We start from the raw sequence: 55,841 nt of genomic DNA, 5'->3' as shown, positions 1-55,841 counted from the left end.
ACGGCGGCTTTCCTGCTGCTGGGTCGGAAGGTGTCGGACCGGGTGGTGCGGCCGGGCACCGTGCAGGTGCTCTCGGCGCCCGCGCCGGTCGAGGTGCACGCGCTCGGGCCGGGCCGGGTGGTGCTGACCTCGACGCCGGACACCCGGCGGCGCGGGACGTACGCGCTGGAGTGGGGCGAGGACGGCCACGCGGTGGTCGGCGGGGTGCTGGAGCAGGGCGGCGACCGGGTCACCCGGCGGCTGGAGCGCGCCGACGGCGGGACGCTGGCGGTCGGCACCGAGGTCAGGGTGACGCCCCGGGTGCTGCTCGGCGACCCGCGCACCGCGCTCGGCCTGGACTACGCGGACGTCGCCGTGGCCAGTGAGCTCGGCGACCTCCCGGCCTGGCGCACCGCCGGGATCCGCGGCACCTGGGTGCTGCTGGTGCACGGCCCCGGCACCGGCCGGGAGCAGGCGCTGTCGGTGCTGCCGCTGCTGCACGCGCTGCGGATGCCCTCGCTGACCGTCAGCTACCGCGGCGACCGGGACGCGCCCGCCCCGCCGGACGGCCTGGGCCACTTCGGCGAGACCGAGTGGCAGGACGTCGAGGTGGCGATCCGGTACGCGCTGTCCCAGGGCGCCGGGCAGGTGGTGCTGTACGGCTGGTCGGTCGGCGCGACCATCGTGCTGCACGCCGCGGCCCGCTCCACCTGGCGGGACCGGATCGCCGGGGTGGTGCTGGACTCCCCGGTGCTGGACTGGTCCGAGACCGTCCGCCGGGAGACCGCCCGGGCCTGGTCGTCCCCGGCGCTGGGCGAGCTCGGCACGCTCTCCGCCCAGGGCCGCACCGGCGTGGACCTCGCCGACTTCGCCCGGATCGCCTCCGGCGCGGACCTGCCCGCGCCCGCGCTGCTGCTGCAGGGCACGGACGACCGGGTGGCCCCGTGGAGCGCCGCCCAGGCGCTGGCCGACGGCCGCGACGACCTGGTCAGCCTGCACCCGGTGCCGCACGGCGAGCACGCCGCGCTGTGGAACGCCGATCCGGCGGGGTACACCGAGGCGCTGCGGCGCTTCCTCACCCCGCTGCTCTGACCGGCTCCGCCCGCAGCTCCGCCCGGCCCCGTCCGCAGCTCCGCCCGGTCACACTCCGCCGCTGCGGCCGTCGCACCCCGGCGACCGGGAACCGGAACGCCGGGTACCGCGTCTCCGTCTCGGAGCGGTCACAATATCCGCCATGTCCACGTCGAAAAGCGGAGCGTTTCGTCCCGTTTCGCGGTGACTCGTCCCCCCGTCGTTCGAGCCGTTCGGACGACGGGCCGAGACAGCCCGGCAGTCGATGTGACAGAAGGCCCGTACAAGGGGAAGACTGCACGGCGTGACGTCTCGGAACCCGCGCGACCGTGATGCCCCGCACCCGCCCCACCGCACCGGTGCGACGGTGACCCGTCTGCCCGGCACGGCGGCCGTCGGTCGTGCGGAGGGCACTCCCCCCGTCGCCGCCAATCGCCGCCGGGTCCCCGCGAAGCCGGGGCGCGGCCGGGTGCCCGTCCCGGACGGCTTCCCGGCCCCCTCCGAACTCGCCCCGCTGGCCCGCCGGATGCTCGCCGACGCCGTCCGGGTGGCCCGCTGGGCCGGCGAGCTCTCCGAGGTCGACAAGCGCGGCGAACTCCTCCCCGAGGACGCCCGGGCCGCCGGGCGCGCCCTGGCGATGACCGTCGGCGCCGCCGCCAACGCCTGGGGCCAGGCCCTGCTGGTCGGCCTGGTCGAGCTGCGCGACGGCGGAGCCGGGCCCGGCTGGCGGCTGCACGCCTGGGAGCACGACGACGAGGCGGTGATCCGCGGCTGGTCCGCGCTGTTCGACGCCTGGACGCTGCTGGCCCCCGTCCCGCCCGCCGCGCTGCGCGGGGTCTTCGCCCAGCTGGCCGGGCAGGCCGTCGACCAGGCCCCCCAGCTGCTGTCCTTCCTGCACCTGGTGGACGGCCCGGTCGCCGACAGCGAACTGCTCGAACTGCTCCGCCGCGGCCTCGACGAGCGCCGCCTCGGCCCCAGCTCCGGCACCTTCCCGCTGTCGCCCGTCCCGCACGCCGCGTTCGCGGTCTCCGCCGTCCGCGGCACCTGCCGCGAACCGCAGATCGACACCCCGCACTCGCCCGCCGACGTCGCCGCCGTCCTCGACTGGATGCTCGACGGCCTGGCCGCCGTCGGCGCGCTCGGCCGCCGCGACGAGGCCGCCGAACTCTCCCCGCTGGGCCACTGGGCGGTCCGGGCCAAGCTGGAGGAGATCTGCACCGTCGCGCAGACCGCCGCCGGCCACATCGAGCAGAGCGCCGCCGAGCTGCTCAGCGCCTGCGCCGACTACAGCCCCGGCCCGGCCCGCGCCGAGTTCCGGGCCTGGGTCGCCGCCCGCCCCGCCGACCGCGCCGTCGCCGAACTGCTGGAGGCCGCCCGCGGCGAGGACGCCCTGGTCCGCGGCCTGGCCTTCGAGGCGCTCCGGGTGGTGGCCGGCTCCACCGCCGAGCAGGGCGTGCGCGCGGCCGTCGACGAGCCCGTCCTGCGCCCCTACGCGCTGCTCTGGCTGGCCGAACAGCTGGACGAGGACGGGGTGTCCCCGGCCGACGTGCTGGGCGCGGAGGACGCCGCCTGGCTGTGGGTGGACACCGCCGCCGCGGTGCTCGACCACGGCGAGACCGCGCTGCTGGTCGGTCACGTCGAGGGCGCCTCGGCCGGCGAGCCGGTGCGGCTGTTCAACCGCGCCCGCCAGTCCGGCCACCCGCGCGCCGCCAGCGTGCTGACCGCCGTCGCCTCCGTCCACCCCGACCCGGCGGTGGCCCGCGCCGCCCGCCGCAGCGCCTTCTCCGTCCACAACGGCGGCGCCTGAGCAGCGGGCAGCACCGCACGCACGAAGAAGCCGCCCTCCCGGAGAACTTCCCGGGAGGGCGGCTTCTTCGTGTGCCGGTGCGTCAGCCCCGGTTCTCGGCGCGCCGGGCGCGGACCACGCCCACCTTCTCGCCGACCTTGCGGCGGATGACCAGCAGCGGCGCCATCGCGGCCAGCGCGATCTGGGCGACCGCGCCGATGTGCATCAGGGTGTCGCCGCCGGGCAGGCCCGCCGCCCAGGAGGCGAGGCAGCCGATGGAGACCACGATCCAGGCGAGCGTCGCGGTGGCGAGCAGGCCCTGCGGCTTCGGGTACTCGATCCGGCTGACCATCAGGTAGGCCACGCCGAAGATCATCAGCAGGCCGGGGACGAACGGCGGGTCGAGCAGCACGATGGCCAGCACGGTCATCGCGCCCATCGGGCAGGGCATGCCCTGGAAGATCCCGGGCCGCATCTTGACCGCCGAGAAGCGGGCGAGCCTCAGCACCACGGCGAGCAGCACGGTCAGCGCGATGAACGCCGAGAGCTGCTGGTTGGTGCCGGGGGAGACCAGGCCCCACACCGCGACGAAGTAGGCCGGCGCGATGCCGAAGCTGATCAGGTCGGCCAGGTTGTCGAGCTCGGCGCCGAGCGCGGAGGAGCGCAGCTTGCGCGCCACCAGGCCGTCGAAGAGGTCGCACATGGAGCCGATCAGCAGCAGCGTCACCGCGGTGGCGGCGCTGTGCTTGACCGGGGCGGCCGACTCGTTGGTCAGGTGCGGCATGAGGATCCCGGTGGTGATCGAGTAGATCGCCAGGAAGCCGCAGACGGCGTTGCCCAGGGTCAGGAAGTCGGCGGTGGACAGGTGCTGGGGGGAGCGGGGGGCGCGCAGTTCGCGGTCCCGGGCCCAGCGGCGGCGGCGGAGCTCGGTCGACTCGTCGTCGTCGAGCTCCATGAGGGTTTCCGGATCAGTCACGGTCAAGGCGAGTCACCCCGGCGGTGGTCTTCTGGCCGACCGTGACGCCGACCTCGACGCCCGCCGGCAGGTAGGTGTCGACGCGGGAGCCGAAGCGGATCAGGCCGACCCGCTCGCCCTGCTCGACCTTGGTGCCGGCGTCCACGTAGGGGACGATGCGACGGGCCACAGCACCCGCGATCTGCACCATCTCGATGTCGCCGAGCTCGGTGTCGAAGTGCCACACGACGCGCTCGTTGCGGTCGCTGTCCTTGTTGAACGCCGGGACGAACCCACCGGCGATGTGCTCGACGGACGTCACGCTGCCGGCCAGCGGCGCGCGGTTGACGTGGACGTTGAGCGGGCTCATGAAGATCGCGACGCGGGTGCGGCCGTCCGGCCACTCGTCGATGGACTGGACCACGCCGTCGGCCGGGGAGATCACTCGGCCGGCGCCGATCTCGCGCTCGGGGTCGCGGAAGAACCACAGCATGCCAGCGCTCAGGGCGCAGGCGGGCACGGCCGCCAGGGCCCACTTGCCGGAACGCCGGGTGAGGGCGGTCGTCACGGCGGCGGTGGCCAGCGTGGGAACGAACCAGGGGGTGGCACCGCGCGCGATGGTCACGCGGGGACGCCGACCCTCGGGTCCGGGACCCTGGGCGGAGGTGTGAGGGGACGGGCTGATGGGCATCGAGGACCTTTAGTCGCGGCCCCGCGCGGGGACACTGAATGGCCCCTGGACGGGGGCCACCGCGGGGATCGAGTTGTTTGGACGGCTGCTGTCCGGGTGGATGCTATCGGGACCTGCCCGTACCTGGGCAAGCCGCCTGCTAGTCGAGCTACGTCTACCTACTGGGTCGAGCGCCTGCTATGCATACGACCGTAACCGGAGCGGGCGCGGTTCCCCAAGAGGTCCTGGGTCACGGGTGATTCACGTCTCAGTGACGCCGGAGTGACACGCGGTGCACGGAGGCGACCCACCGGCGCGCACCTGGGGAAACGCGCCGGCGGGTCGCCTCGGGCGCCGTTCCCGCCGGAGGGACCGGCTGACCAGGCCGGGACGGGTGCGGCGCGGCGCGGACGACGGGCCGCACGCCCGCCGTCCGCCCCGGGAAGGGGGTCCTCAGTCGGCGAGCCGGTACTCCTCCAGCAGCCGGCGTCCCACGATCATCTTCTGGATCTCCGCCGTACCTTCACCGATCAGCAGCATCGGGGCCTCCCGGTACAGCCGCTCGATCTCGTACTCCTTGGAGAAGCCGTAGCCGCCGTGGATCCGGAAGGAGTCCTCGACGACCTCCTTGCAGTACTCGGAGGCCAGGTACTTGGCCATCCCGGCCTCCAGGTCGTTGCGCTGCCCGCTGTCCTTCTTGCGGGCGGCCATCACCATCATCTGGTGCGCGGCCTCGACCTTGGTGGCCATCTCGGCCAGCTTGAACTGGATCGCCTGGTGCTCGGCGATCTTCTTCCCGAAGGTGACCCGCTGCTGGGCGTAGGCGATGCCCAGCTCGAAGGCCCGGCGGGCCACCCCGCAGCCGCGCGCGGCCACGTTGACCCGGCCGACCTCGACGCCGTCCATCATCTGGTAGAAACCCCGGCCCGGGACGCCGCCGAGCACCCGGTCGGCCGGGACGCGGACGTCCTGCAGCACCAACTCGGTGGTGTCGACGCCCTTGTACCCCATCTTCTCGATCTTGCCGGGCACGGTCAGGCCGGGCACCGTCTCGTTCGGGCCGAAGCCGGGGGTCTTCTCGACCAGGAAGGTGGTCATGTTCTTGTACGGGGTGCTGCCGCCCTCGTCGGTCCGGCACAGCACCGCGACCAGGCTGGACGTGCCGCCGTTGGTCAGCCACATCTTCTGGCCGTTCAGGACGTAGTGGTCGCCGTCCCGGACGCCCTTGGTGGAGATCGCCGACACGTCGGAGCCCAGGCCCGGCTCGGACATCGAGAAGGCGCCGCGCAGTTCGCCGGCCGCCATCCTCGGCAGGAAGTGCTCCTTCTGCTCCGGGGTGCCGTGCGCGTTGATCATGTGCGCCACGATGAAGTGGGTGTTGACGATGCCGGAGACCGACATCCAGCCGCGGGCGATCTCCTCCACCACCAGGGCGTAGGTGAGCAGCGACTCGCCGAGGCCGCCGTACTCCTCGGGGATGGTCAGCCCGAACAGGCCGAGCTGCTTCATGCCCTCGACGATGGCGGTCGGGTACTCGTCCCGGTGCTCCAGTTCGGTGGCGACCGGGATGATCTCCTTGTCGACGAACTCCCGCACGGTGGCGAGGATGTCCCGCTGGATCTCGGTGAGGCCGTCGGTCTGTGCGAGGCGTCCCATCGTGCGGCTCCGTGAATGCTCGTGAAGATGAGGGTGAGGGGTTGGGGGGCTCCGCGGCGCGTGGCTGCCGCGGAGCCCCCGGGAACCGGGTAGGGGCGAAGGCCGATGACGGCGGCCCGCCCGTCCGGGGCTCTGAGGGCTGTCAGGCGAGGGGTTCGGGGCGGCCGGGCTGCTCCCCGCCGCGCTCCTTCACGTACGTCTCGGTCGGCACCATCACCTTGCGGCGGAAGGTGCAGACGACGGTGCCGTCCTGCTTGTAGCCCTTGGTCTCGACGTACACGATGCCGCGATCCGGCTTGGATGTCATGTGCTTGTCGAGAACTTCGGTCTCGCCGTACAGCGTGTCGCCGTGGAAGGTCGGCGCGACGTGCCGCAGCGACTCGATCTCCAGGTTGGCGATCGCCTTGCCGGACACGTCCGGGACGGACATGCCGAGCAGCAGCGAGTAGACGTAGTTGCCGACCACCACGTTCCTGCCCTGCACGGTGGTGGTCGCGTAGTGGGCGTCCAGGTGCAGCGGGTGGTGGTTCATGGTGAGCAGGCAGAACAGGTGGTCGTCGTACTCGGTGACGGTCTTGCCGGGCCAGTGCTTGTAGACCGCGCCGACCTCGAACTCCTCGTAGGTGCGTCCGAACTGCATCGCGTCACGCTCCCGGGATCTCGAACTTGGTGGTGCGCTCCATGCCCGCGGCCCGGCCCTTGCCCGCGATGACCAGGGCCATCTTGCGGCTGGCCTCGTCGATCATCTCGTCGCCGAGCATCGCCGAGCCCTTGGCGCCGCCGGCCTCCGAGGTGCACCAGTCGTAGGCGTCCAGGATCAGCTCGGCGTGGTCGTAGTCCTCCTGCGCGGGCGAGTAGATCTCGTTCGCGGCGGCGACCTGGTCCGGGTGCAGCACCCACTTGCCGTCGAAGCCCAGCGCGGCCGAGCGGCGGGCCACCTCGCGGTAGCCCTCCTGGTTGCGGATCTGCAGGTAGGGGCCGTCGATGGCCTGCAGGTCGTTGGCGCGGGCGGCCATCAGGATCCGCATCAGGATGTAGTGGTAGGCGTCGGCGCCGTAGCCGGGCGGCTGCTCGCCGACCACCAGGGACTTCATGTTGATGGACGCCATGAAGTCGGCCGGGCCGAAGATGATCGTCTCCAGCCGGGGCGAGGCGGCGGCGATCGCGTCGACGTTGACCAGGCCCTTGGCGTTCTCGATCTGCGCCTCGATGCCGATCTTGCCGACCTCCAGGCCCACGGTCTTCTCGATCTGGGTGAGCAGCAGGTCGAGCGCGACCACCTGCTCGGCGTCCTGGACCTTGGGCAGCATGATGCAGTCCAGGTTCTGGCCGGCGCCCTCGACGACGGTGATCACGTCGCGGTAGGTCCAGTGCGTGGTCCAGTCGTTGACCCGGACGACCCGGGTCTTGCCGCCCCAGTCGCCGTTGTTGAGGGCGTCCACGATGTGGTGCCGGGCGCTCTCCTTGACCAGCGGGGCGCAGGCGTCCTCCAGGTCGAGGAAGACCTGGTCGGCCGGGAGGCCCTGGGCCTTCTCCAGGAAGCGCGGGTTGCTGCCGGGCACGGCCAGGCAGGAACGGCGCGGACGGAGGCGGTTGACGGTCGTCATGAGGGGGGTTGTTCCTTCCGGGTCAGCTGGTCGCGGCGGTGGCCGCGGCCCACGGCTGGAGCCTGTTGGCCAGCCGGATCTCGTCCACGATCCGGCCGATGATGGTGGTGATGCCGAAGTCCTTGGGCGTGAACACGGCGGCGACGCCGGCGTCCCGCAGGACCTCCGCGTCCGCCGCCGGGATGATGCCACCCACGATCACCGGCACATCCTCCACCCCCGCGCGGCGCAGCCGGTGCAGGACGTCCGGCACCAGCTCGGGGTGCGCGCCGGACAGGATGGACAGGCCCACGCAGTGCACGTCCTCGGCGACGGCCGCCGAGACGATCTGCTCGGGCGTCAGCCGGATGCCCTGGTAGACCACCTCGAACCCGGCGTCGCGGGCCCGGACGGCGATCTGCTCGGCGCCGTTGGAGTGCCCGTCCAGGCCGGGCTTGCCGACCAGCAGGCGCAGCTTGCCGGTGCCGAGTTCGGCGGCGGTCGCGGCCACCGCCGCGCGCACGGCGGCCAGTTCGCCGCCCGGCTCGGCCGCGACCGCGACCGGGGCGCCGCCCACGCCGGTGGGGGCCCGGTACTCGCCGAACACCTCGCGCAGCGCGAACGACCACTCGCCGGTGGTGGCGCCGGCCCGGGCGCAGGCCAGGGTGGCGTCCATCAGGTTCTCGTCGGTGGCCGCCACCTCCTTCAGCCGGGCCAGCGCGGCCCGCACCGCGGCCTCGTCCCGCCCGGCCCGCCAGGCCGCCAGGTTGGCCAGCACCGAGCGCTCGGACGCCGGGTCGACCACCATGATCGCGGTGTCCAGGTCCGCGGTGAGCGGGCTGTCCTCGGTGCTGTCGAAGCAGTTGACGCCGACGATCCGGTCCTCGCCCGCCTCGATCCTCGCCCGCCGCTCGGCGTGCGAGGCCACCAGCTCGGACTTCAGGTAGCCGGACTCGACGGCCGGGATCACCCCGCCCATCCCCAGCACCTTGGCGATCTCCGCCTCGGCGCCGGCCAGCAGCGCGGCGGTCTTCGCCTCCACCACGTGCGAGCCGTCGAACAGGTCGCCGTACTCCAGCAGGTCCGACTCGTACGCCAGCACCTGCTGGATCCGCAGCGACCACTGCTGGTCCCACGGCCGCGGCAGGCCCAACGCCTCGTTCCAGGCCGGGAGTTGGACGGCGCGGGCGCGGGCGTCCTTGGAGAGCGTGACGGCCAGCATCTCCAGCACGATCCGCTGGACGTTGTTCTCCGGCTGCGCCTCGGTCAGGCCCAGCGAGTTGACCTGCACGCCGTAGCGGAAGCGGCGCTGCTTGGCGTCCTCGATGCCGTAGCGCTCCCGGGTGACCTTCTCCCACAGCCGGTTGAAGGCCCGCATCTTGCACATCTCCTCGACGAAGCGGACGCCCGCGTTCACGAAGAAGGAGATCCGGCCGACCACCTCGCCCATCCGCTCGGCCGGGACCTGCCCGGAGTCGCGGACGGCGTCGAGGACGGCGATCGCGGTGCACATCGAGTAGGCGATCTCCTGGACGGGCGTCGCCCCGGCCTCCTGCAGGTGGTAGCTGCAGATGTTGATCGGGTTCCACTTGGGGATGTGCGCCACCGTGTAGGCGATCATGTCGGTGATCAGCCGCACCGAGGGGCCGGGCGGGAAGACGTGCGTCCCGCGCGACAGGTACTCCTTGACGATGTCGTTCTGGGTGGTGCCGGTGAGCTTGGCGACGTCCGCGCCCTGCTCCTCGGCGACCACCTGGTAGAGCGCCAGCAGCCACATCGCGGTGGCGTTGATGGTCATCGAGGTGTTGGTGCGCTCCAGCGGGATCCCGTCGAACAGGGTCCGCATGTCGCCCAGGTGCCCGACCGGCACGCCGACCCGGCCGACCTCGCCGCGGGCCAGCACGTGGTCGGAGTCGTAGCCGGTCTGGGTCGGCAGGTCGAAGGCCACCGACAGGCCGGTCTGCCCCTTGGCGAGGTTGCGCCGGTACAGCGCGTTGGAGTCGCTCGCGGTGGAGTGCCCGGCGTAGGTGCGCATCAGCCAGGGTCGGTCACGCTCTTGAGCGCCCATCAGATGTCCCGGAAGGCGTTGATCTTGGTGAGGTGCTGCGCCCGCAGCTCCGCGTCCCGCACGCCCAGGCCCTCCCGCGGGGCCAGGCAGAGCACGCCGACCTTGCCCTGGTGCTTGTTGTGGTGCACGTCCAGTGCCGCCTGGCCGGTCTCCTCCAGCGAGTAGACCTTGGACAGGGTGGGGTGGATCTTGCCCTTGGCGACCAGTCGGTTGGCCTCGAACGCCTCGCGGTAGTTGGCGAAGTGCGAGCCGACGATCCGCTTCAGCGACATCCACAGGTAGCGGTTGTCGTACTGGTGCATGTAGCCGGAGGTGGAGGCGCAGGTGACGATGGTGCCGCCCTTGCGGGTGACGTAGACCGAGGCGCCGAAGGTCTCCCGGCCCGGGTGCTCGAAGACGATGTCCACGTCCTCGCCGCCGGTGAACTCGCGGATCTTCGCGCCCAGCCGCTTCCACTCGCGCGGGTCCTGGTTGTTCTCGTCCTTCCAGAACCGGTACCCCTCGGCGGAGCGGTCGATGATCGCCTCGGCGCCCATCGCCCGGCAGATCTCCGCCTTCTGCGGGCTGGAGACCACGCAGATCGGGGTGGCGCCGCCGGCCAGCGCGTACTGGGTGGCGTACGAGCCGAGGCCGCCGCTCGCTCCCCAGATCAGCACGTTGTCGCCCTGCTTCATGCCGGCGCCGTTGCGCGAGACCAGCTGCCGGTAGGCGGTGGAGTTGACCAGGCCCGGGGAGGCGGCCTCCTCCCAGGTCAGGTGCTTGGGCTTGGGCAGCAGCTGGTTGGTCTTCACCAGGGCGATCTGGGCCAGGCCGCCGAAGTTGGTCTCGAAGCCCCAGATCCGCTGCTCCGGGTCCATCATCGTGTCGTTGTGGCCGTCGGGGGACTCCAGCTCGACCGACAGGCAGTGCGCGACCACCTCGTCGCCGGGCTTCCAGGCGTTGACCCCGGCGCCGGTGCGCAGCACCACGCCCGCCAGGTCGGAGCCGAGCACGTGGTACGGCAGGTCGTGGCGCGCGGTCAGCGGCGAGAGGCGGCCGTAGCGCTCCAGGAAACCGAAGGTGGAGACCGGCTCGAAGATCGAGCTCCACACGGTGTTGTAGTTGACCGAGCTGGCCATCACGGCCACCAGGGCCTCGCCCGGGCCGAGTTCGGGCAGCGGCACGTCGTCCAGGTGGAGCGACTTGCGCGGGTCCTTGTCCCGGCCGGCCAGGCCGGCGAACATCTGCTCCTCGTCCTTGTGGAGCGTCACCGCCCGGTAGGACTCGGGCAGCGCCAGGGCGGCGTAGTCGGCGGACGTGGCGTCGCCGCTGAGGATCGCGTCGAGAATTTCCTGCATGGCTGCCTCCGAAGGCGTACCTGTGCGAGGGACACAGGGCGTCTGGGGGAGCCGGGAGCGGACACCGGCTTCGCGTTGAGGGTCTGAGGGTGGTGCTTGGCTGGTGCGACGGGTGGGTGGTGTCGCGTGGGTGCTGCTGGTTCACGCCCCCTCGATGGGGGACGCCGGAAGACGGCGCGCCGAGGTGGGGAGCCGCGGCGCCGCAGCCGGTGGGAACAAGGTAGTGGCACCCTGTGCCACTCGTAAAGACGCGGGGTGCCAAGTCGTGGCGTGAGCAAGGACACGCGGTGCGGGACGGGCCCGGGCAGGCCGAAGGCCCGCCCCCGGAAGTGGGAACGGGCCTTCGAAACAGCGAGTGATCTGCGGAAACGGCGTGGATTACGCGGAAGTCCTGCCCGCCAGGGCGGCCCTGATGGAATCCACCACCGTCTCCAGCGGTGCGTCCGTTCGGGCGACTGTGATCAGCACCTCACCCCCCGGACTGGCACTCAGTGCGCTCACCGCCTCGGCTTCCCCACCCTCCCCACTGGCACCGGGTGCCAGGGAGGCGCCGCGGCGGCGCGCCCCGCTCGGCGGGGTCGGCCAGAACGTCCCCCGGATCACCCCGAAGGAGTGGTCGAGCTGCGCCTCCACGTCCCCGTGGCCGCCGGCCCGCAGCCAGCGCCGCAGCACGTGGTTGTGCGCCGCGACCACCGCCGCCGCCGACACCTCGGCCAGCATCGAGTCGTCGTCCCCGCCGCGCTGCCAGCCCGGCGGGGTCTGCTCGGCCGCGTCGAACCGGCCCAGCAGGTAGCGGGTGAACAGCCGCTCGTAGCGGGAGACCACCGCGATCTCGCGCTCGCGCAGCGCCGGGACCTGCCGGATCAGCTGGTAGCGGGCCACCGACATCTCCGGCGTGGAGGCGTACATCCGCAGCACCTCCTTGATGCCGCGGCACACCACGTCCAGCGGGTGCTCCTCGGTCTCGGCGCTGGCCAGCAGGTCGGCCACCCGCACCAGGGTGTCGTCGTGGTCCGGGAAGATCGCCTCCTCCTTCGACCGGAAGTACCGGAAGAAGGTCCGCCGGGCGACCCCGGCGGCGGCCGCGATCTGATCGACCGTCGTCTCCTCGTACCCCTGGGTGGCGAACAGCTCCATCGCCGCGGCGGTGAGGTCCTGGCGCATCTGCAGGCGCTGGGCGGCGGCCCGGCGGCTGCCCGGTCCGGACTCCACCCCCGCACGCGGCTGATCGGGCCCGGCGGCCGGCGGCTGCTGCTGGGGGGACGAGGTCTGGCGATCCATGTTCGGAACGCTACACGCACCCGGTGCGGCCCCGGCCGGCCTGCCCCGGCGCACCGGCGCCGCCGTCGGTGCCACGGCCGGCCGCGGCCACCGCGAGGAGACCGCGCCCGCACCCCAAGGAGGCTTCGCCGCAAGCGGGTTGACGCCCCCGGCCGGCGCCGGACGCCCCTGCGGGGCCGGCGCCGGGCGGCCGGTCACCGCCGTGCGTGGTCGCGGAAACCACGCCCCGTCTTGCGCCCCAGGCAGCCCGCCGCCACCAGGTGCTCCAGCAGCGGCGCCGCCGCCAGGCCCGGCTCGCGGAACTCCTGGTGCAGCACCTGCTCGATGGTCAGCGACACGTCCAGGCCCACCACGTCCAGCAGTTCGAACGGACCCATCGGGTAGCCGCAGCCCAGCTTCATCGCGGTGTCGATGTCGTCCACCGTCGCGTAGTGCTCCTGCAGCATCCGCACCGCGTCGTTCAGGTACGGGAACAGCAGCGCGTTCACGATGAAGCCGGCCCGGTCGCCGCACTCCACCGGGTGCTTGCCCACCTTCGCGCACAGCTCCAGCACGGTCGCCGTGACGTCCCCGGCGGTCAGCACCGTGGACACCACCTCCACCAGCTTCATCGCCGGCGCCGGGTTGAAGAAGTGCATCCCGACCACGTCGCCCGGCCGGGAGGTGGCCGTCGCGCAGGACACCACCGGCAGCGAGGAGGTGGTGGTGGCCAGCACCGCGCCCGGCTTGACGACCGCGTCCAGCGCCGCGAACAGCTCGCGCTTGACCGCCAGGTCCTCCGCCACCGCCTCCACCACCAGGTCCGCGTCGGCCAGGTCCGCGTACGACCCGGTCGGCGTCACCAGCGCCAGCGCCGCGTCCCGGGCCTGCTCGGACAGCCGGCCCCGGGCCACCGAACGCTCCAAGGACTTCGCCAGCCGCTCCTTCGCCCGCTCCGCCTTCTCCCGGCTGCGGGCCGCCAGCAGCACCGGGAAGCCCGCCTTGGCGAACACCTCCACGATGCCGGTGGCCATCGTCCCGCTGCCGCACACCCCGACGGCGCGCACCTCGCGCCCCGCCGCCCGCGGCGCCGCGTCCGCCCGCTCCTCCGGGACCACCTTCGACGAGCCCGGCGCCTCGTACGCGTAGAAGCCGCGGCCCGACTTGCGGCCCAGCAGGCCCGCCGCGACCAACTGCCCCAGCACCGGCGCCGGGGCGTGCAGCCGGTCCTTGGACTGCGCGTACATCGCCTCCAGCACGGTGCGGGCGGTGTCGATCCCGATCAGGTCCAGCAGTGCCAGCGGGCCCATCGGCAGGCCGCAGCCCAGCCGCATCGCCGCGTCGATGTCCTCCCGGGTCGCGTACCGGGACTCGAACATCGCCGCCGCCTGGTTCAGGTAAGCGAACAGCAGGCCGTTGGCGATGAACCCGGCCCGGTCGCCCGCCGCCACCGGCTCCTTGCCCAGGTCGCGCGCCAACTCGGCGACCTGCTCGGCCGCCCCGGGGTCGGTCAGCACCGTGCGCACCACCTCCACCAGGCGCATCGTGTGCACCGGGTTGAAGAAGTGCACCCCCAGCACCCGCTCCGGACGGGCGGTGGCGGCCGCGATCCGGGTCACGCTCAGCGCGGTGGTGCCGGTGGTCAGCACCGTCTCCGGCGGGCAGATCCGGTCCAGCTCGGCGAACAGCGACCGCTTCAGCTCCAGGTCCTCCGGGACCTCCTCGACCACCAGGTCGGCCGCCGCCGCGGCGGTCAGGTCGTCGCCGACCTCGATCAGCGCCAGCAGCGCCGCCCGCTCGCCGGCCTCCAGCCGCCCGCGCTCCACCGCCCGCGCGGTGGACGCCTCGATCCGGTCCAGCGCCCGCAGCGCCTGCGTCGGACCGGCCTCCACGCCGATCACCCGACGCCCGCTGCGCGCCAGAGCCACGGCCACCCCGGCACCCATGGTGCCCAGGCCGACCACGGCGACGGTGGGAAAGGGACGCTCCATGTCCAGACTCCTTGTCATGGGCCCGCGCCGCGGCCCCCGCCACCGCCCGGCCGCGACAGCGCGAACCCGGACGGAGGGTGTGACGGGGGAGGGTGTGCCGGCGGCACGGGAGAAACGGGAACGGAAGAACCGAAGGAAGAACTGCGGCGCCCCGCGGTACGGACCGGTCCGCTCCGGTTCCGTCAGCGGGGTGTTGCCGTGGTGCTCAGGCGCTCCGAACAGGTCATGGAACAGCGCCGACGCGCACACAGGAGAAGAGAACGCGGCCCACCGGTGCGGCTCCCGAAGCCCGGCGCTGGCGCGTGCCGACACTGTAGCCCAGCTACCGACGGGTAGGAAGGGGGGAACGCGGCACGCCGTGCCGTCGGCGGACTCATACTGTGGCCGCAGTTGCCGAAGGAGGACACCATGGCTGTCATGACGACCGAGCGCCCGCAGATGGAACTCGAGCAGTTCAGGAACATCGCCGCCATAGCCGCCGAGCGGGAGGACGTGGTGTTCGAGTTCATCAACGGCAGGATCGGAGTCAAGCCGGTGCCCGACGGCGACCACGGGGAGATCATCCGCTGGGTTTCGAAGCGCTGCATGCAGCACCGCCCGGACCTGTGGCTGTACGCCGAACAGGGGCTGCGGGTCGATCGCTACCGGGCCGGACACGCGAAGCCCGACGGCGCGCTCGCCAAGGACGGGGCCTTCGCCGGGCAGGGCGAGTGGGCCGACCCCGAGCAGGTGCTGATGGTGGTCGAGGTGACGTCCTACGACGCCGACACCCACCGGCGCGACCGGGTCGAGAAGCCGGTGGCGTACGCCGAGGCAGGGATCCCGGTCTACCTGCTGATCGACCGGGACGCGGGCGCGGTCACCGTTCACAGTGATCCGCAGGACGGCCGCTACGAGACCGTCACGACGCGCACCTACGGCCACCAGGTCGTTCTGCCCGACCCGGTCGGTGTCACCCTGGACACCGAGGAGCTCAAGCGCTACGCGCGCTGAGACGCCGAACGGCCCGCCCGGAGGGTTCCGGGCGGGCCGTTCGCGCGTGGTGCGTCGGTGCGTCAGTGCGCCATGACCGGGACGGCGTCCTCGGCGTCGGCGCCCTCGGCGTGGTGCTCGGGCTTGCCGGCGTTGATCAGGACGCCCGCGGTGAGGCCGGCCAGCAGCAGGATGCCGAAGGCCGCCCAGATCGCGATGGAGTAGGAGTGCACCTGGGCCTGGAGCTGGAACAGCTTCGGGTCGGTGGCGGCGGCCGCGTGCGACTTCGCCCAGGAGGTGCCGGCGCTGTGCGCGACGGTGCTCAGCAGGGCGGTGCCGATCGCGCCGCCGACCTGCTGGGAGGTGTTGACCATCGCCGAGGCGACACCGGCGTCCCGCGGCTGGACGCCGTAGGTGGCCAGGCTCATCGCGGGCATGAACGCGGTGCCCATGCCGAGGCCCATCAGGACCAGGCCGGGGAGGATCTGCCAGTACGAGGTGTCGACGTCGATCTGGGTCAGGATCAGCAGGCCGAGCGAGGCGACCACGAAGCCGGGCGCCATCAGGTACCGGGCCGGGACCCGGGTCATCAGGCGGGCGCCGATCTGGGTGGAGCCGGTGATCATGCCGACCACCATCGGGAGGAAGGCGACGCCGTTGACCAGCGGCTTGTAGCCGAGCACGCCCTGCATGTAGAGGGTGAGGAACAGGAACAGGCCGAACATGCCGATCACGGCCATGCCGAGCGAGAGGTAGACACCGCCGCGGTTGCGGTCGGTGACCACGCGCAGCGGCAGCAGCGGGGCCTTGACCCGGCTCTCGACGACCACGAACGCGGCCAGCAGCACGGCGGCGGCGACGAACAGGCCGATGGTGCTGCTGTCGCCCCAGCCCTCCTGCTCGGCCCGGGTGAAGCCGTACACCAGGGAGACCAGGCCGGTGGTGACCAGCAGCACGCCCGGGATGTCCAGGCGGTTGCGGTTCAGGCCGACGGCGGGCTCGCGGATGACCAGGACCGCACCGGCGATGGCGACCGCGGCGAACGGGATGTTGACGTAGAAGGTCCAGCGCCAGTTCAGGTACTCGGTGAGGGCGCCGCCCAGGATCAGGCCGATCGCACCGCCACCGCCGGCGACGGCGCCGTAGATGCCGAACGCCTTGGCGCGCTCCTTGCCGTCGGTGAACATCACGGCGAGCAGCGACAGCGCGGCGGGCGCCAGCAGCGCGCCGAACACGCCCTGCAGGGCGCGGGCGCCGAGCAGCATGGAGGTGTTGACGGCGGCGCCGCCCAGCGCGGAGGCCGCGGCGAAGCCGACCAGGCCGACCATGAAGGTGCGGCGGCGGCCCCACAGGTCGGCGACCCGGCCGCCGAACAGCAGCAGGCTGCCGAAGGCCAGCGCGTAGGCGGTGATCACCCACTGGGTGGTGCTGTCGGCGAAGCCGAGGTCTTCCTTGGCGTGCGGGAGCGCGATGTTCACCACGGTCGCGTCGAGCACGACCATCAGTTGCGCGAGGGCGATGAAGACGAGCGCCTTCCACCGGCGCGGGTCCGGCTGGAGGGTGTCAGACATGGAGGTACCCACTTGTGTGTGCGAGGGCGTACGGGTGCTTGCGGGACCGCGGCCGGTGACGGGGGTCCTGCGGGAAGTCGTGGGGGGCGCTGGCCGCCCCGGGTGCCGTGTGCTGGGTCAGGCGCCGGGCGTGAGGTCCTCCAGGGTCGCGGCACGGCCGGGCAGCACGGACGGCGCGGGAGCCCGCAGGCCGTCCAGGAGCAACTGCAGGAGACGCCGGACGTGCGGGTCCAGGTCGAGGCAGCCGAAGCCGGGGAGCGGTCGGGTGAGCTGGGCCATGGCGACCACGATGTCGCCTGCTCCGACGTCGGAGCGGAGCAGGCCGTCGGCCTGGGCGCGGTGGATCATGTCCTCGGTGACCCGCTTCATCTCGGCGCGCGCCTCGGCGAGTTCGGGTTCTTCGAGGTCGACGGAGTCGGAGAGCAGCGGACAGAGCGCGCCGATCCGCTCCTCGGCCGCGGCGTGCGCGAAGCGGCTGAACGCCGCGAAGGAGTCGGGCTCCTCCGCGGCGGCCGCGTGCGCCTGTTCCACGATCCGCTCCATCACGGCGATGGAGACCTGCTGGATCAGCGTCCGGCGGTCGGCGAAGTTCCGGTACAGCGTGGCGTTGCCGACTCCGGCCCGGCGGGCGATCTCGTCGAGCGGGGCCAGTGCCCCGTGCTCGACGAAGGCCTCCCGGGCCGCGGCCACGATGCGGGCCCGGTTGCGGGCCGCGTCGGCGCGCCGGACGGGAGCGGCGGTGGTGACGACGGTCATGGTGCGCTCCCTTCGAGCGGCGGGCCGTTAGTGGGGATCCTCTCCCCGCTTTGTTGCGGACAGATGTCTAAACGGGGAACTGCTCCCCGGAAATTTCATCATTCGATGTGACCTGCGTCACATGCCCGCCGCCACGGACGGGTGACCTCCCGGCGCGCTCCCCCGAACGCCGAGAAAGCCCTGGTCAGGATGGGCCCATGAGCACCGCCAAGCCACGCGCCGAGCGCGCCGCCGAGGCCCGGGTGGCCGCCACCCGGATCGAGGCCGAGGGCGTCGACGGGGTGATCGTCAGCTGGGTCGACAACGCCGGCGTCACCCGGGTCAAGACCGTCCCCGTCCGCGGCCTGGAGTCCGCCGCCCGCTGGGGCGTCGGCGCCGCCCCCTGCTTCGACGCCTTCCTGGTCGACGACTCGCTCGCCCCCTCGGGCAGCCCGGTCGGCGACCTGCGCCTGGTCCCCGACCTCACCGGCCTGCACCGCCTCGCCGCCCAGCCCGGCTGGGCCTGGGCCCCCGGCGACCGCTGGACCCAGCAGGGCGACCCGCACCCCGGCTGCCAGCGCCAGTTCGCCCGCCGCACCGCCGACGCGCTCGCCGACCTCGGCCTGACCGTCCGGGCGGGCATCGAGGTCGAGTGGATCGTCGACGGCGGCGAAGGAGGCCCCGCGTACGGCATGCGCCGCCTGATCGGCAACAGCGACTACCTGCGCGACCTGCTGCGCGCCCTGCGCGAACAGGAACTCACCGTCCTCCAACTGCACCCCGAGTACACCGAGGGCCAGTACGAACTCTCCGTCGCCCCCGGCGGACCGGTCGAGGCCGCCGACACCGCCCTGCTGGTGCGGCACACCGTCCAGGCCGTCTCGCTGCGGCACGGACTGCGCGCCAGCTTCGCCCCCGTCACCGCCCCCGACGGCGTCGGCAACGGCGGCCACCTGCACCTCAGCCTCTGGCGCGACGGCCGCAACCTCGGCCACGGCGGCACCGGCCCGCACGGGCTCACCCGGGAGGCCGAGGCGTTCCTGGCCGGGGTGCTCGCCGAACTGCCCGCGCTGCTCGCCCTCGGCGCCCCGTCCGTCGCCAGCTACCTGCGGCTCGCCCCCGGCCGCTGGTCCGGCCCGCACCGCTGCTGGGGCCTGGAGAACCGGGAGGCCGCGCTCCGCCTGATCACCGGCTCCACGCCCGAGCAGGCCAACGCCGAGATCAAGTGCTTCGACGCCGCCGCCAACCCCTACCTCGCCGTCGGCGGCGTCCTGGCCGCGGGCCTGGCCGGCCTCGGCGCCGCCCTCCGGCTGCCCGCCGAGACCACCGGCGACCCCGACGGCGTCGCCGAACGCCTCCCCACCACGCTCGACCGGGCCGCCGACGCGCTGCGCAAGTCCGAGGTGCTGCGCGCCGCGCTCGGCGAACCGCTCTGGCGGGCCGTCCTCGACGTCCGGGAGGCCGAGATCGCCCGGTTCGCCGACCTCGGGCCCGAGGAACTCGTCGAAGCCGTCCGCTACCGCTACTGAACCGGTCCGTCCCCGCCCGGGAACCCGGTGGGCGCCACCGGGTTCCCGGAGCCTTCACCCGGTACCCCTAGAGTGTGGGCGCCCGGGGGCCGGGCCCGGGGGAGGGAGCGGGGATGTTCTGGGTGGGGCTGCTGCTGTTCGTCGTGGTGGGCGGCGAGGCGGGGGCGGTGGTGCAGGGGGCGACCGAGCTGGGCGACGAGGACGGGGGAGGGATCGCCCGGTTCGTCGTCGGGATCAACCTGGTGCCCTGGACGACCCTGCTCGCGGGTGCCCTGGTGTACGGCGGCCGCCGCCGGCAGGCGGGGCTCGACGCCAAGGGCGCGACGGTGCCCGCGCCCGCCCGGATCGAGGACGTGCGGGCGACGGGCGACGGCCCCGACCACAGGCTGGAACTGGACCTGACGGTGGCTCCGGAGGGACGCCCCGCCTACCGGGTGCACGGCAGGGCCCGGGTCAACGTGATGCACCTCCAGGAGTTCGCCGCCGGGCGGACGCTGGACGTCTCCTACGACCCGGAGCGGCCCTGGCGGGTCGAGGTCCCCGAGCGCTGCCCGGAGCGCGACCGGGTACCGCTGGACACCGCGCCGGAGAGCAGCCGGGTGCGCGAACCCGAGGTGCCGCTGCGCGGGGCGCTGATCGCGGTCCTGGCCGCGGCCGCCGCCGGCGCGGCGGTCTTCCTCGCCACCGGGGGCCTCTGACCTCCCGCCCACCCGGGGCGGCCGAACCCGGCGGGCCCGTCCTTCCGGTGCCGAGCCCGCCGTGACGGGTCCGGCCGTGGTTCGTTTCCAGGGAACGGCGGTCGGGACGGCGGTCGGAACGGAGGCGGTGCACGGTGGCGGCAGCGGGAAGCGTGCTGGTGGGACGGGCCCTGACGAAGGGCGGGGTGGCGGCCGGCTACGACGCCGTGGTGGTCGGCTCCGGGGCCGGGGGCCTCACCGCGGCGGTCTGCCTGGCCCGGCAGGGCCGCCGGGTCGCGGTGTTCGAGCAGCACTACACCGCGGGCGGGTACACCCACGCCTACCGCCGGCGCGGCTGGGAGTGGGACGTCGGCATCCACTACGTCGGGCAGCTGGCGGAGCGCGAACCGGTGCGGGTGCTCTCCGACTACCTGACCGGCGGCGCCCTGGAGTGGGCCCCGATCGGCGACCCCTACGACGAGTACCGCCCGGCCGGCGAGGTGCACCCCGTACCGGTCGGCCCCGGCGCCCAGCGGGCCGCGCTGATCGCCCGCTTCCCGGCCGAACGGGCCGGGATCGAGGCCCTGTTCGACCTGGTCGCCCGCTGCCGGGCGGTGCTGCCGGTGCTCGCGCTCGGGCGCCTGTCCGGCCCGGTCGCCCGCCCGCTCGCCCGGGTGCTGCGCACCGCGGCGGTGCCGCCGCGCGCCCTGCTCCCGGCCCGCGAGGTGGTCGCCGGGCTGATCGGCGACGAACGGCTGCGGCAGGCCCTGCTCACCCAGGCCGCGCTGCTGCTGGCCGACTCCACCGCCCGACTGCCGTTCTTCCTGGTCGCCGTGCTGTTCGAGCACTTCCGCACCGGCGGCTGGTACCCGGTGGGCGGGAGCGCCGCGATCGCGCGCGCCATGCTCGGCCCGATCCGCGACGGCGGCGGCGAGGTGTTCGTCCGGGCACCGGTGGCCCGGATCGAGCTGACCGGCGGCCGGGCCTCCGGCGTGCGGCTCGCGGACGGCACCCGGGTGCGGGCCCCGCTGGTGGTCAGCGCGGCCGGCGCCCGGAACACCCTCACCGGCCTGCTCCCCGACCCGACCGGGGCCCGCACCCGCCGACTGGCCGCCATGCGGGGCGGCTTCCCGTTCGTGGTGCTCTTCCTCGGCCTCGACGGGGACCCGGCGGAACTCGGCCTGCCCCGGCACAACCTGCTGGTGACCGACGGCGACTGCGACTCCTTCTTCGACGGCGACCCCCGGCAGCGGACCAGCGGACTGTTCGTCTCCTTCGCCAGCGCCAAGGACCCGACCTGGACGACCCGGCACCCCGGGCGGTCCACCGGCGAAATCCTCGCCTACGTGCGGCCGGAGCTCTTCGCCCCCTTCCGGGACTCGCCCCGGCGGGACCGCGACCCCGCCTACCTCGCCCTCAAGGCCGAGCTGACCGCCGAACTGCTGGAGCGCCTGCACCGCGAACTCCCGCGCACCAGGGGGCGGGTGGCCCACCACGAACTCGGCACCCCACTGAGCGCCGAACACTTCGGCGGCTGGCCCGGCGGCAGCCTCTACGGACTGGCGAAGGACGTGGCCGGCTTCGGCGACGGCCGCCACCCCGGCCGGGCCGACTGGCTGCGCCCGCGCACCGGCATCGACGGCCTCTACCTGGCCGGCCAGGACTGCCTGGCCGGCGGCTTCCTCGGCGCGGTCACCGGCGGCCTGCTCGCCGCCCACGAAGCACTCGACCGCCCCGGCCGAACCCGCCTGTGGTCCGCCCTGCTGCGCGGCGCCCTCCGCCGGACACCCCCGCCTCCCGGACCCGCCTGACGGGTCCCGCCCCGGCTGCCGTGCTCGCCGCCGGCCTCCGCCCCGGCCGGGTCCGCCTTGCCGCGCGGTGCGCTCGGCCGGCACCCCGCCTCCGGGGCCCGCTTGACGGTTTTCGTTCCGATTTCCGCGCGGTTCTGAACGGCTTCGCCCTGGCTGCCGTGCTCGCCGCCGGCTTCCGCTCCGGCCGGGTCCGCTTTGCCGCGCGGTGCGCTCGGCCGGCACTCCGCCTCCCGGACCCGCCTGACGGGTCCCGCCCCGGTTTCCGTGCTCGCCTGACGGGGTCCGGCAGCCGTGGTACGAAGATCGGATGAAGAGCTACTGGACGGGCGAGCGGGTCCGCCTGCGGGCGGTCGAACCGGAGGACGGGCCGTTGCTGGCCCGGCTCTCGGCGCAGGAGGAGCGGCTCGGTGACGCGCTCGACCCGCCGCGCTCCGTCGAGGGCTGGGCGGCCTTCGCCCGGGAGAAGGCCGCCGCCGACCCGACCGCCGACACCTACCAGTTGGTGGTCGAGTCGGCGGCCGACGGCAGCGCGGTCGGCGCGGTCGGCGTGCACCGGGCCGATGCCCGCAGCGGGCTGTTCGAGTACGGCATCACGGTCGGTGCCGAGCACCGCCGCCGCGGCTACGCGAGCGAGGCGGCCCGGCTGGTGCTGCGCCACCAGTTCGAGGAGCGCCGCCACCACAAGGCCACCGCCCGGGTGTTCGCCCACAACGAGCCCTCGCTGGCCCTCCAACGGAGGCTGGGCTTCACCGAGGAGGGCCGCCTGCGCCGGCACTTCTTCGTGGCGGGCGAGCACCGGGACGTGGTGCTGTTCGCCCTGTTCGCCGAGGAGTTCTTCGCCCGCCACGGCGGCCCCACGCCTATCTGACCACCTCCTGCACGTTTCTGCACGGTTGCGCGCGAGGCAGCGGAACAGGGAGGCCGGCCCCCGGCCCGGGGCCGGCCTCCGGCTCCAGCCCCCGCACCCGGCGTCGTGGTCGACGCCGGGGCCGGGGCGGCTCTAGCCGCGCCGCGCCGCGCCGTTCGCCGCGGCGTTCGCCGTCTTGCTCGTCGCGCTGCCCGCCGCGCCGTTCGTCGCCCGCCCGGCGAACGGGCCGTCCAGTGCGGCCCACTGGAGCAGCAGGACGGTCTTGCCGTCGGCGATCCGGCCGTCCCGGGTCATCGCCAACGCCTCGGCGAAGGGCAGTTCGAGCACCTCGATGTCCTCGCCGTCCTCCTCCAGCCCGCCGCCGTCCCCGGTCCGGTCGACCGGCCGGTAGGGCGCCGCGTAGCAGTGCAGGCGCTCGGTGACCGAGCCCGGGCTCATGTACGCGTCCAGCACGTGGGTCAGCGGGCCGAGCTCGACGCCCAGTTCCTCCAGGCCCTCGCGGCGGACGGCCGCCGCCGCGTCGCCCGCCTCGCCCGGGTCCAGCAGCCCGGCCGCCGCCTCGATCAGCATCCCGTCCGGGTGCCCGTTGACGTAGGCCGGGTAGCGGAACTGGCGGGTCAGCAGGACGGTGCCGCGCGCGGTGTCGTACGGCAGGACGGCCGCGCCGTCGCCCCGGTCGTAGGTCTCGCGCTGCTCGGTGGTCCAGCGGCCGTCGCGGCGGCGGTAGTCGAAGGTGGTGCGGCGCAGCACGTGCCAGCCCTGCGAGGTGAGTTCGACCTCGCGCACCCGCACGCCGGGGTTGCGGCGCAGGTCGCGCCCGGCGCGGTCCAGGCCGGTGCGGCCGCGGTGGTCGGGGAGGTCGATCCCCGGGCGGGCGCTCACGCGTCCTCCTGCCGGGTGCGGCGCGGGAGTTCGGCGGCGTCGTGGTAGACCGGCAGGCCGCGGCGGCGGGCGGTGGCGACGTCCTGGTCGGCGCCGGTGGAGTCGCCGGGCAGCCGGAGCACGGCGTCGCAGTGGGCGAGCAGCCGGTCCGCGGCCGGGTAGAGGACCTGTTCGGCCAGCGGGTCGGTGGGGCCCGCCCCGGCCGAGCGGAGCACCGGCAGGGCGATCCACTCGCCGATCACGGGCAGGTGCCCGGCGGCGAAGACCGGCCAGGCGGCCTCCTCCAGCCGGGCCAGGTTGGCGGCCATCGCCGCCGGGTCGCCGCCGGTGCCGGAGCGGTAGGGGCCGGCGATCAGGACGAGCATGGGGGAGTCGGGGCCGGTGCCGGGGCGGGCCGAGGACGGGATCGTTGCGGTCTGCTGGGTCATGGGGCGCTACAATACATGCAGAAACGTGAAAGAACAGGAGAGAATGCGGATGCTGGCTGCTGAACGGCGCGACCACCTGCTCGAACTGCTGGCCCGGGAGGGCAAGGTGGTGGCCAAGGACGTCGCCGCCGAACTCGGCATCTCCGAGGACAGCGTCCGCCGCGACCTGCGCGACCTCGCCGCCGAGGGCCTGTGCCAACGGGTCTACGGCGGCGCGCTGCCCGCCTCCCCGGCGATGGCGGGCTACACCGAGCGGCAGTCGGTGGCACCCGGCGGCAAGCGCAGGGTCGCCGCTGCGGCCGTCGAACTGATCCGCCCCGGCGGCACGCTGATCCTGGACGGCGGCACCACCGCGCTCGCCGTCGCCGGCCTGCTCCCGCCCGACCTCGACTGCACCGTGATCACCCACAGTCCGACGGTGGTGGCGGCCCTGCTGGAGCACCCCCGGGCCGAACTGTTCCTGCTCGGCGGCCGGGTGTTCAAGCACTCCGCGGTCGCCTGCGGCGCCGCCGCCGTCGAGGCCGCGCAGAACGTCTCCGCCGACCTCTGCCTGCTCGGCGTCACCGGCGTCCACCCCGAGGCGGGACTCACCACCGGCGACGCGGACGAGGCCGCGATGAAGCGCGCCCTGTCCGCCCGGGCCGCCGAGACCTGGATCCTGGCCTCCGCCGAGAAGATCGGCGCCGCCTCCCCGTTCCGCGTCCTGCCCTGGGACCGCGTCGCCGGCCTGATCACCGACGCCGACCCCGCCCACCCGGCACTGGAACGCCTCACCGCCGCCGGCGTGACCGTCCGCCAGGCGCGCTGAGCGGACCGCGACCGACTGAACCGTCGCTGACGGCACGGCTGTTGCGCGGGGGGTGGGTGCGGTGCGTGCCGCCTCGGGCGCGCGGAGCGCCTCGCAGCCTCCGGCGGGCGGGCCGAGCGGGCCGAGCGGGCCGAGCGGGCCGAGCGCACCGCGAACGGCCGAACCCCCTTTTCCGGCAAGGCTGTTGTCCGGTGATCCGGAGCGCTTCGCCGTCGCCGGGGTGATCATCCGCCAGCCGCGCCGGGTGCACCGCGAAGAGTCGAACTCGCCTATCCGGCAAGGCCATTGCCAGTTGTCATGGCCGTCACAGCCGGTCCGGGTGCGGTGTTCCGGCGCCTCGGAGCAGGGTGTCCACGACGAGTGTGGCGAGGGCGTCGGGGTCCGAGTCGTCCCGGCGCTGGGCGGCCTGGTGGATCAGGGCGTAGTAGACCTGCCGCGTCCACGGCACGTCGACGTCGGGGCGCAGGACGCCCGCCTCCCGGGCGCGGACGAACAGCCGCTCGCAGGTCTCCCGCACCTCGGCGTGGATGCGTGCCACCTCCGGGTCGGCGGAGGACGCCTGGCTCATCGCGAATCCCCAACCAACCTTGATCGCAAGGACGTTGGCGGTCGTCCGGTAGAGCGCGACCAGGGGCGGGGCGGTGTCGGGGCGGGCTTCCGCCACGGCTGCGGCGAACCGCCGGGTGGCCCACAGGGCCAGTGCGTCGACCAGTACCTCGCGGGTGGCGAAGCGCCGGTGCACGGTGGTGCGGGCGACGCCGGCGGCCTCGGCGATCTGCTCCATGGTGGCCGCCGGGTCCCGGCCGAGGGTGCGTTCGGCCGCCTCCAGGATCGCCGTGACCGTCCGCTCGGCGTCCGCGCGCAGCGGCCGACCGCCGGCGGGGGCCGCCTTCCCGTGCGGCTTCCCGGACGTGTCCGCCTGTGCCTGCGACTGCATCTCCATGGCGAAAGCATACGCGGATGTCATGGTTCGCCAGCTACTTGCGTCATCAGTGTTGCAAGTTATAGCTTCCATGCATCCCGACTGATGCGGCTCATGCCCTCACGGAAAGGTTGGAGCCCATGGAGTACACCCGTCTCGGACGCAGCGGCCTCTCGGTGTCCCGGCTCGTCCTCGGCACCATGAACTTCGGCTCGCGCACCTCCGAGGAGGACAGCCACGCGATCATGGACCGGGCGCACGAGCACGGCGTCAACTTCTTCGACACCGCCGACTCCTACGGCGCCCGGCCGGGCGAGGGCCTCACCGAGGAGCTGATCGGCCGGTGGTTCGCCCGGGGCGGCGGACGTCGCGACCGGACCGTCCTCGCCACCAAGGCGTACCTCCCGACCGGCTCCGGGCCCAACGAGGGCGGCCTGTCCGCGCTGCACATCCGACGGGCGGTGGAGGGCTCGCTGAAGCGGCTGGGCACCGACCGCATCGACCTGTACCAGATGCACCACGTCGACCGGAGCACGCCGTGGGAGGAGGTCTGGGAGGCGTTCGGCGTGCTGCGCCAGCAGGGCAAGGTGCTGTACTTCGGCTCCTCCAACTTCGCCGGCTGGCACCTCGCCCAGGCCCAGGAGGCGGCCCGGACCCGGCACTTCCTCGGCCTGGTCGGCGAGCAGTCGATCTACAACCTGATGACCCGCTGGATCGAACTGGAGGTGCTGCCCGCCGCCCGGGCGTACGGCATCGGCGTGATCCCCTACTCGCCGCTGCACGGCGGGGTGCTCAGCGGCGTCCTGCGCAAGCAGCGCGACGGGCTCGCCGTCCGCAGCGGCTCGGGGATCTGGGCCGCCGCGCTCGACGAGCGGCGCGACGCCGTCGCGGCGTACGAGGAGCTGTGCGACCGGCTCGGCGAGGACCCCGCGCACGTCGGACTGGCCTGGCTGCTCGCCCAGGAGGGCGTCACCGGGCCGATCATCGGGCCCCGCACGATCGGCCAACTCGACGGTGCGCTGCGCGCGTTGGAGATCCGGCTCGACGCCGACACGCTCGCCGAGCTGGACCGGCTCTTCCCCTCTCCCGCGCCCAACGGCTCCAAGCCCGCCCCCGAGGCGTACGCCTGGTGACACCCGGGCGCCCCGGCCCCGGTCAGTGCGGCGCGACCTCCCGGGTCAGGACGACGACCGGGACCCGGCGCCCGGCCCGCTCCTGGAAGTCCGCGAAGTACGGGGTGCGCACCAACTGCAGCGCCCAGAGCCGGTCGTGCTCCGCGCCCTCGACCACCGAGGCGGTGACGGGGAAGCTCTCGGTGCCGACCTCGACGCGGGCGGCCGGGTCGGCGAGCAGGTTGTGGTACCAGCCGGGGCGGTTGGGCCGGCCCCCGTTGGCCGCGAAGACCACCAGCCGCCCGTCGTCCTCCAGGTAGGTCACCGGCATGACGCGCGGCTCCCCGCTGCGGGCGCCGGTGGTGGTGAGCAGCAGCAGGGGCACCCCGGCGAAGTCGCCGCCGACCACCCCGCCGGCGGAGCGGAACTCGTCGATCACCAGTTGGTTGCGCTGGAGCCGTTCTGACGACACGAGGACACCTCTCGGACGGGCGAACTGACGGACCATCACGCACGCTACGCGTCACCCGCACCTCCGCACACCGGATTTCGCCCGGCGGCTTCGGCGCACCCGGCTGTTCCACGCGTCCGACCGGCCGGCCCCGGCCGACCGCTAGTGCGGGACGTGCCGTGCGCCGAGCGCCCGCAGGCCCTCGGCGAGCGCGGCGCGCCGGTCGGGGTCGAGCCCGGCGGCCAGTTCGGCGTCGGCGGCCTCGGCGGCCTCGGCGCAGCGGGACAGCAGGCGGCGGCCCTCGGGGGTGAGGGTGAGGACCTGGCGGCGGCGGTCGTCCGGGTCGCGGAGCCGTTCGACCGCGCCGAGCGCCTGGAGCTGGTCGGCGAGGGACACGATCAGGCTGGGGGCGACGCCGAGGCGGGCGGCCAACTCCTGCTGGGAGGCGGCGGATCCGGCGTCCAGCGCGGCCAGCAGGCCGGCGTGCTTGGGCTTCAGGCCGAGTTCCTCGACCCGGGCCGCGAAGCGGTCGGCGGCCAGGGCGCCGAGGGTGCCCAGGTTGAAGACCAGTGTGGCGCGGAGGGCGGCCGATCCCTTGACATCGCTCATGCCCAGAATGGTAGCTTCCTCATATCGTTCACGGCTCGAATGATTCACGGGGAGACGAGATGGGCGCACTGTCGACGGCCAACGCGCTGGCCGCACTGATGAGCGCGGGATCGAGCGTGGCGGGCGTGCTCCGGCCCGCCCTGGCGCTGCCCGCGGGCGAACCGGCCACTGCCGGGGTGCACCTGTACGCCCGGGCCTACGCGGCCCGGGCGCTCCCGCTGGGGGTGGCCACGGCGGCGGCGGTGTGGGTCGGCGGGGCGGCGGCGTGGCCGCTGCTGCTGGTCTCCGGCCTGGCCCAGGTGGCCGACTCGGCGATCGGCTTCCGGCAGCGCAACCTCGGCATGGGCATCGGCGCGGGCGCGTGCGCCGTCCTGCACCTGCTCTCCGCCTGTCTGCTGGCCCGGTGAGCGCCCCGGCGGGTGGCGCCACCGCCCTGACGGTGCTCGACGTGCCGGCGTTCGCGGCCGAACTCGCGGTGTACGCGGCAGTCGCCCGGTGGGCCTGGCGCGGGCCGGGCCGGCGGTGGGTGCGCCTGGCGGCGGCGGTCGGCGCGGTGGCCGTGCTCGCCGTGCTGTGGGGGCGGTTCGCGGCCCCGACGGCCGACCGGCCCGTGCACGGCGCGGCCCGGGCGGCGTTCGAGCTCTGCTGGTTCGGCACCGGCGCGGCGGCCGCGCTGCACACGTACGCCCGCCGGAGGCGGTCGGTGTGAGCGGCGCGGCCGCCGGGAACCGGACGGATCGTCAGTTGACGGCGGCCAGGTGGTTCTTGAGGCCCTGGCCGAACGCGGTCGGGGTGCCGTTGAAGTCGGAGATCAGCGACGGGCCCTGGCCGCAGTCCCAGGTGTTCCAGGTCCAGCCGAGGTAGGAGACCTTGGCGGCGTCGGCCCAGGACATCACCTGGTCGATGAAGGAGTGGGCGCAGTCGTTCTCACCGATCTCGCCGACCACCACCGGGACCTGGGCGGCCAGCGGCGCCACGGTCGAGTTCCAGCAGGACTGGCTGGCGCAGGTGTTGAAGTTGTACACGTGCCAGGAGGCGGCCAGGTTGCCCGCCGGGTCGGTCGGCTTGTGGGCGAGCCACTGGCCGAGGTCGTTGGAGTAGGCCAGGCCGCCGAGCAGGACGACGTTGTTCGCACCGGCCGCGCGGACCGAGTTCACCAGCGTCTGCATGCCGCTGACCTGGTAGTTGATGCCGGGGCAGGCGCTGCCGCCGTCCCGCCAGCAGTTCCACGCCTGGTCGATGCCGGAGACGGCGCGGTCCGCGTAGGGCTCGTTGAGCAGGTCGAAGACCACCGCGGGGTCGTTCTTGAAGGTGGTGGCCACCGAGGACCAGAAGGTCGCCGCACCGGCGCCCGGCATCGGCTTCTGGCAGGTCGAGTTGACGTCCGAGCAGCCCGAGGAGTTGCCGGTGTAGAGGCCCTGGGTCCAGTGCAGGTCGATGATCGGGGTGAGCCCGGCGTCCCGCAGCGCGTAGACGAAGTTCTTCACCGCGGTGCGGTAGTTCTCGCCCGCGTACTCCGGCTTGACGTTGGCGTAGCCGTTCCAGCAGTCCTCGTTGACGGGGACGCGGACGGCGTTGGCCTTCCAGCTCTTGATCGCGGCGATCGAGGCGGCGTCCACCGGCCCGTCCGAGAAGCCGTAGCCCTGGACGCACATGAACTCCATACCGGAGCGGTTCACGCCGCGCAGGACCACCTGCTTGCCGTTGGCGTCCACCAGCTGGTTGCCGGAGACGTGCAGCGCCGGGGCCTTGCCGCCACCGGTGCCGCCGCTCGACGAGGCGGAGGGCGACGGCGACGGCGAGGCCGAGGCGGACGCGGACGCCGAAGGGGAAGGGGAGGCCGAAGCGGACGGCGAGGGGGAGGGGGAGGGGGACGGCGAGGGGCTCGCCGCGCCGTTGCAGGCCACGCCGTTGACGGTGAACGAGGTGGGCGCCGCGTTGCTGCCGCTGTACGAGAAGTTGGCGCCGGCGGTGGCCGAGCCGCCGGCCGCCAGGGTGCCGGCCCAGGCCGGGGCGGCGACGGTGACGTTCTTGCCGGACTGGCTCCAGGTGCCGTTCCAGCCGGTGCCGGAGAGGGTCTGGTTGCCGGTGTAGGAGTAGCCGACGCTCCAGTTGTCGATCGCGGTGGTGCCCGCGTTGGTAACTTTCACGTTCGCGGTGAAGCCGTTGCCCCAGTCGTTCGTCGTGTAGTCGACGGAACACTGGACGCCGGCGGCGGCCGCGGTGCCCGCGCCGGTGAGGGCGAGGGTGGCCGCGGCGGTCGCGGCCAATGCCGAGACCAGCGCCAGGGTGGTGGTGCGGACGGACATGTCCGACTCCTCGAAGGAGGGGGAGAAATGGGCGCGCTCCCACAGGCCCGCCCCGAACCATAGCCAGGGGCAAGGGAGTTGCCAACCGGCCTCGGCTGCGCACTCTCTTGACACTCCGCTTATGCCTCCCGATATTTGGGAGCGCTCCCACAGAACGGCCCCGTGGACCGCGCCGGAAGGCACCCCCTGCCGACCGTCCGGACCACCCCTGCACGACCGTCCCCGGACTCCCCCACCCACCCCCTCCGAGGAGCCGCCATGTCGTCCCCAACCCGTCACCGGGTGCCTCGAAATCGGGTCTCGGCGCTCACCGCAGCCCTCACGCTGCTCGCCGCCGGCCTGTCGACCGCGGTCGCCGTCCCGGCCTCCGCCGCCGTCGTCCAGTGTTCCGTCGACTACACGACGAACGACTGGGGCAGCGGCTTCACCGCCAACGTGGCGATCAACAACAAGGGCACCGCCGCGCTCAACGGCTGGACGCTCACCTACGCCTACACCGGCAACCAGACCCTCTCCGGCACCGGCTGGAACGGCACCTGGAGCCAGTCCGGCAAGAACGTGACCGTCGCCGCCCCGGCCTGGGCCGGCACCATCGCGGCCGGCGGCTCGGCCACCGCGGGCGCCAACTTCTCGTACAGCGGCACCAACGCGGCGCCCACCTCCTTCGCGGTCAACGGCACCAGCTGCACCGGCGCGCACGCGGCCCCGACCACCACGCTGACCAGCCCCGCCCCGGGCGCCAACTACCAGGCGGGGGCGGCCATCCCGCTCTCGGCCACGGCCGCGGCGGCGGACGGCGCGAGCATCAGCAAGGTCGAGTTCTACGACAACACCACGCTGATCGGCACCGCCACCACCGCCCCGTACACCTACAGCTGGACGGGCGCGGCCAGCGGCAACCACTCGATCTACGCCAAGGCGTACGACAGCCTGGGCGCGAGCAGCGAGTCGACCCCGGCGGGCGTCACGGTGGCGTCCGGTCCGGCGATCAGCGCGACCCCGCTGACCCTGTCGGTCAACCAGGGCAAGACCGGCAGCTTCGCCGTGAAGCTGTCCAGCCAGCCCAGCGCCAACGTCACCGTCACCACCACCCGGACCTCGGGCAACACCGGTCTGTCGATCAGCTCCGGCGCGACGCTGACCTTCACCCCGAGCAACTGGTCGACGGCGCAGACCGTCACGCTCACCGCCGACGCGGCCTCCACCGGCTCGGCCACCTTCACCTCCACCGCCACCGGGTACACCTCCTCGGCGGTCACGGTGACCGAACTGGCCGCCGCCTCGGGCGTGTACAACGACCGGTTCCTGCAGCTGTACAACAAGATCAAGAACCCGGCGAACGGCTACTTCTCGCCGGAGGGCATCCCGTACCACTCGGTGGAGACCCTGCTGGTCGAGGCCCCCGACCAGGGGCACGAGACCACCTCGGAGGCGTACTCGTACCTGATCTGGCTGGAGGCCCAGTACGGGCGGGTCACCCAGGACTGGTCGAAGTTCAACGCGGCATGGACGCTCATGGAGACGTACATGATCCCGGGGCACGCCGACCAGCCCACCAACTCGTTCTACAACGCCTCCAAGCCGGCCACCTACGCGCCCGAGCGCCCGCTGCCGAGCGACTACCCGGCCGCGCTGGACACCTCGATCACCGCGGGCAGCGACCCGATCGCCGGTGAGCTGAAGAGCGCGTACGGCACCGACGACATCTACGGCATGCACTGGCTGCAGGACGTGGACAACGTCTACGGCTACGGCAACGGCCCGGGCAAGTGCGAGGCCGGTCCGACCTCGCCCGGCCCCTCGTTCATCAACACCTACCAGCGCGGTGCGCAGGAGTCGGTGTTCGAGACCATCCCGCAGCCGACCTGCGACAACTTCAAGTACGGCGGCAAGAACGGGTACCTGGACCTGTTCGTCAAGGACAACTCCTACGCCAAGCAGTGGAAGTACACCGACGCGCCGGACACCGACGCGCCGGACGCCGACGCGCGCGCCATCCAGGCCGCCTACTGGGCCGACACCTGGGCCAAGGCGCAGGGCAACGGCACGCAGGTCGCCACCACGGTGGCCAAGGCCGGCAAGATGGGCGACTACCTGCGGTACTCGTTCTTCGACAAGTACTTCAAGCAGATCGGCAACTGCGTCGGCGCCAGCGCCTGCGCGCCCGGCAGCGGCAAGACCTCCGAGCACTACCTGCTGTCCTGGTACTACGCCTGGGGCGGCGCCACCGACACCTCGGCCGGCTGGTCCTGGCGGATCGGCGACAGCGCGGCGCACGGCGGCTACCAGAACCCGATGGCCGCGTACGCGCTGGTCAACGACCCGGCGATGGCCCCCAAGTCGACCACCGGCAAGTCCGACTGGACCACCTCGATGGCCCGTCAGGTCGAGTTCACCCAGTGGCTGCAGTCCAACGAGGGCGCGATCGCGGGCGGCGCGACCAACAGCTGGGAGGGCGACTACGGGACCCCGCCGGCCGGCACCCCGACCTTCTACGGGATGTTCTACGACGAGGCGCCGGTGTACCACGACCCGGCCTCCAACCAGTGGTTCGGCTTCCAGGCCTGGGGCCTGGAGCGGATGGCGGAGTACTACTACTCCAGCAACGACCCGAAGGCCAAGGCCATCCTGGACAAGTGGGTGACCTGGGCGCTGTCCAAGACCACCTTCAACGCGGACGGCAGCTACCAGATCCCGTCCACGCTGTCCTGGAGCGGCAAGCCGGACACCTGGAACGCCACCTCCCCCGGCGCCAACAGCGGCCTGCACGTGAGCGTGCTCGACTACACCAGTGACGTCGGCGTGGCCGGTTCCTACGCCAAGCTGCTGTCGTACTACGCGGCCAAGTCGGGCAACGCGGCGGCCAAGAGCGCGGCGCAGAAGCTGCTCGACGGCATGTGGACCAACAACCAGGACGCGCTGGGCATCTCCATCCCGGAGACCCGCACCGACTACAGCCGGTTCAACGACTCGGTCTCGGTGCCCAGCGGCTGGACCGGCACCATGCCCAACGGCGACCCGATCAACAGCAGCTCCACCTTCCTGTCGATCCGGTCCTGGTACAAGAACGACCCCTCGTTCGCCAAGGTCCAGACGTACCTGAACGGCGGCGCCGCGCCGACCTTCACGTACCACCGGTTCTGGGCGCAGGCCGACATCGCCACGGCGATGGCGACCTACGGCGAACTGTTCGGCGGCTGACCCGGCGGGGGCCGACGCCCCCGGCGGCCGCCGCCACCGACGGCCGATCCACCCCCGGCGGTTGATCCGCCGTCACCCCGAGCGCGAGTGCCCGGTCCGACCGACAGCGGACCGGGCACTCGCCCGTTCTGAGGAGATTGCTTTACTACCTCTTGATTTTTGTCATATCGGGTGAATAGTCTCCCGGCCATTCGGACGCAATCGATCACCCTCGATCGCGCCGCCGCCACTCGGGAGGGTCAACCCCTATGAGAGTTCCCCGGATCCGTCGCTCCGCACTCACCACCACCGCGGCCTGCCTCACCCTGGCCACGGCCGGCGCACTGGCCCTGCCCGCCGCCGCCGCGTCGGCCGCGACCGCCGACGGACCCCTGCTCAGCTACGTCGTCAACACCCGGGCCAACCACGGCCAGACCCAGAAGGCCGAACGGGAGGTCAAGGCGGCCGGCGGCACCGTGGTCGCCTCCTACGAGCAGATAGGCGTGGTGATCGCCCGCTCCGCGGACCCCGGTTTCGCCGGCCGGCTCCGCGCCTCGAAGACCATCGACTCGGTCGGCGCCAGCCGCACCGCGGGCATCCAGGCCGGCGGCGCCGAGGGCACCGTCCAGGAGGCCGACGTGCCCGCCGCGGCGCCCGCCGACGGCAGCGAACCGCTCTGGGCCAACCAGTGGGACATGAAGCAGATCGGCGTCGACCAGGCGCACCGGTCCACCCTCGGCAGCCGCTCGGTGGTGGTCGGCGTGCTCGACTCCGGCATCGACGCCACCCACGAGGACCTGGCCGCCAACGTCGACCCCGAGCTCTCCGCGTCCTGCCTCAGCGGCAGCCCCGACACCGACTGGCAGTCCTGGCAGCCCACCACCAGCAGCCACGGCACCCACGTGGCCGGCACCATCGCCGCCGCCAAGAACGGCAAGGGCGTCGAGGGCATCGCGCCCGGCGTCCGGCTGGCCGCCGTCAAGGTGGTCGACGACGGCGGGTTCATCTACCCCGAGTACGCGATCTGCGGCTTCGTCTGGGCCGCCGAGCACCACTTCCAGGTCACCAACAACAGCTACTACGTCGACCCGTGGATGTTCAACTGCGCCGACGACCCCGACCAGGCGGCCGTCAGCGAGGCGGTCCGCCGGGCCGTCGACTACTCCCGCCGCAACGGCGTGCTGAACGTCGCCGCCGCGGGCAACGAGAACATCGACCTGGCGCACAAGACGGTCGACGTCTCCAGCCCCGACGACACCGACCCGGTCACCCGGCCGATCGACGACAGCTGCCTCGACCTGCCCGCCGAACTGCCCGGCGTGGTCGCGGTCTCCGCGATCGGCGTCAAGGGCGACAAGGCGTACTACTCCAGCTACGGGCTGAACAAGGTCACCGTCGCGGCCCCCGGCGGCGACAGCCGCTACCAGGTGCCGGACACCCCCGACGGCCGCGGCGCGGTGCTCTCCACCATCCCCGGCAACAAGTACGGCTACAGCTCCGGCACGTCGATGGCCTCCCCGCACGTGGCCGGCGTCGCCGCGCTGCTCGCCTCCACCCACCCGTGGGCCGGTCCGGAGCAGCTGCGCGCCCTGCTGGTGAAGCAGGCCGACCCGCACGCCTGCCCGACCGGCGTCTTCAACCCGGGCGGCACCGGCCTGTACCAGGCCACCTGCGAGGGCCCCGAGCGCAACAACGGCTTCTACGGCGCGGGCGTGGTCTCCGCCGCGAAGGCGGCCGACTGGTGGCGCAACTGACCCGCCGCCAGTAGTTCACTCCCCGCCGACGTGCCGGGACCAGTCCGGCTCCACCGGAGCCAGGCCGGCCCGGTTCGGGACCTGCTTCAACCAGGCCGGACGGGCCGCCAGCCGCGCGGCGGCGGCCCGTTCCTCGGCGGCCCGGATCTGCTCGGGCGTCGCGAAGCCCTCCGGCAGCCAGGCCGCCGAGCGCGCCACCCGGGCGGCCAGGTGCGCCACGTACGCCTCCCGCACCGCGGCCGGCGAGTCGAAACCCGGCTCGTCGGCCAGCCAGGCGTCCGGCACCAGCGCGGCCACCTCGCCCAGCAGTTCCGGCGTCACCAGCGGGGCGAGCGCCGCGTCGGCGGCGGCCAGGTCGGGCGCGCAGCCGCCCAGCGCGTGGCCGCTCAGGTCGTAGCGCTTGTGCACCGAGGCGGCCGCGGACGCCCAGCGGTGGTGGAAGACCAGGCCCGCGCCGTTGTCGATCAGCCACAGCCGCCCGTGCCACACCATCAGGTTGGGGTTGTGCACGCTGCGGTCCACGTTCCCGGTCAGCGCGTCCAGCCAGACCACCCGGCCCGCCTCGGCCGGCGACACCTCGATCATCCCCGGCCGGAAGTCCCGCGCCCCCGGCAGCAGGTCCATCCCGAGGTTGCGCCCGGCACTGGCCCGCAGCAGGTCCTGGATCTCCTGGTCCGGCTCGTCCGCGGCCACCGCCGGGTCGAAGTCCACCAGCACCAGCGGCGGCACCCGCAGCCCCAGCCGCCGCGCCAGCTCGCCCACGATCACCTCGGCCACCAGCGCCTTCACGCCCTGCGCCGCCCCGGTGAACTTCACCACGTACGTCCCCAGGTCGTCGGCCTCCACCACCCCGGGCACCGACCCGCCCGCCCGCAGCGGGTCGACATAGCGCAGCGCCTTCACCTCATCGAGCATCCGCCCAGCCTAACGCGGCCCGCCGCCCCCGGTTTGGCGGCCGTCCGGGACGGTGATTGGGTGGGGCCGACCGTCGAGCAGCCGACCGAGGAGAAGTGAAGCGATGGGCAAGGTGCACGCCACCACCGAGCGGACGTACGGGGCCGACCCGGCGCGGGTGTACGAGGTGCTGGCCGACTACGCGGTGACCCGGCCGAAGCTGCTGCCCGCGCAGTACAGCGAGTACGAGGTGCGCTCCGGCGGCCGGGGCGCCGGGACGCAGGTGCACTGGAAGCTGCAGGCGACCGAGAGCCGGGTGCGCGACTGCCTGTTCACGGTGTCGGCGCCCAGCCCGGAGAAGCTGGTGGAGACCGACGCCAACTCCTCGATGGTGATCACCTGGACGGTGTCGGCGGTCGGCGAGAGCGGCAGCAGGGTCACCGTGGAGGCGACCTGGACCGGCGCCGGCGGCATCGGCGGCTTCTTCGAGCGGACGTTCGCGCCCAAGGGCCTGAACCGGATCCACGACCAGGTGCTGGCCAACCTGGCGGCCGAGCTCGGCTGAGCACCCCCGGCACTCGGACACCCGTGCGGCGCGTCAGCCGTACGGGTGTCTGGTTTCCCCGGACGGGTGAAGCGGGCCCGGGCGGGCGCTACCGTCAACTTAGGCTCCGGGCCGTGCAGATGACGATCCTTCATGTGTCCCAGCCGGTCGACGGCGGGGTGGCCCGGGTGGTGGTGGACCTGGTGCGCGGGCAGCGCGCGGCGGGGTGCCGGGTCCTGGTGGCGTGCCCCCCCGGCGGCCGGCTCGCCCGCGAGGCCGCCGCGGCCGGCGCCCGGGTGCTGGACTGGCCCGCCGAACGCTCGCCCGGCGCGGGCGTCGCCGGGGAGACCTGGCGGCTGCGCCGGATCATCCGCCGCACCGGCCCGGACGTGCTGCACCTGCACAGCGCCAAGGCCGGGCTGGCCGGACGGCTGGCGGCCCGCGGCACCCCGCCCACCGTGTTCCAGCCGCACGCCTGGTCGTTCGCGGCGGTGGACGGCGCGATGGCCGAGGCCAGCCTGCGCTGGGAGCGGCACGCCACCCGCTGGGCCCGCACCGTGCTGTGCGTCAGCGAGCGGGAGCGGGCCGACGGCCAGGGGGCCGGGCTGGTCGCCGACTGGCGGGTGGTGCCCAACGGCGTGGACCTGGAGCACTTCGCGCCCGCCGACCCGGCCTCCCGGCGGGCGGCCCGGATGGCCCTGGGCCTGGACCGGGCCGACCCGCTGGCGGTGTGCGTGGGGCGGCTGTGCCGGCAGAAGGGCCAGGACGTGCTGCTGGACGCCTGGACGCGGGTGCAGCTGGCCCGCCCGGCGGCCCGGCTGGTGCTGGTCGGCGGCGGTCCGGACGCGGAGGCGCTGGCCGAGCAGGTGCGCTCGCTGCCGGACCCGTCCCGGGTGCGGATGGTGGGCGACGTGGCGGACCCGCGGCTGTGGCTGGCGGCGGCCGACCTGGCGGTGCTGCCCTCGCGCTGGGAGGGGATGGCGCTGGCCCCGCTGGAGGCGATGGCCTGCGGCCGGCCGGTGCTGCTGACCGACGTGCCGGGGGCCCGGGAGTGCCTGCCGCCGGGGGAGCGGGAGCGCGCGGTGGTGCCGCCGGAGAATCCCGTCGCGCTGGCCGAACGGCTGGCCGAATTCCTGGGCGACCAGGCGGAATGCGAAAGGCGTGGAGTTCTGGCCCGGTCACACATGGCAGATCATCACGATATTCGCGGGGTGATTCAGCAGGTGGCGGCGGTCTACCGGACGATTGTTCGGGGTGGCGCGGTGCCGGTGGCCCGCAAGGACCGTGTCCAGCAGCGCTTCTGATCGTTTGTCAGACCGTGAACGCCCGCCCGCGCAGGTGCGGCCTTCTTTCCTGAATGTCTGATTATTGGGCGGGTGGAATGAAATGGCATGTCAGCCCCCTGCGCGCCGGTTGGCGTTCGGTAATGTCTGATTTTGCCTGCTTCGTCCCCATTATCGGCAGCGAAATGGTCGACGGCCTTTCACGGCAGCAGGTGCTTACCTGGACCGCGTCCACCGGGCCGGGGCGCCGAGCCGGTGCGCGTCCGGTCCGACTGCCCGGCCGCGGCGGGTACACAGCAGGGGAGTTCGTGCGCTGATGACCATTGACCACGAGAGCGTGCCGCGACCGGGCAGAACGCTGACCGGCCCGGACCGGCCCGGCACCCGGCCGGACGGCCGCCCCGGCACCGGCGTCCTCGACCGCCCGGGCACCCGGACGAAGAGCCGCCCCGGCACCCGGACGAAGAGCCGCCCGCGGGCCGGGGCCGCCGCGCCCCGCACCTCGTCCGGCGTCGGCCGGCACCGCGGTCGGCTGCACTCCCGGGTCGCCCTGCCGCTCTCGCTGGCCGCCGCCGACGCGCTCGCCGTCGGCCTGGCCGCGGCCGCCACCACCCCCGCCGGCACCCGCCCGGCCGCCACCGCCGCCCTGCTGCTGCCCGCCCTGCTCCCGCTCAACCTGGCCGGCGGCCTCTACCGCGCCCGGCTCAGCCTGTCCGCGCTCGACGAACTGCCCGCCCTGGCCGCCCGCGCCGCCGTCGCCACCGCCTTCGCGATCACCGCCGACGCCTGCCTGGCCGGCCGCTGGGCCGACCTCGGCCCGGTCAGCCCGCTGCGGCTGCTCGCCCTGCTGCTGCTGGTGCTCCCGCTGGCCGCCCTAGGCCGGGCCCTCGTCCACCACCTCACCCGCCGCTCCCGCCGCCGCCGCCCCAGCCCGGTGCTGATCCTCGGCGCCGGCGAACTCGGCCAGCGGATCGCCGCGGTGCTCACCGCCCGCCCCGAGTACGGCCTGCGCCCGGTCGGCTACCTCGACCCGGACCCGGTGCTGCTCCCGGCCGGCGGCCCGCTGCCGGTGCTCGGCGGCCGCGAGGTGCTCGGCCGGGTGCTGCGCCGCTACCGGATCCACCACGTGCTGGCCACCGCCGGCGCCGCCGACGAGGCCGACACGCTGGCCGCGCTGCGGCACGCCGCCCGGCTCGGCTGCCAGGTCTGGCTGGTGCCCGGCCTGCGCGAGTTCGATTCGGTCCAGGGCGCGGGCGACCACCTGTGGGGCTTCCCCTGTCTGCGCCTGGGCCCGCCCGCGATGCGGCGCGGCGGCTGGGTCGTCAAGCGCGGCTTCGACATCGCCGCGGCCGGCCTCGGCCTGCTGCTGATCTCCCCGCTGCTGGCCGCCTGCGCCCTCGCGGTGCGCTGGGACACCGGCCCCGGCGTGCTGTTCCGCCAGCAGCGCACCGGCCTGGACGGCAAGGTCTTCACCGTCCTCAAGTTCCGCACCCTGCGCCCCTGCAACGAGCACGAGTCGGCCACCCGCTGGAACATCGCGCAGGACCACCGGATGGGCCCGATCGGCAAGTTCCTCCGCAGGACCTCGCTGGACGAGCTGCCGCAGCTGTGGAACGTGCTGCGCGGCGACATGAGCCTGGTCGGCCCGCGCCCCGAACGCCCCTACTTCGTCATGCGGTTCGGCCAGGCGTACCCCGAGTACGCCGACCGGCACCGGGTCCCGGTCGGGCTGACCGGCCTGGCCCAGGTCAACGGCCTGCGCGGGGACACCTCGATCGAGGACCGGGCGCGCTTCGACAACCGCTACATCGAGGGCTGGAGCCTGTGGGGGGACGCCAAGGTCCTGCTCCGCACCGCCGCCCTGGTGGTCCGCCCGGACGGGAGCTGAACCCATGGCCATCGCCCTCCAACTCCCGTACCCAGCCAGGCGGTTGGCCGCAATAGTCCCGCCCAGGGCGAGCTGGCTCGCGGCCGCGACGGTCCTCCTGGTGTGCGTGCCGACGGGGGAGAAGGACGTCACCGCGTCCGTGCACGTCACCCCGGCCGACCTCGCCTCGCTGGCCCTGGTCGGGCTGATCGCCCTCGACCTGCTGCGCGGCCGGCTGCCCCGGCTCGACCCGGCCGCCTGCGCGCTGCTGGGCGGCGTGGTGCTGGCCGCCGCCGTCGCCACCGTGCACTCGATCGACCCGGCGAGCAGCGCCACCGGCTTCGTCCGGCTGGTGCAGATCTTCGTGCTGGTCCCCGTCGCCGTGCTGCTCGCCGTCCGCGACACCCGCGACCGGCGCCTGGTGCTCGGCTCCTTCGTGCTGGCCGCCCTGATCGAGGGCGCCGTCGGCGCGAACCAGTACCTCACCCGCACCGGCGCCTCCTACACCGGCCAGCCGATCCGGGCGATCGGCACCTTCGGCGCCCTCGACGTCATGGCGATGTCCACCGTCGTCTCGTACGGGCTGCTGGCCGCCCTCGGGCTCGCCCTCGCCGAGCGCCGCCCCGGCGGCAGCAGGGTGCTGCGCCGGGCGATGTGGGCCAGCGCCGCGTTCCTGGCCTTCCCGCTGGCCGTCTCGTTCAGCCGGGGCAGCTGGATCGCCACCGCCGTCGCCGCCGGCGTGCTGCTGCTGCGCGCCGACGCCCGGCTCGCCGTCAAGGGCGTGCTGGTCGGCGCCGCCGCCGCGGTGGTGCTGGTCGGCGGCCTCGGCCTCGGCGCCTCCGGCGTCACCGAGCGGCTCAGCTCGATCGGCTCGGTCTCCGCCGCCCCCGACCAGTCGGTCTCCGACCGCTACGACCTGTGGTCCACCGCCGGCCGGATCTGGCAGGACCACCCGGTCACCGGCGCCGGACCCAAGGCGTTCCAGCAGCTGCGCGACAGCCACGCCCCGCTGCGGCTGTCCTCCGGCAGCGACGCCGCCGACTCCACCATCGGCTTCCAGCGCGAACCGCTGCTCTCCCCGCACAACATGTACTTCCTGGTGCTCAGCGAGCAGGGCCTGCTCGGCGTGGTCGCCTACCTGGCGCTGTTCCTCGCCCTGCTGCTCGGCTGCCTGCGCCGCGCCGCCGGCCCCGGCCTGGCCGCGCTCGCACTGCTCTGCTGGGTGCTCTGGGACTTCCTCTACGCCGACATCGGCGGCACCACCACCGTGCTGACCTCCGTGGTGCTCGGCCTGGCCGCCCGCACCGCCTTCCCCGGCCCCGCCCCCGACTCCCGCGAAGCAGACGGTGCATGACGACAGACCAGCCGGTGGCCCGGCCCGCCGCCACCGCCACCGCCACCGTCCCCGCCCCGCGGGCGACCGCCGAACCCGCCAGACGCGGCTTCCTGGCCAAGGCGTTCGGCGTCACCGCGCTGCTCAGCGCGGCCGGCTCCGCCCTCGGCCTGCTCCGCGACCTGCTGCTGGCCCGCTACTTCGGCGCCAACCAGGGCACCGACGCCTTCCTGGTCGCCTGGACGGTGCCGGAGACCTTCGCGCCGCTGCTGATCGAGGACGCGATGGCGTTCCTGATGATCCCGGCCTTCAGCCTGGCCCTCGTCCTGCGCGAGGAGCGCCCGCACGGGCCGGACCCGGTCCGGCAGCTGACCCGCTCCACGCTGCCCTGGCTGCTGCTCGCGCTCTGCACGCTCTCCGGCGCCGTCGCGCTCGGCGCCCCCCGGCTGGTCGACCTGCTCGCCCCCGGCCTGGCCGACCCGCGGCTCGCCGTCACCTGCACCCGGATCACCGCGCTCACCATCCTGCCGTTCGGCGTCGCCGGGTACCTGGCCTCCGCGCTGCGCGCCCTGCACTCCTTCACCGCGCCCGCCGTCATCTACGTGATGTACAACCTGGGCATCCTGGTGCTGCTGCTCAGCGGCCACCGGCTGCTCGGGGTGCGCTCCGCGGCGATCGGCGTCGCGGTCGGCAGCGCGCTGATGGCGGGCGTGCTGCTGCTGCCGTTCGCCCGCCGGCTGCGCTCCGGCGGACGGCGGCGCGGACTGCGCCGGGGCGCGGCCCGCCGACTGGTGCTGATCCCGCTGGCGCTGCTGCCGGTCGCCGCGTTCACGCTGACCCGGCAGGCCCAGGTGTTCATCGAGCGCTACCTCGGCTCCGGACTGCCGCCCGGCACCATCTCGCACCTCAACTACGCCGCCAAGGTCAGCCAGTTGGCGATGACCTCGGCGATCCTGATCGTCACCGTGACCTTCCCGGTGGTGGCCCGGGCGATGGCGGCCGGGGACTTCACGGCCGCCCGCGACCGGGTCGAGAAGGACCTCGGCCAGGCCGCGGCGCTGGTCCTGCTCGGCACCGCCTTCCTGATGGCCTGCGCCCCCGCGCTGGTCGCCCTGCTGTTCCAGCGCGGCGCGTTCGGCCCGGCCGACACCTCCGCCACCGCCGCGGTGATCCGGGTCTACTCCTTCGGCCTGCCCGCGCAGGCGATGATCGGGGTGATGGTCCGGCCGTACTTCTGCGTCCGCCCGGTGGTGCGCCGCGCCGACACCCCGCGCGCCGAGGGCGACCGGATCACCTGGCCGGACTGGTACCCGGTCGGCGCGATGCTGCTCGGCCTCGCCGTCACCGTCGCCGTCGGCGTCGGCGCCACCCCGCACTTCGGGGCGCTCGGCCTGGCCGCGGGCAACGCCGCGGGCATCACCACCACCGCGGCGCTGCTGATGCGCGGCCTGATGCTGCGCGGCGTCGCGCTGCGGCTGCCCCGGGTGCTCGGCGGCCAGGCCCGGCTGCTGGGCGCCGCCCTCGCCGCCGCCGCGCTCGGCTGGCTGGCCACCCGGACCACCGCCGACCCGCTGCCCGCCGCGCTGCTCGGCGGCGCCACCGTGCTGCTGGTCTTCGCCGCGCTCGGCACGCTGTTCGGCGCCGCCGAGGTGCGCGGCCCGGTGCTCGGCCTGCTGGCCCGGGCCCGCCGCCCGGGGACCGCCGCCGCCCCCGCCGTCCCCCCGCCCGCCGGCGCGCATCGCGGCACCGCTCCGCCCGCCGGCGCGCCGAACGGCACCGCTCCGCCCACCACCGACCCGTCCACCGCCGCCGAAGGGAAGCCGCATGGCCGCTGACCCCCGCCTGCCGGCCCAGGCACTCGCCCCCAGGCTCGCGCCCTGGATCCTGATGTACCACTCGGTGGCCGAGGAAGACGAGGATCCGTACCAACTCACCGTCACCCCGGAGCGGTTCGCGGAACAGATGGACTGGCTGCACCGCACCGGCCGGCGCGGCGTCAGCGTCCGCGAACTGCTGGCCGCGCAGGCCCGCGGCCGGGAGTCCCGCCTGGTCGGCCTGACCTTCGACGACGGCTACGCGGACTTCGCCCGGCACGCCGTCCCGGTGCTGCGCGAGTACGGCTTCACCGCCACCGCGTACGTCGTCCCCGACCTGCTCGGCAGCGAGAACGGCTGGGACACCGAGGGCCCGCGCAAGAAGCTGCTGACCGTCCAGGAGGTCGTCGAACTCGCGGGCGCCGGTTGGGAGATCGGCTCGCACGGCCTCGGCCACCAGGCACTGCCCGGCCTCTCCCCGGCGGCCCTGGAGCGCCAGACGGCGGACAGCCGGCGGGCCCTGGAGGACCTGCTCGACGCCCCGGTCACCGGCTTCTGCTACCCGTACGGCGCGGTCGACCTGCCCGCCGCCCGAGCCGTCCGGGACGCCGGCTACGACTACGCCTGCGCCATCGAGCACTCCTGGCTGACCGGTCGGCACGCCCTGCCGCGCTGCTACGTCGGCGACCGGGACGGCGCCTGGCGGCTGCGCGCCAAGCACGGTCGGCACCGCTGGCGGGACGCCGTGACCGGGCTGCGCTGGGCCCCGCCGAAGTCCGAGCCGAAGGCCACCGCGGGGGAGCCCCGATGAGAGTCCTGCACGTGGTCACCGGCCTGCACGCGGGCGGCGCCGAACGCCAACTCGCCCTGTTGCTCCGGCACTTGCCGAAGGAACAGGAGCACGAGGTGGCCGCCCTCACCAACCCCGGCGCGGTCGCCCGCGAACTGCGCGCCGACGGCTTCACCGTCCACCACCTCGACATGCGCGGCAACCGCGACCTCGGCGTGCTGCCCCGGCTCACCCGGCTGATCCGCTCCGGCCGCTACGACCTGGTGCACACCCACCTCTACCGGGCCATGCTGTACGGGCGGCTGGCCGCCCGGCTGGCCGGGGTCCGCACGGTGATCGCCACCGAGCACTCGCTGCAGTCCGGCGTGATCGAGGGCCGTCCCACCACGCGCGGCGTCCGCGCCCTCTACCTGGGCGCCGAACGCCTCGGCACCACCACCCTCGCCGTCTCCGGCCAGGTCGCCGCGGTCCTGGACGAGTGGGGCGTGCCCGCCGACCGGGTCCGGCTGCTCCCCAACGGGGTGGACGCCGCCAGGTACCGCTTCGCCCCCGCCGTCCGGGCCGCCCACCGCGGCCGACTGCGCGCCCAACTCGGGCTGCCCATCGGCGTGTTCGTGATCGGCGCGGTCGGCCGGCTGGTGCCCGGCAAGCGCTTCCACGTCCCGCTGGAGGCCCTGGTCCGACTCACCGACGCCCGCCTCCTGCTGATCGGCGAGGGCCCCGAACGGGCCGCCCTGCTCGACCTGGCCGCCCGGCTCGGCGTCCGCGACCGCCTGGTGCTCACCGGGGAACGCGACGACGTGCCCGAACTCCTCACCGCCGTCGACGTCCTGGTCTCGCCCTCGCGCGAGGAGACCTTCGGCCTGGCCGCCCTGGAGGGCCTCGCCGCCGGGCTCCCCCTGCTCCACTCCGCCTGCCCGGCCCTCGCCGAACTCCCGCCCGACGCCGCCCCGCACGCCCGCCTGCTCCCCTCCGAACCCGAGCCCTACGCCCGGGAACTCGCCCTCCTCGCCACCACCCGCCCCGGCCCCCACCCCGTCCCCCCCGTCGTGGCCCACTACGACATCGCCCGGATCGCCGCCGAACTCGCCACCCTCTACCGCGAGGCCGTCGGCGAGCCCGCCGACGCCCCCCGGGAGCGCGCGGGCCGCGGCTCTGCCGGTGGTGCGGGTGTTCCGAACGGGAGCCCGGACCCGGTGGTGTCGACTGCCGGTCGCCGCGCCGGCGCGGGCCGCGGCTCCGCCCGGGCCGCCGGCGCCCCGGACGGGGGTCCGGGGGCGCTCGCCCGGGCGCTCCGGGGCCGGGTCGGACGCAAGCCGGCCGCCGTACCGGAGCCCGCCGCCGAGCCGGCGCCGCCGACCGCACCCGTCCCGCCCGCCCGGCGCGCGGCGCGCAAGCCCGCACCGGGTGCCGCCGGGTGCCGCCGGGGGTCGAGCGGGTAGCCCCGGCCGGGGCACCGCTCCTCCCCGCCGGTGCCCCTCCCCCCCCTCCCGCCCCGTCCCGCCGTCCTTCCCCGCCTTCCTCCCCGCTTCGCGCCGCGCCGTCGCGCAGCGACGAGTTCACCCCTACGACCTCCCTGGAGTCACCGATGCCCGAACCCCGCCGCAGCGCCCGCGCGCTGGTCCGCCGCTGGTGGCCGCTGGCCGTCGCCGTTCCGCTCGGTGCGGTGGCCGGTGCCGGATACGCCGCCGTCTCGCACCCCAGCTACGCCGCCAGTTCGTACGTGGTGGTGGTCCCGAACAACCCCGGCGAGAACTCCACCGCGGTCAACTTCGCCCAGGCGTACGGTCGGCTCACCGGCCAGCCGCAGGTGCTGATCGGTGCGGCGGCCGAGACCGGTCACTCGGTGACCGAGCTGGCCGGGCTGGTGCGCGGCACCACCTCGCCGGACGCGCCGGTGATCGAGATCACCGGCACCGGCGTCCGCGGCGCGGAGGCGGTGAAGAACGCCGACGCGGTGGCCAAGTCGCTGATCGCGTTCGGCAACACCAGCAGCAAGGAGACCGGGGTGCGGCTGGTCCCGCTGGCCCCCGCCGCCGAGCCGGACGCCCCGTCCTCGCCGTCCGCGGCCCTGGACACCGGCGTCGGCGCGGCGGCCGGCGTGCTGCTCGGCACGCTGGTGATGCTCACCCGCCGCAAGGGCGAGCCGGCCGTCGGGGCGGCGCTGCCCGGCCAGGCCGAGCCGAAGCCCGCCCCGCACACGGAGCCGGCCGAGCCGGCCGAGCGGCCCGCCCCGGCGGGTGCCCGGTGAAGCTCCGCCAGCGGCCCGGCGCCGGCCCCCGGGTGCCCGCCCAGCCGGCCCGGGACGCCGCCGACCGCGAGCGGTGGACCAGTGAGGTGCTGCGCGCCGACGACGCCCTGGACCGGCTCGCCGACGACTGGGACGACCTGCACCGCCGGTGTACCACCGCGACCGCCTTCCAGGCCGCGCCCTGGCTGCGTTCCTGGTGGCGCCGCTACGGCCGCCCGGGCGCGCTGGTGCTGGTGCTGGTCCGCCGGGACGGCCGGCTGGTCGGGGCCGCCGCGCTGCGCCGCCGCGGCCCGTTCGGCGGGCTGACCAACCTGGGCGCGGGCCTGGTCGACTTCACCGACGTGCTGCTCGACGACGACTGCGCCGACCGGGCCGCCGCCGAGCTGGCCGCCGCGCTCCCGCTGCGCCGCCCCTGGCACAGCCTGGAGCTGCGCGAGGTGCACCCGTCGGCCGCCGTGCAGCGGGTGTACGCGCACTGGCGCGGCCGCCGCCACCGGTACGCCGACTCGCTGTGCCAGTACCTGCCGGCCGTCCCGATGGACGAGCTGCTCAAGCGGCTGCCCGGCAAGAGCGCCCAGCGCAGTCGGGTCAAGCTCCGCAAGATCGCCCAGTCGGGGGTGCGGGTGCACTCCGCGACCGTCGAGGAAGTCCCGTACACGGTGAGCGAGTTGCTGCGGCTGCACATGCTGCAGTGGCAGGACCGCGGGGTCACCCCGGAGCACCGCACCGCGCGCTTCGCCGAGCACCTGACCGAGTCGACCACCGGCCTGGTGGCGACCGGGCGGGCGGCCATACACCGGTTCGAGCTGGACGGCGAGGTGCTGGCGGTGAACCTGGTGATCCTGGGCACCCGGTTCGGCGGCCTCTACATGTACGGGGCCCACCCGAAGCTGCGCGACAAGGTGGACATCGCCGGGATGCTGTTCAACGCCGCGCTGGACGAGGCCCGCACCGCCGGGATACCGCAACTGAGCCTGCTGCGCGGCCAGGAGCCGTACAAGCAGCGCTGGCGTCCCGACCAACTGCCCAACCAGCGCCTGGTGCTCGGCCCGGGCCGCCTCGCCCCCGCCGCGGTCGCCCGCGCACTGCGGGTCCGGGCCCGGATCGCGGCCGTGCACGTCCTGCGGACCCGGATGCCGAAGCTGAAGGAGGCGCTAGCGCAGCGGCGACTGCGGTGAGGTCTTCAGCGGCCCGGCCGCCCCGGAGGAGCCGGACATCAACTGGCGGTACACCGAGGCCGACTTCGGGTTGTCCTTGCACTGCCAGAAGCCGTGCGGGCAGTAGTCGGTGACGGTCTGGTAGGCGGTGTCGTGGGTGCGCATCCACTCCACCATCCGCCGGACGAACTCGGGGTTGTCGCCGTTGCGGAACAGCCCCCACTCCGGGTAGGAGACCGGCTTGCCGCGCTTGGCGGCGAACTCCACCTGGTCCTGCAGCCCGTACGGCTCGGAGACGTACTCGTCGAAGGTGCCGCCGGCCGGCTGGTCGTAGCTGTCCATGCCGATGATGTCGACCACGTCGTCGCCGGGGTAGCAGCGGGTCCAGGGGATCGCGTCCAGCCCGCGGGTGGGGGTGAAGTCGAAGGAGAAGTGCTGGCCGGGCACCGAGCGCATCACGCCGACGATCCGCCGCCAGTACGCCTTCCAGGCCGTCGGGTCGGGTTTGCAGCGCGAGGTGTAGGTGACGCCGTTCATCTCCCAGCCGAGGGTGATGACGGTGTCGCCGCCGCCGAACGCGACCAGCTTCCGGGCGAGGCGCAGGAAGTGCTGGTCGAACTCGCCCTGGTTGCCGCGGGCCAGCAGCCGGGCCACCTCGGCGTCCGGCACGTTGCCCTCGTTGGGGACGAGCATCGGCACGCCCAGCACCAGCCGCCGCCCCGGGTCGGACTGCCGCCACTGCGACCACAGGCCGAGCACCATCGGCTCGCCCTCGACGTCCTGCCAGCCGTTGCCCGCCAGGTAGGTGTGGCCGACCTGCATGTTGGCGTTGTTCAGCCAGGAGGACATCCGGGCGATGTTCGGGATGTAGTTGTCCCAGGAGCCGACGAACGCCCCGAACGGCACCTCGTGCACCGCCCGCTGCACCACCGGCCGCGGGGCCGCGCCGCGCGGCTGGATCGCGTCCGAGGAGAGCGCCGCGTGGCGCTCGGTCTGGCTGATCGGGGTGCCGGAGGGCACGCTCGCGGTGGTCACCAGCAGCAGCGCGGCCGCGGCCAGGGTCAGGCGGCCGAGACGCATGGGCTCTCCGTACGGGTCCAGGGGACGATTCCGGCCCCAGGAGCCTAGCCTGACGGACCGTCATAAATGCCCCAAGTCACCCCAACGGGTCAACCCGGGAGCCGGTCAGCCGAAGGTGTCGCACGCGGTCATGTCGCCGGTGCGGTAGCCGGTGGTGAACCACTGCTGGCGCTGCGCGGAGGAGCCGTGCGTCCAGGTCTCCGGGTTGGTCCGGCCGGTGGCCCGCTGCTGGATCCGGTCGTCGCCCACCGACTGGGCCGCGTCCAGGGCCAGCGCGATGTCCTGGTCGGTCAGCCGGCTGATCAGCGGCCGCCCGGTGGAGGGCTGCGGGGTGGTGGTGGCGTGGTGCGTCCACACCCCCGCGTAGCAGTCGGCCTGCAGTTCCAGCTTCACCGAGGCGCTGTCGGCGCCCTGCCGGTCCCCGCCGACCTTGTCCGTGGTGCCGAGCAGGTTCTGCACGTGGTGCCCGTACTCGTGCGCCACCACGTACGCCTCCGCGAACGGCCCGCCCTGGGCGCCCAGTTGGCGGCCCATGTCGTCGAAGAAGCCCAGGTCGAAGTACGCCTTGTGGTCGCCGGGGCAGTAGAAGGGGCCGACCGCGGAGGTCGCGGTGCCGCAGGCGGTGGCCACCCGGTCGGTGAACAGCACGCTCTGCGCCCGGGTGTAGGTGCGGCCGCGGGCCTCGAAGTCGGCCTGCCAGTACGTCTGGACGCTGTTGACCACGGCCAGGACCCGGCAGTCCTGCCGCGCGTTGGCGTCCGCGCCGGTCTTGCAGGCGGAGGCCAGCTGCGCGGAGCTGGTGGCCTTCCCGACCGGTGGCGCGGCGCTCTGGCCGTCGGTGCCGAACAGGCCGGGGTCCAGGCCGAACACCAGCGCCACGACCAGGCCGAGGATGCCGATCGCGCCGCCGCCGACGGCCAGCCCGCCGCCGGGGATGCCGCGCCGGTCCTGGACCTGCGAGGAGTCGAGTTCCGCCTCGTCGTCGAACTGCATTCCGTCTCACCTCTGTAACAGTCCGTGGGGCCGTCGGACGCGTACCCTAACCGGCCCCGGTCATGCGCCGGAAAGGCCCCGCCGCAGGTCGGGCCGGGACGCGTCAGGGCCGGATAAAGTCCCGGGCCGGGGACACGCCCGGGCGCGCGGGCCGCTAAACCCTGCGGCCCTGTCAGTACCCGCCCGATAAACTCCGCCCGTGTCCTTCAACCCGCTGAGAAGCCTGTCGCCCCGATCGGTCCTGCCCGCCGCCGCCGTCCTGCTGGTCCTCGCGGCCGGAGCGGCGGCCCACGCCAACCGTCCCGAGCCCTTCGGCGACCGGGTGGTCCCGGGTGCCGCGGACGCCAGCCCGGTCAGCGCGCAGTCGACCGGCACGGAGCAGGCCGACTTCCGGGTGGGTCCCGGTGTGGAGGTGTACTCCACCAGCACCGGCGAGCGCCTGTGGTCCTACCGCCGCGAGGGCGCGACCGCGCTGCACCTCACCCGGCTCGCCGGGGACGTCGTGGCGGTCTGGGACGACGGCATGATCACCGCGGTCGACACCGCCGACCACTCGGTGCGCTGGCACCGCAGCGTCCCCGGCCTGGCCGACTGGCTGCGCGCCGACGGCGAGCCCGACGCGGCCGACCGCACCGAGACGCAGCGCAAGCAGCAGATGACCCGGCGCGCGGCCGACGCGCTGCGCCCGTCCCCGGACCAGGTCAACGACGCGTTCGTGACGGTGGTCACCCCCGGCCTGCTGATGGGCTTCCGCGAGCGGGACGGCGACCTGCGCTTCAACTCCCAGCCCCCGACGGGCTGCGAGTTCCTGCCGGCCCGCGCCGCGGCGACCGACGACGCGGTGCTCGTCCCGCGGCTGTGCCCGTCCGCCCCCGGCTCCGGCTCCCGCCAACTGCCCGGCGGCGTCGCGGTGTTCTCGCTCACCGACCACGGCAACTTCCTGGTCACCGGCCCCGACGTGGTGCTGCGCCCGCTGGACGGCCACCGGGTCTCGATCGAGGACGGCCCGGTGATCGGCAGCTGGGTGTACGACACCACGCTGGGCGGCCGGGAGACCGGCTGCGGCAGCACCGCCGCCCCGTTCGCGGCGGCCCGCCCGACCTGCGACAAGTGACCGGCGGGTCGACCGACCGCTGACCGTCCCGGCCCGGGCGGCGCCCGCCGCCGTCCGGGCCCGGCCCCGGGCGCCGGCGGGCCGTCGGGTCCGGCGCCGCGAAAAGGCTTTCCCGCCCTCCCGTAGACTTGGACCCAATGGCTGAGTGCCATACCCACGTCGAGGAGAGACCCCAGCCATGATTTCCGCGAACGCCCTGGAGCTTCGTGCCGGTGCCCGCATCCTGATCGAGTCCGCCAGCTTCCGGATCGCCCCGGGCGACCGGATCGGCCTGGTCGGCCGCAACGGCGCGGGCAAGACCACGCTGACCAAGGTGCTGGCCGGCGAGGGCCTCCCGGCCGGCGGCACGGTCACCTCCTCCGGCGAGGTCGGCTACCTCCCGCAGGACCCGCGCACCGGCGACCTCGACGTGCTCGCCCGGGACCGCATCCTGTCCGCCCGCGGCCTCGACACCGTGCTGAAGAAGATGCGCGAGAACGAGGAGCGGATGGCGAACGGCAAGGGCGCCACCCGGGACAACGCGATGAAGAAGTACGCCCGGCTGGAGACCGAGTTCCTCACCAAGGGCGGCTACGCCGCCGAGGCCGAGGCCGCCACCATCGCCGCCGCCCTCGGCCTGCCCGACCGGATCCTCGGCCAGGAACTGCACACCCTCTCCGGCGGCCAGCGCCGCCGGGTCGAGCTGGCCCGGATCCTGTTCTCGGACGCCGACATCCTGCTGCTCGACGAGCCCACCAACCACCTCGACGCGGACTCGATCGCCTGGCTGCGGGACTTCCTGAAGACCTACAAGGGCGGCTTCATCGTCATCTCGCACGACGTCGACCTGGTCGAGACGGTCGTCAACAAGGTCTTCTACCTGGACGCCAACCGCTCCGCGATCGACATCTACAACATGGGCTGGAAGCAGTACCAGCAGCAGCGCGAGGACGACGAGAAGCGCCGCAAGCGCGAGCGCGCCAACGCCGAGAAGAAGGCCGCGACGCTCAACTCGCAGGCCGACAAGATGCGCGCCAAGGCCACCAAGACGGTCGCCGCGCAGAACATGGCCCGCCGCGCCGAGAAGCTGCTCTCCGGGCTGGAGCAGGTCCGGGTCTCCGACAAGGTCGCCAAGCTGCGCTTCCCGGACCCGGCCCCGTGCGGCAAGACCCCGCTCACGGCCGAGGGCCTGTCGAAGTCCTACGGCTCGCTGGAGATCTTCACCGACGTGGGCCTGGCGATCGACCGCGGCTCCCGGGTCGTCATCCTCGGCCTCAACGGCGCGGGCAAGACCACCCTGCTGCGGATGCTGGCGGGCGTGGAGCAGCCGGACACCGGCGAGGTGATCCCCGGCCACGGCCTGAAGATCGGCTACTACGCGCAGGAGCACGAGACGCTCGACCCCGAGCGCAGCGTGCTGGAGAACATGCGCTCCTCCGCGCCGGACACCGACCTGGTGCAGATCCGCAAGATCCTCGGCTCCTTCCTGTTCTCCGGCGACGACGTGGACAAGCCGGCCGGGGTGCTCTCCGGCGGCGAGAAGACCCGGCTCGCGCTGGCCTCGCTGGTGGTCTCCAGCGCCAACGTGCTGCTGCTCGACGAGCCCACCAACAACCTCGACCCAGCCAGCCGCGAGGAGATCCTCGGCGCGCTGCGCACCTTCACCGGCGCGGTGGTCCTGGTCACCCACGACGAGGGCGCGGTGGAGGCGCTCCAGCCGGAGCGGATCATCCTGCTGCCCGACGGCGTCGAGGACCTGTGGAGCCCCGCCTACCACGACCTGGTCTCGCTCGCCTGACCCCGCCCGGCCGCCCACCGGCCCGCTCCGGGCCACCGCACGGACCTCGCGCGTAGACGCGGGGTCCGTTTCCGGTACGAGGAAAACTCGTCCCGCGTCGACGCCCGGGCCGCCGGGACGGGCGTTCCCGGCTCCCGTCCGGCCGTGCGCGGTTTGCCCGCTGACGGTCCGTGCTGATCAGCGGATTCGCTCACCGGAGCGAATTGCGGAGGGGCGTGCGCACCCTCCGTGAGCGCCCTGGTGCGGAGCGCGCACCACCACTCGCCCCCGCTTTCCCGCGACGGACCTTGTCGAATGGGTGGCCAGGAACGGGGCAATGGGTGATCATGGGAATCTGACCGATCACCTCTACGAGGAGGCACGGGTGGCCGAGACTCTGAAAAAGGGCAGCCGGGTAACAGGTGCCGCGCGTGAGAAGCTCGCGGCCGATCTCAAGAAGAAGTACGACTCCGGGGCGAGCATTCGCGCCCTCGCGGAGGAGACGGGCCGCTCCTACGGCTTCGTCCACCGGATGCTCAGCGAGTCCGGGGTCAACCTCCGGGGCCGTGGCGGCGCCACCCGCGGCAAGGGCAAGGCCACTGCCGTCACCGGTTCCTGACGGTCCGTCAGCCCGGGCGGACGACACCGGAGCAGCCCCGTCCGCCCGCGCCCCGTTCACGCGCTGCTCACCACGCACGACGCTCCACCACGGACCGGCGGCCGGGTCTCCCGAGCCGCCGTCCGCCGTTCCCGGCCCCCGCCGCACCTGCTGTACGTGCGCCGGGGGCTTTGTTACCCTCCAGTAGCCCGTCGGGGTCGACGGGTGCCCACGCCCTGCCGCTGGAAGGTAGCCCCGCCATGACCACCGACGTTCCCGACGCCGACCGCACCGCGTGGGAGAAGGCCGGCGTCCGCCTCGACCTGGACGGCGAACTCGCCACCGTCACCCTCTGTGACCCCGCCCGCCGCAACGCCCAGACCCCCGCGATGTGGCGCGCCCTCGCCGCGGTCGGCCGGGCCCTGCCCGGCAGCGTCCGGGTCGTCCTGCTCCGCGGCGAGGGCAGCTCCTTCTCGGCCGGCCTCGACCGCGCCATGTTCACCCCCGGGGGCATCCCCGGCGAGACCGGCTTCCTGCAGCTCGCCGCCTCGACCGACGCCGAACTCGACGCCGCCATCGCCTCCTACCAGGACGCCTTCACCTGGTGGCGCCGCAACGACCTGGTCACCATCGCCGCCGTTCAGGGCCACGCGGTCGGCGCCGGCTTCCAGCTCGCCCTCGCCTGCGACCTGCGGGTCGTCGCCGAGGACGTCCAGTTCGCCATGAAGGAGACCTCCCTCGGCCTGGTCCCCGACCTCGCCGGCACCAAGCCGCTCACCGAACTCGTCGGCTACGCCCGGGCCCTGGAGATCTGCGCCACCGGCCGCCGGGTCGGCGCCGAGGAGGCCGTCGCCACCGGCCTCGCCAACCTCGCCGTCCCCGCCGGCGACCTCGACGACGCCGCCGCCGACCTGGCCGCCGCCCTGCTGGCCGCCCCGCGCAGCGCCGTGATCGAGACCAAGGCCCTGCTGCGCGGCGCCACCGACCGCGACTACGACCGGCAGCGCGCCGCCGAGCGCGAAGCCCAGGCCCGCCGCCTCCGGGACCTCGCCGGCCTCTGACGGCGGGACGGGGCCCCGGTTGTACGCACTTGTGGTGCGCCGGGCGTGGCGTGATGTCAGGGTTGGGGTGATTTGCGATATAGCTGGTTTCGAACGTCAGGAGACCCGAGATGACGCAGCCCCACGCCCCCACTCCCGCTGACCTGCAGAAGAGCACCACGGAAGCCCGGCCGAGCGGTGAGCGCGGCCGGACCGCCCTCGCCGTCGGGGTGGTGGAGAAGATCGCCGGCATGGCGGCCCGGGAGGTGTCCGGGATCCACGCGCTCGGATCGGGCTTCTCCCGGACGTTCGGTGCGATGCGGGACCGGGTGCCGGGTTCGAGCTCGAAGTCCGGTGTCGGGCGCGGGATCAAGGCGGAGGTCGGCGAGAAGCAGGCCGCCATCGACATCGCGCTGGTGGTCGAGTACGGGGTGGTGATCCCCAAGCTGGCCGCCGAGGTGCGGGCGAACATCATCGAGGCGGTCGAGCGGATGACCGGCCTGGAGGTGGTCGAGGTGAACATCGCCGTGAACGACGTCCACCTGCCCGACGACCCCGACGAGGACGAGGACGAGGACGACTCCCCGTCCTCCGGCAAGCGTCCCCGCGTGCAGTGAGTCTTGACCGTCCCGTGTGCCGAGCAGGAACGCGAAGGAGCAGTGGATGAACCTGGCGGTGGTGGGCCTGCTCGCGGGCATGGCCCTCGGCTTCGCCGGATACTTCGGCGGTTTCGCCGCGTTCCTGCTGGTGGCGGTGCTCGGGGCGGTGGGTTTCGTGGTCGGGCGGCTGATCGAGGGGGACATCGAACTCGGTGACCTCGGCGACCTGCTGCGCGGCCGGGACCGGCGGCGCTGATGGCCCACCCGGGGGTGGTCGCGCAGCGCGGCGGCGAGCGGGTCGCGGACCGGGTCTACCGGCGGATCGCGGCCCGCGCCGCCGCCGACGCGCTCGCGCCGGCCTGGCAGGACCGGCCCGGCCCGGGCCCCTACCCGAAGGTCTCCGCGCTCCTCTCGCACGGCCGGGTCCGGCTGACGCTGCACCTGGAACTGCCCTTCCCGTCCGACGTCGGCACGCTGGCCCGCACGGCCCGGGACGCCGCCTGCCGCACCGTCACCGAACTGACCGGCACCCCGGTGACCGGGGCGGACGTGATCGTGGACCGCCTGCACCCGGCGGCCGCCGCATGACCGAGTCGGGGCCGCAGCCGGCGGCCGGGCCCGCACCCGAGCCGGTGCACGCGCACGGGAGCGGGGCGAGCGGGCTGGAGGCGAGGCGGCGGCGGGCCGGGCGGTGGCTGCGCTCGCAGCGCGCGGTGCCGACCGCGCTGGTGGTGGCCGTGCTGCTGGTGGCCGCCGGGACGCTGCTGTACGACGTGATCGCGGTGCGCGCGGGCGGACGGGCCAGGCCGTGGCGGCGCGAACTGTCGGAGCAGCTGGCGACCCGCCACCTGGACGACCCGTGGGTGCTCGGCATCGCCGGCGGCGCGGTCGTGCTCGGGCTGCTGCTGCTCCGGCTGGCCTTCGCCCGCGGCCTGCGCGGCTGGCTCGCACTGGAGCCGCGCGGCGCCGCGATCCACCGCAGGGCGGTCGCCGCGCTGATCGCCCGGCGCGCCCAGCAGCGCGGCGACGTGCACTCCTGGCAGGTGAAGGTGGGCCGGCGGCGCACCCGGGTCACCCTGACCGGCAGCGCCGACCCGGCCGGCGCGGAACGCGAACTGCGCGCCGAACTCGCCCGGATCCCGCTGGCCGCACCGCACCGGCTGGACGTCCGCACCAAACCCCTCCACGAACGCCACCACCGCCGGGAACTCGCCGAGTTGGAGCCGCCCCGATGAGCCGACGCGCCGTCAACCGCACCCTGCTGGCCGTGGTCGGACTGGGCCTGCTGGCGGGCGGGGCACTGGTGCTGCTCGGCGGACTCGACGCCTACCGGCACCTCGGGATCACCCCGCCCGACTGGTGGCCGCTCACCTCGCCCGACCAGCCCGTGCTCAGCGAGGCCAGCCGCACCCGCTGGACCGACCGCGACTGGTGGTGGCCGGTGGCGATCGCCGTCCCCGCGCTGGTGATCCTCGGCTGCCTGTGGTGGCTGTTCTCCCAGCTGCACCGGGGCGGCCCGGCCGGCGTCGACCTGCCCTCGCCCGCGGCGTCCGGCGAACCGCACTTCGCCCTGCACGTGCGCAGCCGGGCCGTCGAGGAGGCGATCGAGGCCGAGACCGTCGCCCTGCCGGACGTCGAACGGGTCACCGTCAAGGTCACCGGCGCGGCCCGCCGCCCCGAGGTGCACACCGCCCTGCGACTCGCCCCCGGCGCCGACACCGGCGCCCTGGTCACCGCCTACCGGGCCGGGC

At 74.0% G+C, this 55,841-nt stretch carries 50 protein-coding genes and 1 pseudogene (2 of these 51 cut by a window edge); 31 read left to right on the top strand and 20 right to left on the bottom strand.

Annotation, left to right across the window (positions count from 1 at the left end; all coding sequences use genetic code 11):
* Together ABD345_RS13700 and ABD345_RS13695 are read left to right on the top strand one after the other, a co-directional pair.
* A protein-coding gene (locus ABD345_RS13700; protein WP_344552287.1) for an alpha/beta hydrolase family protein crosses the window boundary here: on the top strand, window positions 1–1,071 show its 3' portion. It extends 51 nt beyond the left edge of the window; only the last 1,071 of its 1,122 coding nucleotides appear in the window; its start codon lies beyond the left edge, outside the window; its stop codon occupies window positions 1,069–1,071.
* Between the two features lie 505 nt (window positions 1,072–1,576).
* Window positions 1,577–2,857, top strand: coding sequence for a hypothetical protein (locus tag ABD345_RS13695; protein ID WP_425556811.1), 1,281 nt, complete (start codon window positions 1,577–1,579; stop codon window positions 2,855–2,857).
* Between the two features lie 82 nt (window positions 2,858–2,939).
* Here ABD345_RS13695 and ABD345_RS13690 read toward each other — a convergent pair whose 3' ends face one another.
* The 9 genes from ABD345_RS13690 to ABD345_RS13650 form a co-directional block, all read right to left on the bottom strand.
* Entirely contained in the window at window positions 2,940–3,791 is an 852-nt protein-coding gene (locus ABD345_RS13690) for a CDP-alcohol phosphatidyltransferase family protein (RefSeq protein WP_176190528.1), read from the bottom strand.
* A 13-nt stretch (window positions 3,792–3,804) separates the two neighbouring features.
* Window positions 3,805–4,482 carry a phosphatidylserine decarboxylase gene (locus ABD345_RS13685; protein ID WP_344552285.1) on the bottom strand — a complete coding sequence of 226 codons (678 nt, stop codon included), beginning with the start codon at window positions 4,480–4,482 and terminating at the stop codon, window positions 3,805–3,807.
* A gap of 432 nt (window positions 4,483–4,914) precedes the next feature.
* Window positions 4,915–6,117 carry an acyl-CoA dehydrogenase family protein gene (locus tag ABD345_RS13680; protein ID WP_344552284.1) on the bottom strand — a complete coding sequence of 401 codons (1,203 nt, stop codon included), beginning with the start codon at window positions 6,115–6,117 and terminating at the stop codon, window positions 4,915–4,917.
* A 142-nt stretch (window positions 6,118–6,259) separates the two neighbouring features.
* Complete coding sequence (locus tag ABD345_RS13675; protein WP_344552283.1) at window positions 6,260–6,757, bottom strand: MaoC family dehydratase; 498 nt, start codon at window positions 6,755–6,757, stop codon at window positions 6,260–6,262.
* Between the two features lie 4 nt (window positions 6,758–6,761).
* On the bottom strand, window positions 6,762–7,724 hold the full coding sequence (locus tag ABD345_RS13670) for an HpcH/HpaI aldolase/citrate lyase family protein (RefSeq protein WP_344552282.1): 963 nt from the start codon (window positions 7,722–7,724) through the stop codon (window positions 6,762–6,764).
* Window positions 7,725–7,746: 22 nt separating this feature from the next.
* Window positions 7,747–9,771 carry a protein meaA gene (locus ABD345_RS13665; RefSeq protein WP_344552280.1) on the bottom strand — a complete coding sequence of 675 codons (2,025 nt, stop codon included), beginning with the start codon at window positions 9,769–9,771 and terminating at the stop codon, window positions 7,747–7,749.
* The gene (gene ccrA, locus ABD345_RS13660; RefSeq protein ID WP_344552279.1) at window positions 9,771–11,108 is read right to left on the bottom strand and encodes a crotonyl-CoA carboxylase/reductase; all 1,338 of its coding nucleotides are present in this window, start codon (window positions 11,106–11,108) and stop codon (window positions 9,771–9,773) included. The genes ABD345_RS13665 and ccrA overlap by 1 nt, the downstream gene beginning before the upstream one ends.
* Before the next feature lie 378 nt (window positions 11,109–11,486).
* Window positions 11,487–12,389 (bottom strand): TetR family transcriptional regulator, encoded by a 903-nt coding sequence (locus tag ABD345_RS13655; RefSeq protein ID WP_344552278.1) that lies wholly within the window; start codon window positions 12,387–12,389, stop codon window positions 11,487–11,489.
* A 194-nt stretch (window positions 12,390–12,583) separates the two neighbouring features.
* The gene (locus ABD345_RS13650; RefSeq protein ID WP_344552277.1) at window positions 12,584–14,359 is read right to left on the bottom strand and encodes a 3-hydroxyacyl-CoA dehydrogenase family protein; all 1,776 of its coding nucleotides are present in this window, start codon (window positions 14,357–14,359) and stop codon (window positions 12,584–12,586) included.
* A gap of 408 nt (window positions 14,360–14,767) precedes the next feature.
* Here ABD345_RS13650 and ABD345_RS13645 point away from each other — a divergent pair, with 408 nt between their 5' ends.
* On the top strand, window positions 14,768–15,352 hold the full coding sequence (locus ABD345_RS13645; RefSeq protein ID WP_344552276.1) for a Uma2 family endonuclease: 585 nt from the start codon (window positions 14,768–14,770) through the stop codon (window positions 15,350–15,352).
* 62 nt (window positions 15,353–15,414) lie between these two features.
* Here the strand turns inward: ABD345_RS13645 and ABD345_RS13640 are convergent, their stop codons facing one another.
* Window positions 15,415–16,902, bottom strand: a complete 1,488-nt coding sequence (locus tag ABD345_RS13640; RefSeq protein WP_344552275.1) for an MFS transporter — start codon at window positions 16,900–16,902, stop codon at window positions 15,415–15,417.
* A gap of 117 nt (window positions 16,903–17,019) precedes the next feature.
* Window positions 17,020–17,658, bottom strand: coding sequence for a TetR/AcrR family transcriptional regulator (locus ABD345_RS13635; protein ID WP_344552273.1), 639 nt, complete (start codon window positions 17,656–17,658; stop codon window positions 17,020–17,022).
* Between the two features lie 197 nt (window positions 17,659–17,855).
* Between ABD345_RS13635 and ABD345_RS13630 the strand changes: the two genes are divergently transcribed.
* From ABD345_RS13630 to ABD345_RS13615, 4 genes are all read left to right on the top strand, one after another.
* Complete coding sequence (locus ABD345_RS13630) at window positions 17,856–19,166, top strand: type I glutamate--ammonia ligase (RefSeq protein ID WP_344552271.1); 1,311 nt, start codon at window positions 17,856–17,858, stop codon at window positions 19,164–19,166.
* A 113-nt stretch (window positions 19,167–19,279) separates the two neighbouring features.
* Window positions 19,280–19,864: a hypothetical protein gene (locus ABD345_RS13625; protein ID WP_344552270.1), complete on the top strand. Its 585-nt coding sequence runs from the start codon at window positions 19,280–19,282 to the stop codon at window positions 19,862–19,864.
* A gap of 134 nt (window positions 19,865–19,998) precedes the next feature.
* Complete coding sequence (locus tag ABD345_RS13620; RefSeq protein ID WP_344552269.1) at window positions 19,999–21,654, top strand: phytoene desaturase family protein; 1,656 nt, start codon at window positions 19,999–20,001, stop codon at window positions 21,652–21,654.
* Between the two features lie 307 nt (window positions 21,655–21,961).
* Window positions 21,962–22,522: a GNAT family N-acetyltransferase gene (locus tag ABD345_RS13615; protein WP_344552268.1), complete on the top strand. Its 561-nt coding sequence runs from the start codon at window positions 21,962–21,964 to the stop codon at window positions 22,520–22,522.
* 132 nt (window positions 22,523–22,654) lie between these two features.
* Here ABD345_RS13615 and ABD345_RS13610 read toward each other — a convergent pair whose 3' ends face one another.
* The gene (locus tag ABD345_RS13610; RefSeq protein WP_344552267.1) at window positions 22,655–23,404 is read right to left on the bottom strand and encodes an NUDIX domain-containing protein; all 750 of its coding nucleotides are present in this window, start codon (window positions 23,402–23,404) and stop codon (window positions 22,655–22,657) included.
* Window positions 23,401–23,769, bottom strand: a complete 369-nt coding sequence (locus tag ABD345_RS13605) for a DUF4406 domain-containing protein (protein WP_344552318.1) — start codon at window positions 23,767–23,769, stop codon at window positions 23,401–23,403. Before ABD345_RS13605 ends, ABD345_RS13610 begins: the two co-directional genes overlap by 4 nt.
* A 112-nt stretch (window positions 23,770–23,881) precedes the next feature.
* Between ABD345_RS13605 and ABD345_RS13600 the strand changes: the two genes are divergently transcribed.
* Window positions 23,882–24,640, top strand: a complete 759-nt coding sequence (locus ABD345_RS13600) for a DeoR/GlpR family DNA-binding transcription regulator (protein ID WP_344552266.1) — start codon at window positions 23,882–23,884, stop codon at window positions 24,638–24,640.
* Between the two features lie 304 nt (window positions 24,641–24,944).
* On the opposite strand, the gene ABD345_RS13595 is transcribed toward ABD345_RS13600, so the two are convergent.
* A complete protein-coding gene (locus ABD345_RS13595) occupies window positions 24,945–25,583 on the bottom strand; it encodes a TetR/AcrR family transcriptional regulator (RefSeq protein WP_344552265.1) in 639 nt (212 codons plus the stop codon).
* A gap of 119 nt (window positions 25,584–25,702) precedes the next feature.
* Here ABD345_RS13595 and ABD345_RS13590 point away from each other — a divergent pair, with 119 nt between their 5' ends.
* Window positions 25,703–26,695: an aldo/keto reductase gene (locus ABD345_RS13590; protein ID WP_344552264.1), complete on the top strand. Its 993-nt coding sequence runs from the start codon at window positions 25,703–25,705 to the stop codon at window positions 26,693–26,695.
* 22 nt (window positions 26,696–26,717) lie between these two features.
* On the opposite strand, the gene ABD345_RS13585 is transcribed toward ABD345_RS13590, so the two are convergent.
* Window positions 26,718–27,146, bottom strand: coding sequence for a nitroreductase family deazaflavin-dependent oxidoreductase (locus tag ABD345_RS13585; protein ID WP_344552263.1), 429 nt, complete (start codon window positions 27,144–27,146; stop codon window positions 26,718–26,720).
* A 141-nt stretch (window positions 27,147–27,287) separates the two neighbouring features.
* Window positions 27,288–27,734 (bottom strand): MarR family winged helix-turn-helix transcriptional regulator, encoded by a 447-nt coding sequence (locus tag ABD345_RS13580; RefSeq protein ID WP_344552262.1) that lies wholly within the window; start codon window positions 27,732–27,734, stop codon window positions 27,288–27,290.
* Between the two features lie 59 nt (window positions 27,735–27,793).
* Between ABD345_RS13580 and ABD345_RS13575 the strand changes: the two genes are divergently transcribed.
* Window positions 27,794–28,141, top strand: a complete 348-nt coding sequence (locus tag ABD345_RS13575; RefSeq protein WP_344552261.1) for a hypothetical protein — start codon at window positions 27,794–27,796, stop codon at window positions 28,139–28,141.
* Window positions 28,138–28,443 (top strand): YrdB family protein, encoded by a 306-nt coding sequence (locus tag ABD345_RS13570; protein ID WP_344552260.1) that lies wholly within the window; start codon window positions 28,138–28,140, stop codon window positions 28,441–28,443. Before ABD345_RS13575 ends, ABD345_RS13570 begins: the two co-directional genes overlap by 4 nt.
* A 31-nt stretch (window positions 28,444–28,474) precedes the next feature.
* On the opposite strand, the gene ABD345_RS13565 is transcribed toward ABD345_RS13570, so the two are convergent.
* Window positions 28,475–30,043, bottom strand: a complete 1,569-nt coding sequence (locus ABD345_RS13565; RefSeq protein ID WP_344552259.1) for a cellulase family glycosylhydrolase — start codon at window positions 30,041–30,043, stop codon at window positions 28,475–28,477.
* Window positions 30,044–30,301: 258 nt separating this feature from the next.
* Between ABD345_RS13565 and ABD345_RS13560 the strand changes: the two genes are divergently transcribed.
* Both ABD345_RS13560 and ABD345_RS13555 read left to right on the top strand, forming a co-directional pair.
* Entirely contained in the window at window positions 30,302–33,244 is a 2,943-nt protein-coding gene (locus ABD345_RS13560) for a glycoside hydrolase family 48 protein (RefSeq protein ID WP_344552258.1), read from the top strand.
* A gap of 248 nt (window positions 33,245–33,492) precedes the next feature.
* Window positions 33,493–34,977 (top strand): S8 family peptidase, encoded by a 1,485-nt coding sequence (locus ABD345_RS13555; RefSeq protein WP_344552257.1) that lies wholly within the window; start codon window positions 33,493–33,495, stop codon window positions 34,975–34,977.
* A 15-nt stretch (window positions 34,978–34,992) separates the two neighbouring features.
* Here ABD345_RS13555 and ABD345_RS13550 read toward each other — a convergent pair whose 3' ends face one another.
* Complete coding sequence (locus tag ABD345_RS13550; protein ID WP_344552256.1) at window positions 34,993–35,892, bottom strand: HipA family kinase; 900 nt, start codon at window positions 35,890–35,892, stop codon at window positions 34,993–34,995.
* Between the two features lie 103 nt (window positions 35,893–35,995).
* On the opposite strand from ABD345_RS13550, the gene ABD345_RS13545 reads away from it, so the two are divergent.
* The 9 genes and pseudogenes from ABD345_RS13545 to ABD345_RS13505 all read left to right on the top strand — a co-directional run bounded on the left by ABD345_RS13545 (window position 35,996) and on the right by ABD345_RS13505 (window position 46,931).
* Window positions 35,996–36,436 (top strand): SRPBCC family protein, encoded by a 441-nt coding sequence (locus ABD345_RS13545; RefSeq protein WP_344552255.1) that lies wholly within the window; start codon window positions 35,996–35,998, stop codon window positions 36,434–36,436.
* A 119-nt stretch (window positions 36,437–36,555) separates the two neighbouring features.
* Complete coding sequence (locus tag ABD345_RS13540) at window positions 36,556–37,719, top strand: glycosyltransferase (protein WP_344552254.1); 1,164 nt, start codon at window positions 36,556–36,558, stop codon at window positions 37,717–37,719.
* Window positions 37,720–38,014: 295 nt separating this feature from the next.
* Entirely contained in the window at window positions 38,015–39,586 is a 1,572-nt protein-coding gene (locus ABD345_RS13535; RefSeq protein ID WP_344552253.1) for a sugar transferase, read from the top strand.
* A 4-nt stretch (window positions 39,587–39,590) separates the two neighbouring features.
* A complete protein-coding gene (locus ABD345_RS13530; protein WP_344552252.1) occupies window positions 39,591–40,919 on the top strand; it encodes an O-antigen ligase family protein in 1,329 nt (442 codons plus the stop codon).
* Window positions 40,916–42,733, top strand: a complete 1,818-nt coding sequence (locus ABD345_RS13525) for a lipid II flippase MurJ (protein ID WP_344552251.1) — start codon at window positions 40,916–40,918, stop codon at window positions 42,731–42,733. Before ABD345_RS13530 ends, ABD345_RS13525 begins: the two co-directional genes overlap by 4 nt.
* Window positions 42,723–43,523, top strand: coding sequence for a polysaccharide deacetylase family protein (locus ABD345_RS13520; RefSeq protein ID WP_344552250.1), 801 nt, complete (start codon window positions 42,723–42,725; stop codon window positions 43,521–43,523). Before ABD345_RS13525 ends, ABD345_RS13520 begins: the two co-directional genes overlap by 11 nt.
* Window positions 43,520–44,614 (top strand): annotated as a pseudogene (locus ABD345_RS13515) (glycosyltransferase); the annotation flags it as partial. The gene ABD345_RS13520 and the pseudogene ABD345_RS13515, both read left to right, overlap by 4 nt.
* 476 nt (window positions 44,615–45,090) lie before the next feature.
* The gene (locus tag ABD345_RS13510) at window positions 45,091–45,753 is read left to right on the top strand and encodes a YveK family protein (RefSeq protein WP_344552249.1); all 663 of its coding nucleotides are present in this window, start codon (window positions 45,091–45,093) and stop codon (window positions 45,751–45,753) included.
* Window positions 45,750–46,931 carry a GNAT family N-acetyltransferase gene (locus ABD345_RS13505; RefSeq protein WP_344552248.1) on the top strand — a complete coding sequence of 394 codons (1,182 nt, stop codon included), beginning with the start codon at window positions 45,750–45,752 and terminating at the stop codon, window positions 46,929–46,931. Before ABD345_RS13510 ends, ABD345_RS13505 begins: the two co-directional genes overlap by 4 nt.
* Here ABD345_RS13505 and ABD345_RS13500 read toward each other — a convergent pair.
* Complete coding sequence (locus ABD345_RS13500; RefSeq protein WP_344552247.1) at window positions 46,908–47,990, bottom strand: glycoside hydrolase family 26 protein; 1,083 nt, start codon at window positions 47,988–47,990, stop codon at window positions 46,908–46,910. The two genes, ABD345_RS13505 and ABD345_RS13500, sit on opposite strands and share 24 nt — an antisense overlap.
* Before the next feature lie 105 nt (window positions 47,991–48,095).
* Entirely contained in the window at window positions 48,096–48,983 is an 888-nt protein-coding gene (gene ypfJ / locus ABD345_RS13495; RefSeq protein WP_344552246.1) for a KPN_02809 family neutral zinc metallopeptidase, read from the bottom strand.
* A gap of 199 nt (window positions 48,984–49,182) precedes the next feature.
* Here ypfJ and ABD345_RS13490 point away from each other — a divergent pair, with 199 nt between their 5' ends.
* The 9 genes from ABD345_RS13490 to ABD345_RS13450 form a co-directional block, all read left to right on the top strand.
* Window positions 49,183–50,097 (top strand): PQQ-binding-like beta-propeller repeat protein, encoded by a 915-nt coding sequence (locus ABD345_RS13490; RefSeq protein WP_344552245.1) that lies wholly within the window; start codon window positions 49,183–49,185, stop codon window positions 50,095–50,097.
* 178 nt (window positions 50,098–50,275) lie between these two features.
* On the top strand, window positions 50,276–51,874 hold the full coding sequence (locus ABD345_RS13485) for an ABC-F family ATP-binding cassette domain-containing protein (protein WP_344552244.1): 1,599 nt from the start codon (window positions 50,276–50,278) through the stop codon (window positions 51,872–51,874).
* A gap of 364 nt (window positions 51,875–52,238) precedes the next feature.
* Complete coding sequence (locus ABD345_RS13480) at window positions 52,239–52,472, top strand: helix-turn-helix domain-containing protein (RefSeq protein WP_344552243.1); 234 nt, start codon at window positions 52,239–52,241, stop codon at window positions 52,470–52,472.
* Between the two features lie 239 nt (window positions 52,473–52,711).
* Window positions 52,712–53,512 carry an enoyl-CoA hydratase/isomerase family protein gene (locus ABD345_RS13475; RefSeq protein ID WP_344552242.1) on the top strand — a complete coding sequence of 267 codons (801 nt, stop codon included), beginning with the start codon at window positions 52,712–52,714 and terminating at the stop codon, window positions 53,510–53,512.
* Window positions 53,513–53,622: 110 nt separating this feature from the next.
* Entirely contained in the window at window positions 53,623–54,108 is a 486-nt protein-coding gene (locus ABD345_RS13470) for an Asp23/Gls24 family envelope stress response protein (RefSeq protein WP_344552241.1), read from the top strand.
* 46 nt (window positions 54,109–54,154) lie between these two features.
* Window positions 54,155–54,346, top strand: a complete 192-nt coding sequence (locus ABD345_RS13465) for a hypothetical protein (protein ID WP_344552240.1) — start codon at window positions 54,155–54,157, stop codon at window positions 54,344–54,346.
* The gene (locus ABD345_RS13460; RefSeq protein ID WP_344552239.1) at window positions 54,346–54,678 is read left to right on the top strand and encodes a hypothetical protein; all 333 of its coding nucleotides are present in this window, start codon (window positions 54,346–54,348) and stop codon (window positions 54,676–54,678) included. The genes ABD345_RS13465 and ABD345_RS13460 overlap by 1 nt, the downstream gene beginning before the upstream one ends.
* Entirely contained in the window at window positions 54,675–55,325 is a 651-nt protein-coding gene (locus tag ABD345_RS13455; RefSeq protein ID WP_344552238.1) for a DUF6286 domain-containing protein, read from the top strand. The genes ABD345_RS13460 and ABD345_RS13455 overlap by 4 nt, the downstream gene beginning before the upstream one ends.
* A protein-coding gene (locus tag ABD345_RS13450; protein ID WP_344552237.1) for an Asp23/Gls24 family envelope stress response protein crosses the window boundary here: on the top strand, window positions 55,322–55,841 show its 5' portion. The gene runs 116 nt beyond the window's last position; the window shows 520 of its 636 coding nt (coding positions 1–520); it begins with the start codon at window positions 55,322–55,324; the stop codon falls past the right edge of the window. The genes ABD345_RS13455 and ABD345_RS13450 overlap by 4 nt, the downstream gene beginning before the upstream one ends.

It is taken from the genome of Kitasatospora saccharophila (assembly GCF_039529925.1).
GTDB lineage: Bacteria > Actinomycetota > Actinomycetes > Streptomycetales > Streptomycetaceae > Kitasatospora > Kitasatospora saccharophila.
The sequence above is the reverse complement of the archived record's forward strand: the minus strand, read 5'-3'. Positions and strand labels throughout refer to the sequence as shown.

What these genes read in the sequence shown, in the direction of transcription:
- ABD345_RS13695 (WP_425556811.1), top strand. Translation starts at nt 1,577, where the DNA reads ATGCTCGCCGACGCCGTCCGGGTGGCCCGCTGGGCCGGCGAGCTCTCC.
- ABD345_RS13690 (WP_176190528.1), bottom strand. Translation starts at nt 3,791, where the DNA reads ATGGAGCTCGACGACGACGAGTCGACCGAGCTCCGCCGCCGCCGCTGG.
- ABD345_RS13685 (WP_344552285.1), bottom strand. Translation starts at nt 4,482, where the DNA reads ATGCCCATCAGCCCGTCCCCTCACACCTCCGCCCAGGGTCCCGGACCC.
- ABD345_RS13680 (WP_344552284.1), bottom strand. Translation starts at nt 6,117, where the DNA reads ATGGGACGCCTCGCACAGACCGACGGCCTCACCGAGATCCAGCGGGAC.
- ABD345_RS13675 (WP_344552283.1), bottom strand. Translation starts at nt 6,757, where the DNA reads ATGCAGTTCGGACGCACCTACGAGGAGTTCGAGGTCGGCGCGGTCTAC.
- ABD345_RS13670 (WP_344552282.1), bottom strand. Translation starts at nt 7,724, where the DNA reads ATGACGACCGTCAACCGCCTCCGTCCGCGCCGTTCCTGCCTGGCCGTG.
- ABD345_RS13665 (WP_344552280.1), bottom strand. Translation starts at nt 9,771, where the DNA reads ATGGGCGCTCAAGAGCGTGACCGACCCTGGCTGATGCGCACCTACGCC.
- ccrA (WP_344552279.1), bottom strand. Translation starts at nt 11,108, where the DNA reads ATGCAGGAAATTCTCGACGCGATCCTCAGCGGCGACGCCACGTCCGCC.
- ABD345_RS13655 (WP_344552278.1), bottom strand. Translation starts at nt 12,389, where the DNA reads ATGGATCGCCAGACCTCGTCCCCCCAGCAGCAGCCGCCGGCCGCCGGG.
- ABD345_RS13650 (WP_344552277.1), bottom strand. Translation starts at nt 14,359, where the DNA reads ATGGAGCGTCCCTTTCCCACCGTCGCCGTGGTCGGCCTGGGCACCATG.
- ABD345_RS13645 (WP_344552276.1), top strand. Translation starts at nt 14,768, where the DNA reads ATGGCTGTCATGACGACCGAGCGCCCGCAGATGGAACTCGAGCAGTTC.
- ABD345_RS13640 (WP_344552275.1), bottom strand. Translation starts at nt 16,902, where the DNA reads ATGTCTGACACCCTCCAGCCGGACCCGCGCCGGTGGAAGGCGCTCGTC.
- ABD345_RS13635 (WP_344552273.1), bottom strand. Translation starts at nt 17,658, where the DNA reads ATGACCGTCGTCACCACCGCCGCTCCCGTCCGGCGCGCCGACGCGGCC.
- ABD345_RS13630 (WP_344552271.1), top strand. Translation starts at nt 17,856, where the DNA reads ATGAGCACCGCCAAGCCACGCGCCGAGCGCGCCGCCGAGGCCCGGGTG.
- ABD345_RS13625 (WP_344552270.1), top strand. Translation starts at nt 19,280, where the DNA reads ATGTTCTGGGTGGGGCTGCTGCTGTTCGTCGTGGTGGGCGGCGAGGCG.
- ABD345_RS13615 (WP_344552268.1), top strand. Translation starts at nt 21,962, where the DNA reads ATGAAGAGCTACTGGACGGGCGAGCGGGTCCGCCTGCGGGCGGTCGAA.
- ABD345_RS13605 (WP_344552318.1), bottom strand. Translation starts at nt 23,769, where the DNA reads ATGCTCGTCCTGATCGCCGGCCCCTACCGCTCCGGCACCGGCGGCGAC.
- ABD345_RS13600 (WP_344552266.1), top strand. Translation starts at nt 23,882, where the DNA reads ATGCTGGCTGCTGAACGGCGCGACCACCTGCTCGAACTGCTGGCCCGG.
- ABD345_RS13595 (WP_344552265.1), bottom strand. Translation starts at nt 25,583, where the DNA reads ATGGAGATGCAGTCGCAGGCACAGGCGGACACGTCCGGGAAGCCGCAC.
- ABD345_RS13590 (WP_344552264.1), top strand. Translation starts at nt 25,703, where the DNA reads ATGGAGTACACCCGTCTCGGACGCAGCGGCCTCTCGGTGTCCCGGCTC.
- ABD345_RS13580 (WP_344552262.1), bottom strand. Translation starts at nt 27,734, where the DNA reads ATGAGCGATGTCAAGGGATCGGCCGCCCTCCGCGCCACACTGGTCTTC.
- ABD345_RS13575 (WP_344552261.1), top strand. Translation starts at nt 27,794, where the DNA reads ATGGGCGCACTGTCGACGGCCAACGCGCTGGCCGCACTGATGAGCGCG.
- ABD345_RS13565 (WP_344552259.1), bottom strand. Translation starts at nt 30,043, where the DNA reads ATGTCCGTCCGCACCACCACCCTGGCGCTGGTCTCGGCATTGGCCGCG.
- ABD345_RS13560 (WP_344552258.1), top strand. Translation starts at nt 30,302, where the DNA reads ATGTCGTCCCCAACCCGTCACCGGGTGCCTCGAAATCGGGTCTCGGCG.
- ABD345_RS13555 (WP_344552257.1), top strand. Translation starts at nt 33,493, where the DNA reads ATGAGAGTTCCCCGGATCCGTCGCTCCGCACTCACCACCACCGCGGCC.
- ABD345_RS13550 (WP_344552256.1), bottom strand. Translation starts at nt 35,892, where the DNA reads ATGCTCGATGAGGTGAAGGCGCTGCGCTATGTCGACCCGCTGCGGGCG.
- ABD345_RS13545 (WP_344552255.1), top strand. Translation starts at nt 35,996, where the DNA reads ATGGGCAAGGTGCACGCCACCACCGAGCGGACGTACGGGGCCGACCCG.
- ABD345_RS13540 (WP_344552254.1), top strand. Translation starts at nt 36,556, where the DNA reads ATGACGATCCTTCATGTGTCCCAGCCGGTCGACGGCGGGGTGGCCCGG.
- ABD345_RS13535 (WP_344552253.1), top strand. Translation starts at nt 38,015, where the DNA reads ATGACCATTGACCACGAGAGCGTGCCGCGACCGGGCAGAACGCTGACC.
- ABD345_RS13530 (WP_344552252.1), top strand. Translation starts at nt 39,591, where the DNA reads ATGGCCATCGCCCTCCAACTCCCGTACCCAGCCAGGCGGTTGGCCGCA.
- ABD345_RS13525 (WP_344552251.1), top strand. Translation starts at nt 40,916, where the DNA reads ATGACGACAGACCAGCCGGTGGCCCGGCCCGCCGCCACCGCCACCGCC.
- ABD345_RS13520 (WP_344552250.1), top strand. Translation starts at nt 42,723, where the DNA reads ATGGCCGCTGACCCCCGCCTGCCGGCCCAGGCACTCGCCCCCAGGCTC.
- ABD345_RS13510 (WP_344552249.1), top strand. Translation starts at nt 45,091, where the DNA reads ATGCCCGAACCCCGCCGCAGCGCCCGCGCGCTGGTCCGCCGCTGGTGG.
- ABD345_RS13500 (WP_344552247.1), bottom strand. Translation starts at nt 47,990, where the DNA reads ATGCGTCTCGGCCGCCTGACCCTGGCCGCGGCCGCGCTGCTGCTGGTG.
- ypfJ (WP_344552246.1), bottom strand. Translation starts at nt 48,983, where the DNA reads ATGCAGTTCGACGACGAGGCGGAACTCGACTCCTCGCAGGTCCAGGAC.
- ABD345_RS13485 (WP_344552244.1), top strand. Translation starts at nt 50,276, where the DNA reads ATGATTTCCGCGAACGCCCTGGAGCTTCGTGCCGGTGCCCGCATCCTG.
- ABD345_RS13475 (WP_344552242.1), top strand. Translation starts at nt 52,712, where the DNA reads ATGACCACCGACGTTCCCGACGCCGACCGCACCGCGTGGGAGAAGGCC.
- ABD345_RS13470 (WP_344552241.1), top strand. Translation starts at nt 53,623, where the DNA reads ATGACGCAGCCCCACGCCCCCACTCCCGCTGACCTGCAGAAGAGCACC.
- ABD345_RS13465 (WP_344552240.1), top strand. Translation starts at nt 54,155, where the DNA reads ATGAACCTGGCGGTGGTGGGCCTGCTCGCGGGCATGGCCCTCGGCTTC.
- ABD345_RS13460 (WP_344552239.1), top strand. Translation starts at nt 54,346, where the DNA reads ATGGCCCACCCGGGGGTGGTCGCGCAGCGCGGCGGCGAGCGGGTCGCG.
- ABD345_RS13455 (WP_344552238.1), top strand. Translation starts at nt 54,675, where the DNA reads ATGACCGAGTCGGGGCCGCAGCCGGCGGCCGGGCCCGCACCCGAGCCG.